Genomic DNA, 56,492 nt, shown 5'->3' on the forward strand with positions numbered 1-56,492 from the left:
TCGGGACGGCCGGTGGGCTGGCGCAGGTCGCGGCATCGTTTTACACCCCGGCCGCCGGGCGCTATCCAGTGTCCCGAGCGAGGGATTCCATAAGGTCGAACCATGAGCCACGGGGGCAATCTCCTCCTGATCATCGCGCTGCTGCCCTTTCTCGGGGCGCTTGTGCCGGGGCTGATGATCCGGGCGGGCCGCACGGCATGTGCGGCCTTCACCGCCGCGCCGACGGCGCTGGCGCTCGTCATGCTGCTGATCCTCGCGCCGCAGGTGATGCGCGGCGAGATCGTTCAGGCCGAGATCGCGTGGCTGCCGCAGCTGGGACTTTCGGCCTCGTTCTTCCTCGACGGGCTCGGCCTCCTGTTCGCGGGCATGATCCTGGGCGTCGGGCTTCTGATCACGCTCTATGCGCGCTTCTACCTCTCGGGCGAGGACCCGATGGGGCAGTTCTACACCTATCTCCTGCTGTTCCAGGGCGCGATGCTGGGGATCGTGCTTTCGGACAACATCTTGCTTCTGCTGATTTTCTGGGAGCTCACGTCGCTGTCGTCGTTCCTGCTGATCGGCTACTGGAAGCACCTGCCCGAGGGCCGGCAAGGCGCGCGCATGGCGCTGGCCGTCACCGGGGCGGGGGGCCTTGCAATGATCGGGGGGATGCTGATCCTCGGCCAGATCGCGGGCAGCTACGACCTGACCGACATCCTCCGGCAGGGCGACGCGATCCGGGCGTCCGAGTGGTATCTGCCCGCCCTGATCCTCATCCTCGCGGGCGCCTTCACCAAATCGGCGCAGTTCCCGTTCCACTTCTGGCTGCCGCACGCGATGGCCGCGCCGACGCCGGTCTCGGCCTACCTGCATTCGGCCACGATGGTGAAGGCGGGCATCTTCCTGATGGCGCGCATGTGGCCGGTGCTGTCGGGCACCGACGCCTGGTTCTACATCGTGACGACCACGGGCCTCGTGACCATGGTCCTGGGCGCGCTGATCGCGCTGTTCAAGGACGACCTCAAGGCGCTGCTGGCATTCTCCACGGTCAGCCACCTCGGCCTTCTGACGATGCTTCTGGGCTTCGGGACGCAGGCGGCGGCGATCGCGGCGGTGTTCCACATCATCAACCACCTGACGTTCAAGGCGGCGCTCTTCATGACGGCGGGCATCGTCGACCACGAGGCGCATACCCGCGACATCAAGCGGCTGGGCGGCCTGAGGCACCTGATGCCCGTTACCTTCGCGATCGGCACGGTGGCCGCCCTGTCGATGGCCGGCATCCCCCTGTTCAACGGGTTCCTGTCCAAGGAGATGATGCTGGAGGAGGCGTCGCACACCGACTGGTTCGGAAGCGCGCTGGCTTTGCCTGTCCTCGCCACGATCGGGGCGCTCCTGTCGGTCGCCTATTCCTTCCGCTTCGTGGTCCATGTCTTCTTCGGGCCGGTGCGCGACGACTATCCGCACAAGCCCCACGACCCGCCCTTCGGCATGTGGGCCGCGCCCGCGCTGCTGGCGGTGCTGGTCGTGCTGATCGGGGTGATGCCCTACCTCGCGGAGGGCGTCGTCACCGCCGCGGCCAACGCCGTCACCGGGGCCGATCTGCACCCGCACCTCAAGATCTGGCACGGGGTGACGCCGGCGCTCTGGATGTCGGTCGTGGCGGTCGCGGGCGGCGCGGTCGTCCTTTCGATGCACAAGGGCCTCGACCGCGCATGGCGCGCCACGCCGCGCCCCGAGGCCAAGGCGATCTTCGACGGCCTCGTGAACGCGATCGCGGGCCTGTGCACGCGGGTTTCCGAACGGACCCACGACGGCGCCATCAGCCGGTATCTCGCCATCTTCGTGGTCAGCGCCGTGGCGCTTGGGGCCGTGGCCTTCGCGGGCGGCGGTCTTGCGCCCCCGACGCGCGGCCTTCTGGCCGTGCCGCCCGTGGTCGCGGTGGGCTGGCTGATGCTGATTGTGGCCACGGTCGCGGTCGTCACGATGCATCACAAGCGCTTCCAGGCGCTCGTTCTGATCGGGATCATCGGACTGTCGATCTCGGCGGGCTTCGTCTACCTCTCCGCGCCCGATCTCGCGCTCACGCAGATCTCCGTCGAGACGGTGACGATCATGCTTCTGCTTCTGGCGCTGCATTTCCTGCCGAAATCCACCCCGAGGGAAAGCAGCTCGGGGCGCAAGCTGCGCGACGGCGCGCTGGCGCTCGCGGCGGGCGGGGGCGTGGGCGGGCTGTCCTACGCGTTCCTCCTGCGCGACATCGAGACGATCTCGGACTACCACATCGCCAACAGCTACGAGGGCGGGGGCGGCACCAACGTCGTGAACGTCATCCTCGTGGACTTCCGGGGCTACGACACCTACGGCGAGATCATCGTGCTGGGGATCGCGGGCTTCATCATCTACGCGCTGATGCACGCGCTGATCGACGGGCCCGCGGCGCGCCGGCTGAGAAATCCCGACTACCTCGCCAACCGCTCGCGCGATCGCCACCCGATGATGATGGTGGTCGTCACGCGCGTCCTGATGCCCATCGCGGTCCTGGTGGGGATCTACATCTTCCTGCGCGGCCACAACCAGCCGGGCGGAGGCTTCGTCGCAGGCCTCGTGATCGCGATCGCGCTTCTGATGCAGTACATGGCCTCGGGCTTCGCGTGGACGCAGGCGCGCAAGCGCATCGAGTATCACACCATGATCGGCCTCGGCGTCATCATCGCGGGCCTTACGGGGGCGGGGGCGTGGCTGGCGGGCCAGCCGTTCCTCACCTCGGCCTTCACATACGTCCACCTGCCGCCGATCGAGGAGTTCGAGCTTGCCACCGCCATGCTGTTCGACCTCGGCGTGTTCCTTACCGTTCTCGGAGCGGTCATGCTGATGCTCTATAGTCTCAGCCGCATCGCGCGCTTCGCGGGCGAGACGACGAACCTCGGCCCGATGGACTACGATCCCGGCGAACATGCCGCAGAACGCGAGGCGGACCGCTGAGATGGAAGTGATCGTCGCAAGTTCGGTCGGGGTGCTGACCGCCGGAGGGGTCTACCTGCTGCTGCGGCTCAGGACGTTCCCCGTGATCCTCGGCATCGCGCTTCTGTCCTATGCCGTGAACGTGTTCCTCTTCGCCAGCGGACGGCTGGCCATCGACCGCTCGCCGATCCTGTCGCCCTACGGTGATGCCGCCTATACCGACCCGCTGCCGCAGGCGCTGGTGCTGACGGCGATCGTGATCTCCTTCGGGATGACGGCGGTCCTGGTGATGATCGGTCTCGGCGCCTTTCTCGAGGCCGACGACGACCGCATCGACATCGACCGCACCGAGGCGGCCGCGGACGAGGACGACGGAAACGGGGCGGGCCGATGATGCACTGGATCATCCTTCCCGTCGTCCTTCCGGCGATGCTCGCGCCGATCATCGGCTTCGTCATGCGCCACGACATGACGCTGGCGCGCACCGCGTCGCTGGCGGGAACCGCCGTGCTGCTGGCCGTCGCCATCGGGTTGACGGCGATGGCCGCCGACGGAGACGTGCACATCTACCGGCTCGGCGACTGGCCCGCGCCCTTCGGCATCGTGCTGGTCCTCGACCGGCTGTCGGCGCTGATGGTGCTTCTGACGGCGACGCTGGCGCTGATCGTGCTGGTTCACGCCGTGGCGACCGGCTGGGACGCGCGCGGGCGCCATTTCCACGCGCTGTTCCAGTTCCAGCTGATGGGGATATGCGGGGCGTTCCTGACGGGGGACATCTTCAACCTCTTCGTGTTCTTCGAGGTTCTGCTGATCGCCTCCTACGGGCTCATGATCCACGCGGGCGGGCGCGACCGGATGCGCGCGGGGCTGCAATACGTGGTGATGAACCTCGCGGGCTCGACGCTGTTCCTCTTCGCGCTCGGCACGCTCTATGCGAGCACGGGCACGCTCAACATCGCGGATCTGGCCGGCCGCGTCGCGGCGATCCCGCCCGAGGAGGCGGGGCTGGTGCGCGTGGCCGCGATGCTCCTGATGATCGTCTTCGCGGTGAAGGCCGCGCTCTTTCCGGTGCAGTTCTGGCTGCCCGCGACCTACGCCAACGCGCCCGCGCCGGTCGCGGCGCTGTTCGCGATCATGACCAAGGTGGGCGCCTACGCCATCGTGCGGGTGCACACGACGGCCTTCGGTCCGGGCATCCCGGCGACCGAGGGCCTCGCGGCGGCATGGCTGTTCCCGGCAGCCATCGTGACCATCGCGATCGGCGCGCTCGGCGTGCTTGGCGCGAGGCGGCTGATGCCCCTGATCGCGTTTTCCGTCGTGGGGTCCATGGGCACGCTTCTTGTGGCGGTCGCGGCCTTTTCTCCCGAGGCGACGGCGGCGGCGCTCTACTACATGGTGCATTCCACCTTCGCGGCGGCCTGCCTGTTCCTGATCGCTGACCTCGTGGTGTCGCGCAGGGCGGGGGACCGCCTGAGCGCTGCGCCCGCGACCGTGCAGAATGGCCTGTTCGCGTCGCTGTTCTTCGCGGGGGCCATCGCGATGGCGGGAATGCCGCCCCTGAGCGGGTTCCTCGGCAAGCTGCTCGTGCTCGACGCGCTGCGGGCGCCGGGGCAGATCGGCTGGGCCTGGACGGCGATCCTCGTGGGGTCGCTCCTGACGATCCTGGGCTTCGCGCGGGCCGGCAGCACGCTGTTCTGGAAATCGACCTCCGTTCCGCTGCCCGTGCCCGAGATGCACGAGCATGTCCCGCCCGCGCCCCTGCCGGCCCCCGCCCGGCCCGCCGAGGTCGCGCCGGCGATGATGGCGGTTGCGGCGCTTGCGCTCCTTGCCGTGCTCGCGGGTCCCGTCTCGGCCTACTTGCAGGCGACGTCGGACCAGATCTACGACCGCGCGGACTACGTCTCGGCCGTGCTCGGCCGCGTCGGGGAGGATTGAGCGATGCTGCGCCGCCTCGTTCCCCATCCGCTGCTCAGCGTGACGCTGGTGATCGTCTGGCTGGGCCTCGTGAATACCTTCACGCTCGGCAACCTGATCCTCGGGGCCGTGTTCGGCCTCGTCATTCCGATGCTCACCAAGGCCTACTGGCCCAACCGCCCGAAGATCGGACGGCCGTTCAAGGTGGCGGAATACTTCCTCATCGTGCTGTGGGACATCGTCGTGGCGAACGTGCAGGTCGCCCTGATCATCCTGTTCCGGCGCGAGCCCGACATCCGCTCGCACTGGATCCCTGTGCCGCTCGAGGTGACGTCGCCCGAGGCGATCACCATCCTCGCGGGCACGATCACCATGACGCCCGGCACGGTGTCGGCCACGCTCTCGGCCGACGGCAGCGCGATTCTCGTGCACTGCCTGCACACCGACGACCCCGACGCCGTCCGCGACGAGATCAAGTCGCGCTACGAACGCCGCCTGAAGGAGATATTCAAATGATCGAGGCCGCCCTCGTCTTCGCCGCCGCGTGCTACGGCGTGGCCCTCCTGCTGGATCTGTGGCGCATCGTGCTCGGCCCCGACGCGGCCGACCGGATCCTCGCGCTCGACACGATGGTGATCAACGTGATCGCGCTTCTGGTGCTCTACGGGGTCTGGCGCGGCACGGGGATCTATTTCGAATCCGCCATGCTCGTCGCGATGGTGGGCTTCGTCTCGACGGTCGCCTATTGCCGCTTCCTGCTGCGCGGCGACATCATCGAGTGAGGGCACGGTCATGAGCTTCATCGCGGAACTCCTCATCGCGGCTTCGCTGGTCATCAGCGGCATCTTCGGCTTCGTGGGCTCCTACGGGCTGGTAAAGCTGAAAAGCACGCTGCAGCGGCTGCACGCGCCGACCAAGGCCACCACGCTCGGGGTGGGCGGGATCCTCGTGGCGTCGATGATCTACTTCTACGCCGATACCGGCCACCTGTCGGTCCACGAACTGCTGATCTCGCTGTTCCTGTTCCTGACCGCGCCGATCACGGCGAACTTCATCGCGAAGGCCTACCTCGCCCGGAACCTGCGCCGCGACGAGCTGCCCGAAGCGCCAGGCGACTACGGCTGGTCGGTCTACGACGATCCCCCCGAGGACAAGCGGTCCGAGGACGGCCCGGCGATCTGAGCGCGGGCCCGCGCAACGCGCCCCGTGCTTCGCGGTCTGGAGCGCAAGCCGCCCCCGGGCGCCGCCCGGCCTCAGGGCCGCGCCGGAAGGGCCGCGGCCGCGCCCACCAGCGCCGCGCCGCCGATCGCGACGGCCCAGTCCACAAGATGGAGCGGCGACAGGTGGAACAGCGCCGCCAGGGGCGCGATCTGGACCGCGGCGGCGACCGAGGCCGCGGGCAGCAGCGCGGCGAGGATGGCGGGCCGCGTCCGGAGCCGCGTCAACGCGGCCGTCACGGCGCACCCCGACAGGATCAGCACCGCCATCGCCATGGAGCGCGCATGGTCCGCGTCGAGGTCGGGCCCGAGGTTCAGGACGTAGCCCCCGGTGACCACCGCGGTCGCGACGCCCCCCGCGAGGCCGATCCGCGTCCAGTCCATCGCCGTGAAGAAGCGCGGACGCCCGCGCGCGGCCCCGCGCGACAGGATGTCCTTGGCAGGAAGGTTCTGGAACACCAGCATCGCCGTCGGATGCAGGATCAGCTCCAGCCAGACGACATGGATCGGCAGGTAGAGCAGGGGATAGCCCAGAAGTGGCACCAGCGCCGCCGTCGCCACGAGCGGGGCGTGCATCATCAGAAGGTAGGCGAAGCTGAGCCTGAGGTTCGTGAACAGCTGCCGCCCCTCGGCGATGGCGTGCACGATGGTGGCGAAATCGTCGTCGAGAAGCACGATCGAGGCCGCCTCGCGCGCCGAGCGGGTGCCGCGTTGGCCCATGGCGATGCCCACGTCGGCCCCGCGCAGCGCGGGCGCGTCGTTCACGCCGTCCCCGGTCACCGCCACAAGCTCGCCCTGAGCGCGCAGCGCCACCACGAGGGCGAGTTTCTGCGATGGTGCGCAGCGCGCGACCACGTCGATGTCGAGCCTGCCGCCCGCGGCCAGGTGGGCCTCCAGCTCGGCCCCGTCGAGGACGCGCGGTTCGCCCCCGCCGATGCCGATGTCCCGCGCGATGGCGGCGCCGGTCCGAACGTGGTCCCCGGTGATCATGACGACGCGGATGCCCGCGCCCTGCGCCTCGCGGACCGCCTCGGCCACGCCTGGGCGGACGGGATCGGAAAAGCCCAGAAGCCCCGCGAAGCGAAACCCCTCGGCCGGTTCCGATCCGTCCCACGCATCGAGGGTCATGGAGGCCACGGCGATCACCTTGTGGCCGCGTCCGGCCAACTCCCGCGTCCGCTCCAGCCAGCCCGACCGCGCGCCGGCGGACATCGCGCACATGCCGAGAACCGCCTCGGGCGCGCCCTTCATCGCGGCGCGCGCCCCGCCGCCCGAGGTCTCCAGCACCGCCACCTCGCGCAGCCGGTCCTCGGTGAAGGGAAAGACCGCCGCGACGCGGCCGTCCAGCGGTGCGGCCGCCGACAGCAGGATCTCGTCGAGGGGGTCCGAGGTCTCGGCCCGCGAGGCCGTGGCTGCAAGCCCGAGGGCCTCGCCTTCCGTGACCCCTTCGGCCGTCAGCACATGGTCGAGCGTCAGCCGCCCCTCGGTCAGCGTGCCGGTCTTGTCGGTGCAGATGCACGACACGCGCCCGATGTTCTCCACCACCACGGCGCGCCGAACCAGCGCCTGCCGCCGCGCAAGGCGGTAGACGCCGAGCCCGAGGAAGAAGGAAAAGACGACCGGAAACTCCTCGGGCAGCGCCGCGATGGCCAGCGTCACCGCGCTCAGGATCGCGTCGGCAAGGCCGTAGCCCTGCACGTAGCGGATGACGGCGAGCGCCGCGCAGAGCAGGAGCGCCAGCGCAAGAAGCACCTTCACCAGCCGCGAGATCGCCTCCTGCAGCGGGGTCCGCTCGGACCGCGTCGCGCTCGAGAGCCGGGCGATCTCGCCATAGAGCGTCTCAACGCCCGTCAGCGCGACGCGCATCCGCGCCTCGCCGGTCAGAAGGCGCGTCCCGGCCATGCCCCAGTGTTGCGTGTCGATCAGCCCGCGCGCGGCCCGCCCGGCCGGCGGCACCGGCGTCTTGCGCACCGGCATCGCCTCGCCCGTGAGAGAGGATTCGTCGGCCTGAAGCGCCTCTCCGGCAAGGATCAGCCCGTCGGCGGGGAACCACTCGCCCGCGGGCACGACGACGAGATCGCCCGGAACGAGGTCGGTCGCGGGAATGTCGCGGGCGCGTCCGCCGCGGATCGCGCGGGCGGTCGAGGCCAGCCGCGCCCTCAACCCCTCGGTCGACGCCTCGGTCCTGCGGTGCAGGTAGGCGTCCATTCCGACGATGGGCAGGAGGGCTGCGGCCAGCACCGCCGCCTCGGCGACGTCGCCGAGCCACACGAACAGAAGGGCGGTTCCCACGAGGAACCAGATCATCGGATCGCGCAGCGTGTCGCGCGCGAGGCCGAGCCATCCGGCCCGCCGCTCGGCCACGATTGCGTTCGGACCATGGACCGCGGCCAGTGCCTCGGCCTCCGCGTCCTGCAGTCCCTGCGCGTCGGCCCAGCCCTCGCCGAGCCGCTCGAGATGGGCGTCGCGCTTCACCGGTTCCCCGCCCCTTGCCCTTGCCGTATCGGGGCCGACGATAGCAGCCGGGCCGCGGACATGGCAGGCGTAACCGGGGCCTCGCGCGGCGCCTTTCGCAAATTTCTTTGCGAGCGATACGCAGTCGCTCAAGCCACGGTTGAGCCACGCGCCGCACCCCTGTAAGGCCGCCGCATCGCGAACGGGGAGCGCCATGTCATCCGCCCTGAAGATTGCCTTCGGAAGCCTCTTCGTGGGGTTGGTCGTGCTGGGGCTGAAGGTCGCGGCATGGTGGCTGACCGGTTCCGTCGCGCTTCTGTCAGATGCACTGGAAAGCACGGTCAACCTCGCCACGGCCTTCGCCGCCCTGGTCGCGATCCGCGTGGCGGCGCGGCCGGCCGACGACAACCATCCCTTCGGCCATCACAAGGCGGAGTTCTTCAGCGCCGTGCTGGAAGGCGTGATGATCATCGTCGCTGCGATCTTCATCCTGCGCGAGGCCTATGACGGGTTCCTGAACCCCCGCGCGCTCGACGCGCCGATCGAGGGGCTTCTGGTCAATGGGCTCGCAACCGCGATCAACGCGGCCTGGGCCATCGTGCTGGTGCGGCGGGGGCGCGCGCTGAAATCGCCCGCGCTGGTGGCCGACGGGCGGCACCTCTGGACCGACGTCATGACCTCGGCGGGGGTGGCGGCGGGCGTCCTTCTGGCCTTCGGCACGGGCTTCTGGCTGCTCGACCCGATCATGGCGGCGCTCGTGGCGGTCAACATCCTGTGGTCCGGCGGTCGCGTGGTGAAGGAATCGCTGAGCGGCCTGATGGACGAGGCGGTGCCCGACGACACGCTCGCGCGCATCCGGGACGTGATCTCGGCCGAGGCCGCGGGCGCGGTCGAGGCGCACGATCTGCGCACGCGCCACGCGGGCAGCGCGACCTTCGTGGAGTTCCACCTCGTCGTGCCGGGAGAGATGTCGGTGTTCGAAGCCCACGAGATCTGCGACCGGGTCGAGGCCGCCATCGGCCGGGCCGTCCCCGACGTGCGCGTGACGATCCACGTCGAACCCGAGCACAAGTCCAAGCACACCGGCATCGTGGTCCTCGATTGAACCGTCCCGAAGGCCCGCTCCCGGCCGGTTCCCCGAGGGGTGCGGTGGGGGACGATCGACTGAGGCCGGCCCCGGACGCGATGCGGCAGGGAGGCGTGGCGCAACCGGCGGATGACTGGACGTGGTAGGCCCGGAGGGACTCGAACCCCCAACCAAAGCGTTATGAGCGCTCTGCTCTAACCAATTGAGCTACAGGCCCGCCCGCGTCACGCTTATGGCCGTGCCGGCCATGCGTCAAGTTCGGTCGCTTGCGGCGCGCGAGGCGCTGATCTAGGAGGGGGAAACGCGCGCGCCCCGGAGATCGCCATGCCGCCCCTGTCCAGTCTCGCACTGCGCTACGTCGCCTGGTTCGTCGGGCTGACGTTCGTCTACGGGCTGCTGGTCAGTTTCGCCGGGCTGCCCGCCACGCTGGCGACCGGGGTGATCATCGCCGCGGCCCCGGCGGCGGATGTCGGCCTGCATGCCGTGCGCCGCGCCACGCGGCCGCTGGCGTTCCGGGACTGGGTGACGCTCTGGGGCCTCTGCATGGGGATCTACCTGCTCCTCAGCATCGTGGGACCCGCGGTTCTGGCCCTGGCGTTCTCGCAGGTGCGCGAGGGCATCGGCGGCGCGGCGATGATGCGATCGGCCGCGATCGTCGCGTCGGCCACGGCGCTGATGATGGCGCTGTTCCTGTGGATCGGCGGCCGTTCGGCCGGGGGGCGGAACGAGGGCTGAGCGCGCGGCCCCTCGCGGGCAGCATTGCATGGATATCGGCGCGGCACGGGCGGGGGCCGCGGGCAACTGGATCGAGAGAGGGCGAAGGCATGGGCGAGGGCAAGAGCGACGGTGGCGCGCGTGGGCTGACCTACGCGGCGGCGGGGGTGGACATCGACGCCGGAAACGCGCTCGTCGATCGCATCAAGCCCGCCGCGGCGGCGACCGACAGGCCCGGCACGATGTCGGGGCTCGGCGGGTTCGGGGCGCTCTTCGATCTGAAGGCCGCGGGCTATTCCGACCCCATCCTCGTGGCCGCGACGGACGGCGTGGGCACCAAGCTCAGGATCGCGATCGAGACCGGCGCGCTCGACACGATCGGCATCGACCTTGTGGCGATGTGCGTCAACGACCTCGTATGCCAAGGGGCGGAGCCTTTGTTCTTCCTCGACTATTTCGCGACCGGAAAGCTCGAGGTGGAGGCCGCGGCGCGGATCGTGGAAGGCATCGCCGAGGGGTGCCGCCGCTCGGGCTGCGCGTTGATCGGGGGCGAGACGGCGGAGATGCCGGGCATGTATGCGAAGGGCGACTTCGACCTCGCGGGCTTCGCCGTGGGCGCGATGGAACGCGGTGCGCACCTCCCGCAAGGCGTGGCCGAGGGCGACGTGCTTCTGGGCCTCGCCTCGGACGGCGTTCATTCCAACGGCTACTCCTTGGTGCGCAAGGTGGTGGAGCGGGCGGGCCTGTCCTGGGACGATGCAGCGCCCTTCGCCGACGGGCCGCTTGGCGCGGCGATGCTGGCGCCGACGCGCCTCTACGTCCGCCCCGCGCTGTCGGCGATCCGCGCCGGCGGGGTCCACGCGCTCGCCCACATCACCGGCGGCGGCCTGACCGAGAACCTGCCGCGCGTGCTGCCCGAGGGTCTTGGCGCTGTCATCGACCTGTCCGCGTGGTCGCTGCCGCCGGTCTTTCGCTGGCTGGCCGACGAGGGCGGACTGGCGCAGGACGAGTTGCTCAAGACGTTCAACGCGGGCATCGGCATGGTCCTTGCCGTGGCGCCCGAACGGGCGGGCGCGCTGGATGCCGCGCTGTCGGAAATGGGCGAGGGCGTCGTCCGCCTCGGCGAGGTCGCGGCGGGGCAGGGCGTACGCTACCGCGGCACACTGACGTGACGAAACGCGTCGGCATCCTGATTTCGGGCGGCGGGTCGAACATGGTCGAGCTTGTCCGCTCGATGCAGGGCGATCACCCGGCGCGTCCCGTGTTCGTGCTGGCCAACGACCCCGGCGCGGGCGGGCTGGAGAAGGCGCGCGCCATGGACCTTCCGGCGCTCGCCGTCGATCACAGGCCGTTCAAGGGCGACCGGGCCGCCTTCGAGGCCGCGCTGAGCGCGGCGATCGCGCCCCATGCGCCCGACATCCTGTGCCTTGCGGGCTTCATGCGCGTCCTCACGGCGGATTTCGTGGAGGCCTGGCGCGGCCGGATGCTGAACATCCACCCCTCGCTCCTGCCGAAATACCGCGGGCTCGACACCCATGCGCGCGCCATCGCCGCCGGCGACGCCGAGGCGGGATGCACCGTCCACGAGGTCACGCCGGCGCTGGACGACGGGCCCGTGCTGGGGCAGGCGCGGGTGCCGATCCTGCCGGGCGACACGGCCCGAAGCCTCGCCGAGCGCGTCCTTTTGGCCGAGCATGTCCTGTATCCCGCCGTGCTGCGCCGCTTCGCGGCCGGCGACACGCGTCCGGTCATGCTGCCCGAGCCCGGCTGACTTGGCCTTTCCTTTCCCGCGGCGCTCGCCTAAACCCGGACGGACGAGCCGAAACGAGCCGAGACCGAGCTGACGTGACAACGACCATCACAACCACCGATGCGCTCGCCGCCTTCTGCGAGAAGGCCGCCTCCGCCCCCTACGTCACCGTGGATACCGAGTTCCTGCGCGAACGCACCTACTTCGCGCAGCTCTGCCTCGTGCAGATGGCGCTTCCGGGCGAGGACGACACGGGTGCGGTGCTGGTCGATCCGCTGGCCGAGGGCCTCTCGCTCGCGCCGCTTTACGATCTGTTTCGCAACCCCGCCGTCGTGAAGGTCTTCCATGCCGCGCGGCAGGACCTCGAGATATTCTGGGTCGAAGGCGGCGTCGTGCCCGAGCCTCTGTTCGACACGCAGATCGCGGCGATGGTCTGCGGTTTCGGCGACCAGGTGGGCTACGAGACGCTGGTGCGCCGCATCGCGAAAGCGCCGCTCGACAAGTCCTCGCGCTTTACCGACTGGTCGCGCCGCCCGCTGTCGGAGGCGCAGAAGGACTATGCGCTGGCCGACGTCACGCACCTGCGGCAGATCTACGAGCATCTCAGGCGGCAGCTGGAAAAGACCGGCCGCACGCACTGGATGGAGGAGGAGCTGGGCGCGCTTACCGATGCTTCCAGCTACGTCGTCGTGCCCGAGGAGGCGTGGACCCGGCTGAAGCTGCGCAACGCCTCGCCCAAGTTGCTGGCCATCGCGCGCGAACTGGCGGCCTTCCGCGAGCGCATGGCCCAGGAGCGCAACGTCCCCCGAAGCCGCATCCTGAAGGACGACGCCCTGATGGAGCTGGTGTCGACCAAGCCGAAATCGCTCGACGACCTTTCAAAATCGCGCCTCCTGCTGCGCGAGGCGCGCAAGGGCGCGATCGCCGAGGGGCTGGTCGAGGCCGTGAAGCGCGGCGTCGAGGCGCCTCAGGCCGACTGGCCGCGCCTGCCCAAGGGGCGGGACCGCTCGGCGCTGAACCCGGCTCTGGCCGACCTTCTGCGCGTGCTGCTCAAGGCCAAGGCCGAGGAATCCGGCGTCGCGGCCAAGCTCATAGCCTCGTCGAGCGACCTCGACGACATCGCCAGCGGCGACCGCGACGGCATGTGGGCGCATGGCTGGCGCCGCGAGGTCTTCGGCGAGGATGCGCTGAGCCTGCTCGACGGCAGGATCGGCCTCGTGGCTGACGGCGAGCGGGTGCGGACGGTTCAGGTCTAGCGGCGGTTCACGCTGCGCCGGTTTTCGCGCGCGATCACGGTAACGCTGCGCAGGCCTTCGAGGTCATCGCGCCCAAGCGTCGTCGCCACCACGATCTGCCGGGTGGGCGCGGCGCCGGCGGTGCCGCCGGCGGGCGGCGGGGCGGCGCGGAACTCGTAGACGATCGCGCCTTCCGCGCGTTCCACCTCGATCAGGGCGGGTTGCCAGTAGCCCGTGCGCTCCGTCATCGCCGTCGCGGTCAGGATCGCACCCGAGGTCGTGGCCTCGATTGCGAGCGACGTCACTTCCGCCACCAGCGGTCGGGGATCGGCCGGACGCCCGGTCTCGTTCACGGTGATGCGTTCCTCGCGTTCGCCACCGAACCAGTTGAAGGGGTTCAGCCGGCTCTGGCCGCAGGCGGCAAGGCTCGTGCACAGGGCGAGGACGGTAAGGGCGCGCAGCATGGAGGCTCCGGGGGTCGGTCTTCGTTTCGGTTCCCGTGCGTAACCGAAAGCCCCTTGCAAGAAAAGCCGTGATGGCACGCCGCACTGGACGACGGCCGGCCGGGCGCATACCTCATGACCCAGTTTCGTGACGGAGAGGACGATGGCCAGGAAAGACTTCGAAGAGATCGCCGAGACGTTCGAGTTCCTCGACGACTGGGAAGAGCGCTATCGCCACGTGATCGAACTGGGCAAGGCGATGGACCCGCTCGACGACGCTTTCAAGGTGCCCGCGACCAAGGTCGACGGCTGCGCGAGCCAGGTCTGGATCCTGCCGCGGATCGAGGGCGAGGGGCCGTCGGCCACCTTCGACTTCCACGGCGACAGCGACGCGATCATCGTGCGCGGCCTGATCGCCGTGCTTCATGCGCTCTACGGTGGCCTGTCCGTCCGCGAGGTCGGCGAGGTCGATGCGAGCGCGGAACTGGGTCGTCTTGGGCTGCAGGACCATCTGTCCTCGCAACGCTCGAACGGGCTGCGCGCGATGGTCGGCCGCATCCGCGATCTCGCCGCCGAGAAGGCAGCTGCCTGAATTAACGTCGCGCCGGAAGTATCGGAAAGAAAATAAAAAGCCGCCCCGTGGGGCGGCTTTCGCGTTCCGGTATTGGCCGGCTCAGCGGTTCTCGATCTCGACGTAATCGCGCAGCGTCTCGCCGGTGTAGAGCTGCCGGGGACGGCCGATCTTGAGCGCTGGATCGGCGATCATTTCCTTCCACTGGCTGACCCAGCCGACGGTGCGCGCGACCGCGAAGATCGGCGTGAACATCGAGGTGGGAAAGCCCATCGCGTCCAGGATGATGCCCGAGTAGAAATCCACGTTGGGATACAGCTTCTTGTCGGCAAAGTAGCTGTCTTCCAGCGCGATGCGCTCGAGTTCCTTGGCGACCTGAAGCGTCGGATTGTTCTCGATCCCGAGAAGGTCAAGCACTTCGTCGGCGGATTGTTTCATCACCTTCGCGCGCGGATCGAAGTTCTTGTAGACCCGGTGGCCGAAGCCCATCAGGCGGAACGGGTCGTTCTTGTCCTTGGCGCGGGCGATGTATTCCGGGATGCGGTCGGGCGTGCCGATCTCGCGCAACATCTCGAGGCAGGCCTGGTTCGCGCCGCCATGCGCCGGGCCCCAGAGGCAGGCGATGCCTGCGGCGATGCAGGCGAAGGGGTTCGCGCCCGAGGACGAGGCGAGGCGCACGGTCGAGGTCGAGGCGTTCTGCTCGTGGTCGGCATGGAGCGTGAAGATCCGGTCCATGGCGCGGGCGAGAACGGGGTCGACCTTGTACTCCTCGGCCGGCACCGCGAAGCACATGCGCAGGAAGTTCGCCGCGTAGTCGATGTCGTTGCGCGGATACACGAAAGGCTGGCCGATCGTGTACTTGTAGGCCCATGCCGCGATCGTCGGCATCTTGGCGATCAGGCGGTGCGAGGCGATCTCACGCTGGCGCGGATCGTTGATGTCGGTCGAGTCGTGGTAGAACGCCGACATCGCGCCCACGACGCCCACCATGACGGCCATCGGATGGGCGTCGCGGCGGAACCCGCGGAAGAAGTTGCCCATCTGCTCGTGGATCATCGTGTGGTGCGTGATCGTGGTCTCGAATTCCTCGAGCGTCGAGGCCTTGGGCAGCTCGCCATAGAGAAGGAGATAGCACACCTCGAGGAAATGCGATTTCTCGGCCAGCTGGTCGATCGGGTAGCCGCGGTGCAGAAGCTCGCCCTTGTCGCCGTCGATGAAGGTGATCGAGCTGTCGCAGGACGAGGTCGAGGTGAAGCCCGGGTCATGCGTGAACACGCCCGCCTGCCCGTAAAGCTTTGTGATGTCGACCACGTCCGGTCCGGCGGTCGGCGAGCGCATTGGCAGCTCGTAGGATTTCCCGTCGATGGTCAAGGTCGCGGTTCGGTCGGCCATGTTCGTCCCTTCTCCAACTGGCGCGCCGGGCGGGTCGCGCCGGCGATCAGGATCGGGGCGAGGGCCCTTTCGTCCCTTGCCCCGTCGCATCAGCAACCCCCGCGCGTCAGTCGCGGGGAACGGCGGCGTCCGAAAGGCGGGCGAGGCTTTCCTCACGGCCCAGGACGAGCATCATGTCGTACACGCTCGGGGTGACGCTCCGGCCTGCGAGGGCCGCGCGCAACGGCGCTGCCAGCTTGCCGAACTTCAGCCCGTGAGCTTCCGCAGTGGCGTTGAGTGTCGCCTCCAGGGTGTCACGCGTCCAGCTATCATTCTGCAGCTGCGTAGTCAATTCTGCCAGTATACCACGGGATACCGGATCGAGGGCGGCCGCGGCCTTCTCATCCGGCGCGATGGGCCTTTCGGCCAGCACGAACTGGCCTTTCTCAAGGAGCTCGGGCAGCGTCTTCGCGCGATCCTTGAGGCAATACATCGCAGCCGCCATCCCGTCTTGCTGCGCTTGCGAAAGGGCCGCCTGGCCGGTGATGGCGAGAAAACGGCCGATCTGCGCCACGAGGTCGGCGTCGTCCATCCGCGCGATGTGCCAGCCCGAGACGTTCTCGAGCTTCTTCATGTCGAGCCGCGCAGGCGAGCGTCCGATGCCGGGAAGGTCGAACCACTCCCGCGCCTCGGCGTCGGTGAACAGTTCGTCGTCGCCGTGGCTCCATCCCAGCCTCGCGAGGTAGTTGCGCATCGCGGCGGGGGGATAGCCCATGGCGGCGTATTCCATCACGCCGGTGGCTCCATGCCGCTTCGACAGCTTCTTGCCGTCCGGCCCGTGGATCAGCGGAATATGCGCCCAGACCGGTTCAGCCCAGCCCATGGCGCGGTAGATCTGCGCCTGCCGCGCGGCGTTGTTGAGGTGGTCGTCGCCCCGGATCGCGTGGGTCACGCCCATGTCGTGGTCGTCGACGACGACGGCGAGCATGTAGGTCGGCGTCCCGTCCGAACGCAGCATCACGAGGTCGTCGAGCTGGTCGTTGCGGAAGGTGACGCTGCCTTGCACGGCGTCGTCGATCACCGTCTCGCCCTCCCGCGGGGCCTTCAGGCGGATCGCGAAGGGCGCGTCGGGATGTTCGGCCTCGGGCACGTCGCGCCATGGGCTCAGAAACAGCGTCGAGCGGCCCTCGGCGCGGGCGGCCTCGCGGAAGGTCTCGATCTCGTCTTGCGTGGCGAAGCACTTGTAGGCCGTGCCCTCGACCAGCATCCTGCGCGCGACTTCGGCGTGACGCTCCACGCGGGCGGCCTGGCTCACCGCCTCGCCGTCCCAGTCGAGCCCGAGCCAGCGCATCCCGTCGAGGATCGCCTGCGTCGCCTCGGGGGTCGAGCGCGCGCGGTCCGTGTCCTCGATCCTGAGCAGGAACCGGCCGCCCCGCCCACGCGCATAGAGCCAGTTGAACAGCGCCGTGCGCGCCGTGCCGATGTGCATCGTGCCGGTCGGTGACGGCGCGATGCGCGTGACGATCGGGGTGTTGTCGCTCATGGGACCCTTTCCGGACGCCGCCCGCATGGGCCCGCGTTAACCAATTGGAAACCTTGTCGAGGCAAGTCTGGAGCGGACTTACCCGAGCCGAAGGGAAGGGTGCAAGGGTGCGGCCTTCCGCCATTCCCACTGCCATGAACGCGGCTCAACAGGGCCAGCGCGGCGCGCTGATGCCCTGGTCGGCGGTGTTCCTCGGGCTTGGCGTCGCACTCTATTTCTCGCTCGGGGCCGAGCCCGGTCCGGCCGGCTACGCGGCGGCGGCGCTCGGGGTGGCGGCGGGCGCGGCACTTCTGGCGTGGCGGCGCGAGGGCCTCGGCCCGCTCGGTCTCGCCCTGGCGCTCGTGGGGGCGGGCGTGCTGCTGGCCGGCTTTCGCGCGCACCAGGCGTCGGGCCCCGTTCTCGATTTCCGCTACTACGGCCCCGTCGAGGGTCGCATCGTCGGCATCGACCGCTCCGCCTCGGACGCGCTTCGCCTGACGCTGGACGAGGTGCGGCTCGACGACGTGCCCCCGGGCGAGACGCCGCGCCGCGTGCGGGTGTCCCTTCACGGCGCGCAGGACTGGCTCGACCCCGAACCCGGCTCGCGCGTCATGATGACCGCGCATCTCTCCCCGCCCTCGGGCCCCGCCGAGCCCGGCGGCTTCGACTTCCAGCGGCATTCGTGGTTCCTGTCGCTCGGCGCAGTCGGCTACACGCGCACGCCCGCGTTGCTGGCCGAGGCGCGCACGGGCCGCGCCGCGCCGCTTTTCCATCTGCGGATGCGCATGTCCCAAGCCATCCGCGACCAGATCCCCGGCCAGCCCGGCGCCTTTGCCGCCGCCGTCCTGACGGGCGACCGCTCGGGCCTCGAGTCCGGCCCGGTCGAGGACATGCGCGCGGCCAACATCGCGCATCTCCTCGCGATCTCGGGCCTGCACATGGGCCTTCTGACCGGCTTCGTCTACGGCGCGCTCAGGCTCGCGCTCGCGCTGATCCCGTGGCTCGCGCTGCGGTACCCGGTCCGGAAATGGGCCGCGGCAGGCGCGCTTGCGGCGGGCGCGTTCTACCTCGCGCTTTCGGGCGGCAACGTGGCCACCGAACGCGCCTTCATCCAGGTGGCGGTGATGCTGATCGCCGTCATGCTCGACCGCCGCGCCGTGACCTTGCGATCGGTCGCGATGGCCGCCCTCATCGTGCTGGCGCACCGGCCCGAGACACTTTTCTCGCCCGGCTTCCAGATGTCCTTCGCCGCGACGGCGGCGCTGGTTTCCGTCTTCAACGGGCTGCGCGGCGCCACATGGCTGACCGTGCGTCCTGCCTGGCAGAAATGGGTCTTCGCCCTCGTCATGTCCTCCCTCGTGGCGGGGCTGGCCACGGCGCCCTTCGCCGCCGCCCACTTCAACCGGATCGCCGTCTACGGTCTCGCCGCGAACCTTCTGACGGTGCCCGTGATGGGCAGCCTCGTGATCCCGGCCGCCGTCGTGGCGGCGCTCCTGTGGCCGTTCGGCCTGTCGGGCTGGGCCTTCGCCGCGATGGAGCCCGGACTGGTCTGGATCCTCGAGGTCGCCCGCCGGGTGGCGGCGATGCCGGGCGCGAACGACTACGTCGCAAGCCCGCCCGCCGGCACGCTCGGCCTGATCGCGGCGGGGGGGCTCGTGCTGATCATCTGGCCGGGGCGCGCGCGATGGACCGGGCTCGCGCCGCTGGCGCTTTCGGCCCTGCTCTGGAGCGGGACCGGGCGGCCGTTGGTTCTGGTCTCCGATACCGGGGGCCTCGTGGGCGTCCTGACGGCGGAGGGCAGGGCGCTGTCGCGTCCGCGCGGCGACGGTTTTGTCGCGGGCGTCTGGCTGGAAAACGACGGCGACGCCGCCACGCAGGAGGAGGCCGCATCGCGCGAGGGCTGGCGCAAGGACGGGGCCGGCATGGCGATGGAGGCGGACGGCCTTCGAATCTGGCACGGTCCGGGCCGGCGCGCGCTGGCCGATGCCTCCCGCGCCTGCGCGGTTCATGATCTTGTGATCCTGTCGGCCCCGGTGCGGGACGCCGATCCGCCTCTTGCGGCATGGCTGCCCGCGACCGATGCGATGCAGCGGCCCGAGGGCGCCGCTCGGGCGGAGGCCGTTGAGGCCTGCGCCCTGATCGACCCCACGCTACTGGAGCGGACGGGCGCCCTGTCGATCAGCGTGCAGGACGGGCGCCTCGCCATCCGAACGTCCCGCGCGGTGCAGGGCGCACGGCCCTGGACGCGGGTGCCCTGAGATACCGCGTTGTCTGCCCGAGGCAGGCCCGAGACAGGCCGGAGGCGCTCAGTAGGTGCGGATCAGTCCCACGAGCTTGCCCTGCACCGTCACCTGGTCCTCGCGCAACATGCGAGTCTCGTAGGCCGCGTTCGCAGCCTCGAGCGCGATCATGCCGCCGCGCCTGCGATAGCGCTTCAGCGTCGCTTCGTGCCCCTCCACCAGGGCCACGACGATGTCGCCGTTGTCCGCGGTCGAGCCTTCCTCGATCACCACGATGTCGCCGTCGTTGATCCCCGCCTCGATCATCGAGTCTCCGCGGACCTCCAGCGCGTAATGGCTCCGCCCGCTGCCCAGCATCTGCTGCGGCACCGCGACATGGCTCGCGATCTCGCTGATGGCCTCGATCGGTGTCCCGGCGGCGATCCGGCCCATCACGGGAAGTTCGGTAGCGGTCGCCACGCCGACCGGCATCGCGCCCGCCGGCGGCTGCCTGCGGTCGCCCTCGATGACGCGGGGGGCGAAACCGCCGCTCTCCATCCCCTCTGGCATCTTCACGATCTCGATGGCGCGCGCCCGATGCGCGAGACGGCGGATGAAACCGCGTTCTTCCAGCGCCGTGATCAGCCGGTGGATGCCCGACTTCGAGCGCAGGTCCAGCGCCTCCTTCATCTCGTCGAAGGACGGCGGCACGCCATCGCGCTGCACGCGCTTGTGGATGAATTCCAGAAGATCACGCTGTTTGCGGGTCAGCATCTCGCCCTCCTTGCGCGGTGCCGCGTCGGCCATCCGCGTCAAAACTGTATCGTTCGCGTTACGTTCTACACCTGTTCCGCAACACCTGTCAACGAATCAGCGGCTTCACTCCGCGATCGGTCCGAGGGGGAGGTATTCGACGATGTCGCCGGCGTGCCGCGCCGGGTCGCCGACGGGGCGCACCAGAAGCCCGTTCGCCCGGCTCAGGATCGACAGAAGCGAACTGTCCTGCCGGTCGAACGGCACGATCTCGGGCATCTCGCCGGTCGGGAAGACCTCCGCGCGCATGTAGTGCTCCCGCGGGCCGTTCGGTCCGAGATCCGCGCCAAGCCGTGCGCGCCGCCGGCGACGTTCGCCTGCCTTGAGCCCCAGGAACGCGCGCAGCATCGGCACGAGGAACAGATGCCCGCAGACCAGCGCCGAAACCGGGTTCCCCGGCAGTCCGAGCAGGGCCTGCCGGCCCAGGCGGCCCGCCATCAGCGGCTTTCCCGGCCGCATCGCGATGCGGTAGAACGCACGCTCCATCCCGAGGTCCCGGGCCACCGCGCCGACAAGGTCGTGATCGCCGACCGAGGCGCCGCCCACGGTTACGATCAGATCGGCGCCCGCGGCCAGCCGCAGCACGCTCTCCAGGCTCTGGCGGTCGTCGCGCGCGATCGGCAAGAGCCGCGCAGCGCCGCCCTCTGCCTCGATCAGCGCCTTGAGCCCGTAGGTGTTCGACGCGACGATCTGGTCGGACCCCGGCGCCTCGCCGGGCGAGACCAGTTCGTCGCCCGTCGCGATCAGCGCGACCACCGGCTTTCGCGTGACGGCGAGCCGCCCCGCGTTCATCGCCGCCGCCAGCGCGATATCGGCCGGCGTCAACCGCCGCGGCGCCTCGATCCGCGCGCCCTTGCGGAAATCGGCGCCGGCGGGCCGGACGTTGAACCCCTCGTCCAGCCTTTCGCCCAAGACGATCTCTGCGCCGTCGCGCGTCACGTCCTCCTGGATGACCACCCGTTCCGCGCCGCGCGGCATCGGCGCGCCGGTGAAGATGCGCAGCGCCTGTCCCGGCCCGATCTCACCGTCCCAGGACCGTCCCGCCGGCGCCTCTCCGGCGACCGTCAGCCGCGCGCCCGGCACGGCGTCGGCGTGCCGCACGGCGTATCCGTCCATCGCCGAGGCCGCGAAGGGTGGCTGGTCGCGTTGCGCGAAGACCGGCTCGGCAAGCACCCGGCCCGCCGCATCGGCGAGCGCGACGCGCTCTGCCGGCAGCACGCGTGTCAGCGCGAGGCACGCCGCCAACGCCTCCTCCACCGTGATCACCGGCCCGCTCCTTCATCTTTCCGAAAATACGCAATGCATGCGATCGCCATCCCGCGCCGCGGCCCGCTCATCGCTCCGCCTCGTAGCGGCCGGACTTGCCGCCCTCCTTGAGGACCAGCCGCACGCCGCCGATCTCCATCCCCTTCTCGGCCGCCTTGAGCATGTCGTAGACGGTCAGCGCCGCGACCGACACCGCCGTCAGCGCCTCCATCTCCACGCCGGTCTGGCCCGTGGTCTTCACCGTCGCCGTGATCCGCACGCCCGGAAGCGCCGGGTCGGGCTCGAGATCGAGGGACACCTTCGTCACCGGCAGCGGATGGCAGAGCGGCACGAGATCGGCGGTCTTCTTGGCGCCCATGATCCCCGCGAGGCGCGCGACGGCCAGCACGTCGCCCTTCGTCGCGAGCCCCTCCTCCACCAGCGCCAGCGTGGCGGGGGCCATGCGCACATGGCCTTCCGCCACCGCGAGGCGCGCCGTCGCCTCCTTTTCGGAGACGTCGACCATGTGGGCCTGCCCGGCGGCGTCGAAATGGGTAAGCCTGCCGCTCATTGCGCGGTCACCGGATCGGCGAGAAGCGCCCGGGTGGCGGCCGCCACGTCCGCCTGTCGCATCAGGCTTTCGCCGATGAGGAAGGCGCGCGCGCCATGCGCCGCCATGTCGGCGAGGTCGCCGGGCGTGAAAAGACCCGACTCGGAGATCACCATCCGGTCGTCCGGCACGCGGCCAGCCAGCTGGCGCGTCGTCTCAAGTGTCGTCTCGAACGTGTTGAGATTGCGGTTGTTTATTCCCAGAAGCGGACTTTTCAGACGCAACCCACGGTCAAGCTCGGCCGCGTCATGCACCTCGATCAGCGCGTCCATTCCCCAGTGCCGCGCCGCGTCCTCCAGCTCGGCGGCGAGCCCGTCCTCGACGCTCGCCATGATGATCAGGATGCAGTCCGCCCCCCAGGCCCGCGCCTCGGCGACCTGGTAGGTGTCATAGAGGAAATCCTTGCGCAGCGCGGGCAGGTCTACCGCCGCCCGCGCACGGCGCAGGTAGTCCGGCGCGCCCTGGAAGGAGGGGGTGTCGGTCAGCACGCTGAGGCAGGTCGCGCCGCCCTCGGCATAGGCGCGGGCAAGGGCGGCCGGGTCGAAATCCGCCCGGATCAGGCCCTTGGAGGGGCTCGCCTTCTTGATCTCGGCGATCAGGCCGTAGCCCGTCGCCGCGGCTTGCGCCAGCGCCGCACCGAACGGCCGCACGCGGGGAGCCTCGCGCGCCGCCGCCACCAGCTGCGAGAGGGGCACCGCGGCCTTTGCCGCCGCGATTTCCTGGAGCTTGTAGTCCTTGATGCGGTCGAGGATCGTCGCCATGCGCTGTCTCCTCACGCGGGTTTGGCGGTGAGGCGCGCGAGCGTCTCGACCGCGCGCTTCGCCGCGCCCGCGTCGATGCTCTCTGCCGCCACCTCGACGCCGTCGCGCAGTTCGGCCACGCGCCCGGCCACGACCAGCGCGCCCGCAGCGTTCAGCAGGACGGCATCGCGGTAGGCGCCTGTCGCCCCGTCGAGCAGCGCGCGCAGCGCCGCGGCGTTCTCGGCGGGCGTGCCCCCGAGAATGTCGCGGATCGGATGCACCGGCAGGCCCGCGTCCTCGGGATGGACGACGCGCCCGCGCACCCTTCCGTCCTTCAGCTCGGCCACCTGCGTCGGGCCCGAGATCGAGATCTCGTCGGTCCCGTCCTCGCCATGCACCAGCCACGCCGCCTCCGATCCCAGCTCCTGCAGGGTCTCGGCCATGGGAAAGATCAGGTCGATGGCAAAAGCGCCGGTCAGCTGCCGCTTGACGCCCGCGGGGTTGGTGAGGGGACCGAGGATGTTGAAGATGGTCTTCGATCCCAGCTCCTGGCGCACAGGCATGACATGCTTCATCGCAGGATGATGCATCGGCGCCATCATGAAGCCGATGCCCGCCTCGGCGATCGCGCGCTCCACCACGTCGGGCCCGACCATCACGTCGATGCCAAGCTCGCTCAGCGCGTCCGCCGCGCCCGACTTGGAGGACAGGTTGCGGTTGCCGTGCTTGGCCACCGGCACGCCTGCGCCTGCCACCACGAAGGCCGTTGCCGTCGATATGTTGAGCGTCCCCATGCCGTCGCCGCCGGTGCCGACGATGTCCATCGCGCCCTCGGGGGCGCGGACCTTCACGCATTTCTCGCGCATGACCTTGGCGGCGGCGGCGTATTCGGCCACGGATTCGCCGCGCGCCCGCATCGCCATCAGAAGCCCGCCCATCTGCGCGGGCGTCGCGGTGCCCTCGAACAGCTCCTCGAATGCGGCCTCGGCCTGCGACCGGCTCAGCGGCCCCTCGGAGGCGGCGTAGATCAGGGGCTTCATCGTGTCGCTCATGCCGCAACGGCCTCCTTGGCCAGCGTCAGGAAGGTCTTCAGAAGGGCGTGTCCATGCTCGGAGCGGATGCTCTCGGGGTGGAACTGCACGCCCTCGATGGGCAGCTCGCGGTGGCGCAGGCCCATGATCGTGCCGTCTTCCAGCTCGGCCGTGACCGCAAGCTCGGCGGGCAGGCTGGCGCGCTCGACCACGAGGCTGTGATAGCGCGTGGCGGCGAGGGGCGAGGGCAGGCCGGCAAAGACGCCCTCCTGCCGGTGGCGGATGAGGCCGAGCTTGCCATGCACGATCTCGCTGTGGCGGATCACGCGGCCGCCGAAGGCCTCCCCGATCGCCTGGTGGCCGAGGCAGACGCCGAAAAGCGGCAGGCGGGCGCTGGCGGCGGCGCGGATCAGCGGCACGCATATCCCCGCCTGCGCCGGGTCGCAGGGGCCCGGCGAGACCACGATCGCCTCGGGGCGCATCGCAAGCGCGTCCTGCACGGTGATCGCGTCGTTGCGAACCACGCGCATCTCAGCGCCAAGCTCGCCCAGGTAATGCACCAGATTGTAGGTGAAGCTGTCGTAGTTGTCGATCAGCAGCAGCATCGCGCGGGCCTCGCGAAAGGGGGTGAAGGCGCGCCGCGCCCGGGCTATACATGTTTCAAAGCCGCGCCCCGGGGTCAAGCCGCACCCCGCCGGGCACGAACGGCGAATTTGGGGCAAGCAGGGCGGCCGCCGGCGGGCCGCCCGGAACTGGTTGGACCGTGGCCCAGAGGGCCCGGTCGTTGGAAAGGTGGGCAGGCATGGGTGGTGGTGTCATCATCGGCGTTTTCTGGGGCGTGCTTCTGTCGCTCCTCGTTGCGGGGGTCGTGTCGCTGAACACGCCCCTCCCGGCGCGGGAGGGCGACATTGCGGAGCTGCCGCAGGCGGCCGTGGACGCGGACAGCGCGGACACTCCAGGCGAAGAGTTGGGCAGCGGCGAAGCGGGCACGGGCGAAGCGGGCACGGGCGAAGCAGGCACGGGCGATGCGGGCACGGGCGGGGACACCGCCGCCCCCGCCGAGACCGCCCCCGCCGACACGATCCCGCTCCCGGCCGGGTCGGAATTTAACCGACCCCCGCCCGAGGAGGACGCGCTGCTTCCGCAGCCCGACACCGCACCAGGGGGGCAATCGCCGGGCGCGCCGCCGCTGCCGCTTCCCACGACGTCGCAGGGGATCGACACCGCCCCGGCGCCGCAGCCCGAAATCTCGGCGCCACCCGTCGCCCCGCAACCGGCCGAGCCCGATACGGGCGCGCTGGACCTTCCTGGCATTGGCGGGCAGGCGCCCTCGCAGCCCGCGGCGCTGAGGCCCGCGACGGTTCCGGCCCCGGAACCCGACACCGCCGCCGCGCCCGACGCCGCCCCGGCGCCGCGACCGCCTCGCGGCAGCGGCGCAGGCGCGCAGGCTGACGCAGGCGATGCCGCGGCGGAGGAGGCGGCCCCGAGCGCCGCCGTTGCGGAGGCCGCGCCCGAGGTTGCGACAACGGTCGCAACATCTCGCGCGGCGGATACCACGGAGGCCGCGGCCCCGGCACCGTCCGCCGCCACGGTCGTCCAGCTGATTCCCCCCCGGGACGGCGCGACACCGAGCCTGATGCAGTCCGACGGCCTGCCGACCGTCGCGACCGACATACAGCCCGCGCGACCGCGGGTCATGCGGCCTGCCTCGGGCGCGGCCGCAGAGGGCGCGCGCGCGCTGCCGCAGATCGTGGTGCCGGGCCGGACCGCGACGGCGCAACCCTCCGACGCCACGCCCGAGGCCGCGCCGAACGATACGGCGTCGTCCGGCGCCGATGACCCGTCCCCCGATGCCCGCGCGACCCGCGTGCCGGCTCTTGCCGCCTATGCCGCACCGTTCGACGCGACCGAGACCCGGGCGCTGATCGCCGTGGTCCTGATCGACGAGCCCGGAGCCCGCCTCGACCTCGAGACGCTGACGGGCTTTTCCTTTCCCGTCGCCTTCGCCATCGACCCGCTGCACCCGCAAGCCGCCGAGCGCGCGGCCGCCTATCGCGCTGCGGGCTTCGAGGTCGTCCTTCTCGGCAGCGTGATCCCCGGCGGCGCGACGGCCGCCGACACGGAGGTCGCGCTGCAGGCCGCGCGCCTCCGCGTGCCCGAGGCCGTGGCCCTGATGGACACGCCCGACAACCGCATCCAGTCCGACCGCGCCGTTCTCGAGGCCACGGTGGGGGCGGCGGCGGGCGAGGGGCAGGGGCTTCTGGCGTTCCCGCGTGGTCTGAACACCGCCGAGCAGATGGCCGCGCGGCAGGACGTGCCCGCGGCGACGGTCTTCCGCCTGCTCGACGACGCCGAGCAGAGCGCGCCGGTGATCACGAGATATCTCGGCCGGGCCGAGTTCGCGGCGGTGCAGGAAGGCGTGGCCGTCGTCGCCGGGCGCACGCGGCCCGACACGGTCACGGCGCTCTATTCATGGGCGCTCGGCAACCGCAACGAGGGCGTGGCGATCGCGCCGGTTTCCGCCGTGTTGCGCCGGATCGCGGAGCAGCCCTAGGCGGGGCGCGCCTCAGGCGTTGCCGCGTCCCGAGAACAGGCCGGCATCCTCGGCGGCCCGGCGGATCGCGCGCGACTTGTTCACGGTTTCCATGAACTCCGCTTCGGGGTCGCTGTCGTAGACGACGCCGCCGCCCGCCTGGATAAAGAGCTTGCCGTCCTTGACCACGGCGGTCCTGAGCGCGATGCACATGTCCATGTCGCCGCCTGCGCTGAAATAGCCGACGCCGCCGCCGTAGACGCCGCGCTTCTCGGGCTCTAGCTCGTCGATGATCTCCATCGCGCGGACCTTGGGCGCGCCCGAGACGGTGCCCGCGGGAAGTCCCGCCAGCAGCGCGGACAGGGCGTCGTGCTCGTCGGACAGCTCGCCCACCACGTTCGAGACGATGTGCATGACGTGGGAATAGCGCTCGACGATGAATTCCTCGGTCGGGCGCACGGTGCCGATCCGCGCGACCCGGCCCACGTCGTTCCGTCCCAGGTCGAGCAGCATGAGGTGTTCGGCCAGCTCCTTCTCGTCGGAAAGAAGGTCCGCCTCGAGGGCGCGATCCTCCTCGGGGGTCGCGCCGCGGGGGCGGGTTCCGGCGATCGGCCTGATCGTGACCTCCCCGCCGAAGACCCGCACGAGGATCTCGGGCGAGGCGCCGACCACCTGGAAGGGGCCGAAGTTGAAGAAGAACATGAAGGGCGAGGGATTGGTGCGCCGCAGCGCGCGGTAGAGCGCGAAGGGCGGTTCGGGAAAGTCCAGCGTCCAGCGCTGGGAGGGCACGACCTGAAAGATGTCGCCGGCGCGGATGTAGTCCTTGGCGCGCTCCACGGCATCGAGGTAGGCAGCGTGCGAGAAGTTCGACACGGGCTCGCCCAGCGGCTGGGCCGCGCCCATCTCGCGCGTGGCCGCGCGTGGCGCCCGCTCGAGGTCGCGCAGCGCGTCCGACACCCGTTCGGCCGCCTGCGCATAGGCCGCGCGCGCCGACAGGCCCGAGGATACCCATGCGGGCGAGACCACGGTGACCTCGCCCTTGACCCCGTCGAGGACGGCGATCACCGAGGGGCGCATCAGCACCGCGTCCGGCAGGCCGAGGGGGTCGGGGTTCACGTCAGGCAGATGCTCGACGAGCCGGATCATGTCGTAGCCGAGATAGCCGAAGAGACCGGCCGCCGCGGCGGGCAGGTCGGCGGGCATGTCGATCGCGCTTTCGGCCAGAAGGCTGCGAAGCGCCTGCAGAGGCGGCTCGGAGCAGGGCTCGAACGCGTCGCGGTCGTAGCGCGCGGTTCGGTTCAGCCGCGAGGTCTCGCCCCGGCATTCCCAGATCAGGTCCGGCTTTAGCCCGATGATCGAATAGCGCCCCCGCACTTCGCCGCCGGTGACGGATTCAAGGATGAACGCATCGCGCCCGGCATCGGCGAGCTTGAGCATCACCGAGACCGGCGTGTCGAGGTCGGCTGCGAGGCGCGCATGGACGAGCTGGTTGCGGCCGGCCTCCCAGCCCGCCTCGAACTCGGCGAAATCGGGTGTCAGCGCCATCAGGGGAACTGCGAATGGACGGAGTTGATCACCGTCTGGTCGAGGGTGATCCCCGCGTCCGACTGCAGGGCCTGGCCGTAGCTCTCGAAGATGTCCTGGGCCATGGACTGCCCAACGGACTGCGTGACCAGCTGCAGGAGTAGCGCGCTGTCGGGCGCATTGCGCGAGGCGGGCTGGATGGCGTCGAGGCGCACGATGTACGCGGCATCCGCGCCGGGGATCGCCACGACGTCGCCCGGAGCGTCCAGCCGGAAGCTCTGCGCCACGAGGGTCGGGGGCAGGTCGGGGACGAAATCCTGCCGGCGCAGACCCTCTTCCTGCGTGACCTCGCCCAGGCCCTCGAGCCGTGCGCCGGTGGCGAGCTGTCCCACCAGCTCGTCCGCGCGGGCCGCCAGCGCCTCGCGCTGCGCCGACATGCGCCACGCGGCGGCCACCTCGTCCTCGATCTCGGCGAGCGGCGGGACCGCAGGCGGAACCACCTCATCGAGGCGAAGCGCGAAAAGCCCGCCGTCCGAAAGATCCAGCACTTCGGGAAAATCACCCTCGCGCGCGGCCTCGGCCGCCTCGCGGAACGCGTCGTAGCCCGCGATGCCCTCCTCGGAGGAGGCGGTGTAGTCGATCCGGCCGATCTCCATCGGCGTCGTCTCGGCCAGTTCCTCGATCGTCGCGCCCGATGCCAGCAGGTCGTCGATCTCCTCGCGCATCGCACCGATCTCGCGGCGGGCCGCGTCGTCGGCAAGCTCCTCGCGCAGTTCGTCGCGCGCGTCCTCGAAGCTTGTCTCGGTCGCGGCGAGCACCGCGTTGATGCGGTAGAGCGCGGGGCCGAGCGCGCTCGGCAGGGGGCCCACGACCTCGGCGGCGTCGTCCGCGAAGACGGCCTCGGCGGCTTCGGGCGACAGGTCGCCGCGTTCCACTTCGCCCAGGTCGACGTCGTCGAGCGTCAGGTCGCGCGCTTCGATCAGCGCGTCGAAATCGGTCTCGCCCGCCTCGATCGCGGCGATCGCCTCCTGCGCGGCCTCGACGGTGCCGAAGACAAGCCGCTCGAGAAGCGCGCGCTCGGGCTGTCGGTAGATGTCGCCGCGCGCCTCGTAGAGGTTGCGCAGGCTTTCCTCGTCGATCTCGACGGCGTCCATCATTGCCGTGGGCGTGACCCAGGCGTAGGTGATGCGCCGCGCCTCGGGGCGCTCGAACCGCTGCGGGTTCTCGTCGTGGTAGGCCTGAAGCTCGGCGTCCGTCGGCTGGGGCAGAGGCTCGGCGAGATCGTCCTCGGTCAAGGTCAGGATCGACAGGTCGCGCGTCTCGCCCTGGAAGGCCGCGATGCGCTCGGCGTAGATCCCGGGCGGCCGGATCGCGCCCACGATGGCCGATTGCAGGATCGACCTCGCGGTGTCCTCGCGCACGTTCTGTTCGAACTCGCGCGGCGAAAGGCCCTCCTGGTTGAGGAGGAATTCATAGGACTGGCGGTCGAAGGTCCCGCCGGGACCCTGGAAGGCCTCGATCCCCTGGATCTGGCGCGCGACCTCTTCGTCGCCGACCGAAAGGCCCATCGACTGCGCCTCGTTGGCCAGCGCCGCGCGGGCCACCAGCGCGCGCAGCACCGCCTCGTCTAGGCCGCGCGCGCGCAGTCCGGCGAGGTTCATGGGCTGGCCCGTTTCGGCGATCTGGGCGCGAAGCTCGTTCTGGAGGGCGCGCGCGTAGTCCTGCGCGGTGATGTCCACGTCCCCCACCTGTCCCACGCGGCTCGACGCGCCGCCGAAGGATCCGATCCCGAAGCCCGCAAGCGCGATGAACAGAAGGCCCAGAATGATCCAGACGAAGACGTTGGAGAGCTTCCGTGCGGCCGATTTCGCCATGTTCAGGGGGTCCTCTTGTCGGGGGACGGGGCGACGTTTGATGTCGCCGTGACTTACGCGTTCGGGCGGGGCCCGGCAAGGGCCAGGGCCGGCGTTCAGGACGTCATCGCGGCCAGCCGGTCGCACACGTCCGAAAGGCCTGCCGCGTCGGCGTTCGCGAAGGCGATGCGCAACGTCGCCTCGGCCTGTCCGTCGCCGCCCTGGGCCCGCGTCGGTCCGAACATCGTGCCAGGCAGGGTGAGGACATGCGCCTCGTCTACCAGCCGTTTCGCCACGACGTCGGACGCGGCGTCGAAGGGGTGGCGGACGTAGGCGAAATAGGCCCCGCATCCCAGCACCTGCCAGCCGGGCAGCCGCTGGAACCCCGCCGTCAGCGCGTCGCGACGCGCGAGGATCTCAAGCCGCTGGTCGGCAAGCCAGTCGCCGAGGTGCCGCATCCCCCAGAGCGCGCCGATCTGGCCCACCTGAGGCGGGCAGATCGCCACGGTGTCGAGGAACTTCTCGACCTCGGCGAGGCGCGCGGGCGAGGTCATCGCCGCGCCGACGCGGTGGCCCGTCAGCCGGTAGGCCTTGGAGAAGGAATAGAGGTGGATCAGCGTCTCGTCCCAGCCGGGCTCCGCGAAGAGGTCGTGCGGCGCGCCCTCGGCGCCGCGGAAATCGCGGTAGGTCTCGTCGAGGATGAGCGCGATGCCGCGCGCTCGGGCAAGCTCGTAGAAGGCGCGCACGAGCGAGACGGGATACTCGACCCCCGCGGGATTGTTCGGGGTGACCAGCGCGATCGCCTTCGTGCTCGGCGTGATCAGCGCGGCCGCGCGCTCGGGGTCGGGCAGAAGGTCGTCGCCGGTCGGCAGCGCCTGCGTCGCGATGCCCGACATGTCGAGCCACATCTTGTGGTTGAAGTAGTAGGGCAGGGGCAGGATCACGGCGTCGCCGGGCCCTGCGAGCGTCGACATGACGGCGCAGAAGGCCTGGTTGCAGCCCGCCGTCACGGCGACCTGCGCGGGCGCGACCGTGCCGTCATAGGCGTCCGCCCACTGCGCGGCCAGTTCCTCGCGGAGCGCGGGCAGGCCGAGGACGGGCCCGTAGAGGTGCGACGAGGGCAGGTTGATCAGCGCCTCGGCCATGGCCCGCGCGAGGCTATCCGGGGGCGGATCGACGGGTGCGGCCTGGCTGAGATTGACGAGCGGGCGGGCGGAGGGGAAATCCCGGCCCTCGATCCAGCGGCGCGCCTCCATCACCGGGGGCGCAAAGGTCGAGACCATGTTGGGATTGATCGGCTGCATCGCACGCTCCGGAGCGAAGGGGGCGCGGCGCGCGCGCCCGGTGTCACTGTGGGGCGCCCCGTTCCCGCGGGGGCACTGGCGGGGCGGGGAAGGGGGCGTCCGGGCTCAGAACGGGATCTCGTCGTCCATGTCGTTGCCGCCCATCGGCCCGCCCGAGGACCCGCCGCGGCCGCCGCGATCATCGGGGAAGCCGCCGCCGCCGCGGTCGTCGCCATATCCTCCGCCGCCGCCACGATCATCGCCGTAGCCGCCGCCACCGCCGCCCGAACCGCCGTCGCGACCGTCGAGGAAGGTCATCTCGCCGGCATAGGGGCGCAGGACGACCTCGGTGGAATAGCGGTCCTGGCCCGACTGGTCCTGCCACTTGCGCGTCTCGAGCTTGCCCTCGATGTAGACCTTGGAGCCCTTGCGGAGATACTGCTCGGCCAGTTTCACGAGGTTCTCGTTGAAGATGGCCACGGTGTGCCATTCGGTCCGCTCGCGCCGCTCGCCGGTGTTGCGGTCGCGCCAGTTCTCGGACGTGGCGATCCTGAGGTTGCAGACCTTGCCGCCGTTCTGGAAGCTGCGCACCTCGGGGTCGCGGCCCAGATTGCCGATCAGGATCACCTTGTTGACTGAGCCGGCCATGTCGTTCTCCCCCCAGGCGGTCATCGTGGTTTGCTGCGTCGCGCATGCGGGGATCGGTCGAATCCGCACGCGTCGGCCGGCACTTTAGAACACCGCATTTTGGTGAATGAAAGCCTAATCCGGCCACCGGCGCGCACCTTGCCGGCCGCGGGAATGCGTATTTGGAGAAAGATGAAGCGCGGGGCAGCAGGGTGGTCAGGGCGTGTCGGCGCCGAGCGCGACGAGGCGCGCCTTGAGGACGGACGCGCGCGGATCGCCCGCCTCGAGCGCGAAGACATGGGCATGGGTGAGGTAGAAGGCGGCGGCGCGGGGCGTCGCGGCGTCGGCGGCGTCGCCATAGAGGCCGATCAGCGCGGCGCGGTCGCCGCGTGCATGGGCCGCGAGGAGGGCCGCGTCGAGGCTTGCGGCGCCGGTGTCGCGCGGCGCGAGGACGGCATCGGCGGGCGCTTCGTGACCACCCGCATCCGCGGCAGCGCGGGCGGTCACGGCGCCGCCCTGGCCAGCGCCTGCATCCGCCCCGCGACCCACGCGTGGAAGCAATGCGTCGGGCCGTCCATCGCCGGGCTGAAGCGCCCGCCGTCGAAGCCCGCGGCGAAGCGCCCGCGCTGCATCCCCTCGACCACGAAGACGTCCTCGACGAAGACGCCCTTCCACTGGGCGGCGTTCAGCGCCCGCAGCGTTGGGTCGGTGTCGGGACTGGCATAGTAGAGATGGACATGCTCGCGCGTGCGGTCATGGGAGACGGGCTCGAGCACGATGGCGAAGGCGTGGTCGCGATGCACGCCCAGAAGCACGTTGGGGTAGAGGGCGACGTATTCCGCGCCCTCGTCCCACTTGCCCGAGAGGCCCTCGAAATCGGGGAAGGTCGCCTCCCCGGGGCCGCGCGTCTGCCGATAGACCAGCGTGCCCTGGCCGGAATACCCGCCCGGCGCCTCGATCGGATAGTGGTCCTCGAGGCGCGAGTAGCTGTTCAGGCCGGGATGGACCCAAGGCAGGTGGTAGCTTTCGCAGTAGTTCTCCACGGCGAGCTTCCAGTTCGTCCCGACGTCGAGGGTGAAGCGGCTTTCCGGGCCGCCGTGGTGGAGCGGCCGGTCGAACTCGGCCCAGCGGGCGATCAGGCCGGCGTGCACCTCCTCGAAGGGGGCGGCGTCGCCCGAGAGGTTCACGAAGACGACGTCGCGCCAGACATGGGAGCGCACCTCCACGAGGCCGAGCGTCCTGCGGTCGATGCCGGGATGGGCGTTCTGGCCCGGCCCGCCGACATGGGGCGTGGCGACCAGGCGGCCGTCCCTGGCGTAGCACCACGAATGATAGGGGCAGCGGATCGCGCCCTCGATCCGGCGCGGCGCGTCCACGAGGATCATGCCGCGGTGTCGGCAGATGTTGTAGAAGACGCGGACGGCGCCCGCGTCGTCGCGCAGCATCAGGAGAGGCTGGCCGAGAAAGTCGAGCGGCATCGCGTCGCCGGGGGCGGCCACGTCCGCGCCGACGCCGATGGCCGTCCAGGTCGTCTGCAGGCAGGCGCGGTTTTCGGCCGCGATCGTGTCGGGATGAGTGTAGTGGGCGTTGGGAAGTCCGCGCGCGCGTTCGATCGGGGCGGTCACCTCCGACAGGGTGGCGAAGCTTTCGGTGCTGGACATGGCGCGACCTCCCGGGCGTTAGACTTCGGGGGGAGGGTGCGGGCCATGGCGGTGCCCGTCTTGCGCGGGTGCGACATCTCCGGCGTCGCGAACGGCCCGTGCGGGGGTCTGCGGCAGCGGTCCGCGCGGCGCCGGAGAGGGCGCGAGGCCTGGTTCAGGTGCCGCGTGCGAAGGCTGCCGGGGCGCGCCGGAGGGGGCGGGCCCGAAGGCACTTGTGGCGGTGCGGCTTCCCCCCTCCTGGGCGAGGGGGGCCGGTTCAGAGGCCGCGTGCGATGGCGGCGACGCCCGTTCGCGCCAGCCGCACCTCGCCCAGCGGGCGCATCAGCTCGGTGAAGGCGTCCACCTTCTCGGGCGTTCCGGTGATCTCGAAGACGAAGCTTTCGAGCGTGGAATCCACAACGTTCGCGCGGAAGATCTCGGCGATGCGCAGCGCCTCGACCCGGTGCTCGCCGCGCGCGATGACCTTGATGAGCGCGAGTTCGCGGCTGACGAAGGCGCCCTCGACCGTGAGGTCCGAGACCTCGTGGACGGGGACCATGCGCTCGAGCTGCATCTTGATCTGCTGGATGACCTGCGGCGTCCCGCTGGTGACGATGGTGATCCGCGAGCGGTGGCCCGCGTGGTCGACCTCGGCCACGGTGAGGCTGTCGATGTTGTAGCCGCGTCCCGAGAACAGACCGATCACGCGGGCGAGGACGCCCGCCTCGTTCGACACGAGGACGGCCAGCGTGTGGGTCTCGATCGCGTCGGACATGTGCGAACGCAGGTCGTAGGCGGAGTGGCTCGACGAGCCCTTTTCGATGTTGAGCGGCGACATGGTCTGTCCTTTCTGCGGCCGGTCCGGGGCGCACGGGGTCCGGGCCGGTGTCCGGCGGTCACGGGCGCGAGGTCCTCGTCCCGAGGTGCCTGATAAGGGGTGAGACGGCAACAAGGAAGGCCGCAAGCAGCACCGGGGCGGCGAAAAGGCGCATCGGCAGATCGCCGCCTTCGACCAGCAGGCGCGCCATGAGGTAGGGCGTCGTGCCGGCGGCCATGAGGGCCGCAAGGATGACGCCCGGAAGCGTCACCCGCACGAGCCCCGCGCGCATCAGGAACATGAGCGCGGGCGCGAGAAGCGCGGTCTCGGCATACCACAGGTAGGGCGAGGCGAGAGGTATGGCGCAGACGAGCACGGCGGCGCGCGCGTCGAAACCGAGGCCGCGCATGGACCACGCCCGCCAGACGGCGGCGGCGGCCGCCGCGCTCAGCGTCCACTGGAGGGCGAAGGCCGCAGGCTCGGGCAGGCCGATGGCGGTGAGGGCGGAATAGGGGCTGACCATCAACTCGGCGTCGGCGACGTCCGAGCGCAGCCTTTCGGCGTGCTGGCCCGCGAGGTCGAGGAAGGCCGGCCAGTACGCGGCGCCGAAGACCAGCGTCGCCGCGCCGTGAAACGCCACCGCCGTCGCCGCGGCGACCGCCACCACGCGCCAGCGGCCCGAGGCGACGAGCGCCAGCGCCACGAGGGGGCCGAGCTGTGGCTTGAAGGTCAGCAGTCCCAGCAAGATGCCCGCCGCCACCACGCGCCCGTCCCGCAGGCAGGCGAGCGCGGCCACGAGCCCCGCGGCCCAGAGCACCGACACCTGCCCCAGAACGAGCGCGGGCAGGATCGCGGGCGACAGGGCGAAGGCAAGCCACACCGGCCGAAGGCTGCCCGCTAGAAGCCGCACCGCGCCGAGGATGGCCGCGAGCGACACCCCGATGAAGGCGAGCCAGGCCGTGAGATAATCGACGAGCCCCAGCGGATAGATCGCAAGCAGAAGCCCCGGCGGATAGACCCACGGAAGCCACGGGTTGCGCGTGTCGTCGTGGATCTCGGCCAGCCGCACGGGATCGAGGGCGGCGAGGGCATCGCCCATGACGGCCAGGCGCGCGGCCCCCCAGAACACCCGGAAGTCGACGTTCAGGACGAGGGCGTCCGAGGTGGCGAGGATGGTCCAGACGACCGAGGCCCAGAACCACAGCAGGAAGAGGGTCAGAAGCGCGACGAAGGCGCCGGTCCGCGCGGCGGCGCGGCTGTCGAGGAAGCCCGGGGACGGCATCGCGCCGGGGGGCTCGGTGGCGCTCATCGGGGTGCGCTCATCGGGGCGTGCGCCCGAGGCCGAGGCCGCGCGGGGCGCGGGACGGGCTTGCGGTGTCGTGCCGGGTCATGGGCTGGTCTCGGGTCATCGTGGCATCCGGTCCCCGAATACAGGCGCCCCCGCCGGGATCAAGCATGTTCCCGGCGGGGGCGTGGGTCGTCGTCGGTCTGGCCCTGTGTCAGACGGGCTCGGCCTTCAGGCCTCGCCAGATCGCGTAGCACAGAAGCAGGAGCACGATCGTGAAGGGCAGCCCGGTGGAGATCACCATCGCCTGCAGCGCGGCCAGCCCGCCCCCGATCAGCAGCGCGATCGCCACAAGTCCCTCGAAGGTGCACCAGAAGATCCGCTGCGGGACGGGCGCGTCGATCTTGCCGCCCGCCGTGATCGTGTCGATCACGAGCGAGCCCGAATCCGACGAGGTCACGAAGAACACGATCACGAGGATGATCCCGAGCGTCGAGGTGATGGCCGACAGCGGCAGGCTTTCGAGCATCGCGAACAGCGACAGTTCCGGGCTGTAGGCGTCGATCACGTTGGCCTTCACCGCCGAGGCGTCGGGGTTGGCGATCATGTCGTTGATCGCGGCACCGCCGAAGACCGCCATCCACAGGACGCAGACGAGCGAGGGGATGATCAGCACGCAGGTGATGAACTCGCGCACCGTGCGGCCGCGGCTGACGCGGGCGATGAACATGCCGACGAAGGGCGACCACGAGATCCACCACGCCCAGTAGAACGCGGTCCATCCCTCGCGGTAGCCGTCATCCTCGCGGCCGAACGGGTTGGACAGCGGCACGACCTCCTGGAAGTAGGCCACCACGCCCTTGCCGAACTCGGTCAGGATCGTCGCCGCGCCGGCCGCGAAGAGCACGAACACCAAGAGCAGGAAGGCCAGCCCCATGTTGATCTCCGACAGCCGCTTGACGCCGCCGTCGAGGCCGCGGATGACCGAGATCAGCGCGATGGCGGTGATCGCGATGATCAGGATGACCTGCACGGTGACGTTGTTGGGCACGCCGTAGACGTAATTGAGGCCGGCATTGGCCTGCTGCGCGCCGAAACCCAGCGACGTCGCGAGGCCGAAGAGCGTCGCGAAGACCGCCAGCGTGTCGATGATGTGGCCCCACCAGCCCCAGACGCGTTCTCCGAGGAGCGGGTAGAAGGCCGAGCGGATCGTGAGCGGAAGGCCCTTGTTGTAGGTGAACAGCGCCAGCGCGAGCGCCACGACGGCGTAGATCGCCCAGGGATGCAGCGCCCAGTGGTAGGACGTGGCCGCCAGCGCCATGCGCCGGGCTTCCTCGATGTTGCCCTCGATCAGGGTGCCGTCCTCGGCGAAGGGCCTGACCGCGCCCAGCGGCGCGTCGCCCCAGGGCGTGCCGAAGTAGTAGGCGGGTTCGAGCACGCCGAAGAACATCAGGCCGATGCCCATGCCCGCCGCGAAGAGCATCGCGAACCAGCCGGCGTAGGAATAGTCGGGCGTCGCATCGGCGCCGCCCAGCCTGACCTTGCCCACCGGAAGGACGATCAGCAGCAGGCAGAACAGAACGAAGACGTTGGCTGCCAGCATGAAGAACCAGTCGAAGCTGGAGGTGAGCGCGGGCCGCAGCCAGCCGAAGAATTCGGCCGATTGCGCAGGCGCAAGCAGCGCGTAGACCACGAAGGCCACGATCGAAAGGCCCGAGATCAGGAACACCGGGTTGTGGATGTCGAAGCCGAACGGCCCGACGCTTCCCTCGATGTTGTCCTGTCCGATGTCGTAGTCGGTGTCGATCAGGTCCACGTCGCCTTCGGGCAACGGGATCCCCTGCATGTTGGTGTCGTCTGTCATCTCGTGTCCCCTGTGTTCTTGTCGGTTTCGCGGCCCGCGTGCGAGGGCCGCGCCGGTTGCGGGTTCAGGCCTCGTCGCGGACCAGCATCACCGAATGATGGCTGAGCGAGGCGAGGTGCGCGCCGTGGCTTCTGAGGTCGAAGGCGCGCGGGATGTGGCTTCCCATCACGATGAGATCGCAGCCGAGTTCCTCGCAGGCGTCCACCAGCGCCCGGTCCAGATCGACGGACGGATCGTGCGAGACGATCGGGTGACTGCCGGCATCGTCGACGCCGGAGGTCTCGGTCTGCGCGGCGGCGAACCGGGCGAGCTTCTCGCCGAATTCCTTCGGATTGTGCGCGACCGAGCTTGGCTGCGGCATCGTTACGCCGACATAGGTCACGCGGCTGCCGTAGTGCGTGGCGAGGTCCGACGCGACCTTCAGCGCCCGGTCGAGCCGGTCGGCATGGCCGAGGTCCACCGGGACCATGATATGCTTGAACACTTGCCCCTCCTTTTTCACGTTCGTGCGACGCATTGGGTAGGGAATGTTCCCGCCGAACACGCTGCGGGACGACGGGCCATGGCCCAAAAGCGACGATTTTGTTGTCGCGAACAGGCTAACACGGCGTTCGTTGGTTGCAACCCGGTTCCGGGATTCGCTTTTCCGGGCGCATGGCCCCCTGCGCCGAGGCACACGCGGATTCAGGGTCATGGCCTTGCTTCGGGGTGGAAAACGGGGGGCGATGCTTGCATCTGCGGGCGGGCGGCTTCGGCTTGCGCGCGCGCCGCCGACGCGCCCCCGGCTGCGGGGGGCAAGCGGTCCACGCCCGCCATCAGTCCATTCGGGAAGGTCGGTCCGGTCCTGCCGCGCGGGATTGCCCGCCGGCAGGACCGCAAGCGTTACACGAGGACGCCGCCCGTCGCGTCGATCACGCCCTGCGTCTCGGCATCGCCCAGAAGCATCTCGTTGTGGGCCTTGCCCGACGGGATCATGGGGAAGCAGTTCTCGTGCTTCTCCACCAGGCAGTCGAAGATCACCGGACCATCGTAGTTCAGCATTTCCATGATCGCGTCGTCGAGGTCCGCGGGATCCTTGCACAGGATGCCCTTGCAGCCGAAGGCCTCGGCCAGCTTCACGAAGTCGGGCAGGGCCTCGGACCACGAATGCGAGTAGCGCTCGCCGTGCAGAAGCTCCTGCCACTGGCGGACCATGCCGAGGCGCTCGTTGTTGAGGATGAACTGCTTGACGGGCAGGCGATACTGCACCGCCGTTCCCATCTCCTGCATGTTCATGAGCCATGACGCCTCGCCCGCCACGTTGATGACGAGGGCCTCGGGATGCGCGACCTGCACGCCGATCGAGGCCGGCGTGCCGTAGCCCATGGTTCCAAGGCCGCCCGACGTCATCCAGCGGTTTGGATCCTCGAAGCCGAGATACTGCGCGGCCCACATCTGGTGCTGGCCGACCTCGGTGCAGATGTAGCGGTCGTGACCCTTGGTCAGCGCCTCAAGCCGTTCGAGCGCGTGTTGCGGCTTGATGGTCGCCTCGGACGGTTTGTAGGACAGGCAGCGCACCTTGCGCCATTCCTCGATCCGGGCCCACCACTGGGCGAGGGCGGGGCTGTTGGTGTTGCGCCCGCGCGCGGTCCAGATGCGCAGCATGTCCTCCAGCACCGAGGTCACGTCGCCGATGATCGGGAAGTCCGCGTGGATCACCTTGTTGATCGACGAGGGGTCGATGTCGATGTGCGCCTTGCGGCTTTCGGGCGAGAAATCGGCGATCCTGCCGGTGATCCGGTCGTCGAAGCGCGCGCCGACGTTGATCATAAGGTCGCAGCCGTGCATCGCGAGGTTGGCCTCGTAGAGACCGTGCATCCCCAGCATCCCGAGCCACTTCTCGCCCGAGGCGGGGTAGGACCCCAGGCCCATCAGCGTGGAGGTGATCGGGAAGCCCGTGGCCTCGACCAGCTCACGCAGCAGCGCCGAGGCCTGCGGCCCCGAGTTGATGACGCCGCCGCCTGTGTAGAAGACCGGGCGCTCGGCGCGCTCCATCGCCTCGACCAGCGCCTCGATCATCTCGGGGTCGCCCTTGGTCTTCGGCTGGTAGTGCGACACCCGCGCCTGCGGCTTGGGGGTGTAGGTGCCGGTCGCGAACTGCACGTCCTTGGGAATGTCGACGAGGACCGGGCCGGGGCGCCCCTTCGTGGCGATGTGGAAGGCCTGGTGGATCGTGTCGGACAGATCGTCGGTGTCCTTCACCAGCCAGTTCATCTTGGTGCAGGGCCGGGTGATCCCGACGGTGTCGGCCTCCTGGAAGGCGTCCGAGCCGATCATGAAGGTGGGCACCTGTCCGGTCAGCACGACGATCGGGATCGAATCCATCAGCGCGTCCGTCAGGCCGGTGACGGCGTTCGTGGCGCCGGGGCCCGACGTCACGAGGACGACGCCGGGCTTGCCGGTCGAGCGGGCATAGCCCTCGGCCGCGTGCACGGCGCCCTGTTCGTGGCGCACGAGGATGTGGCGGATGGCGTTTTGCTGGAAGATCTCGTCGTAGATCGGCAGCACGGCCCCGCCCGGGTATCCGAACACGACGTCCACGCCCTGTTCCTTCAGGGCCTCGACCACCATCTTCGCGCCCGTCATCTGGTCGGTGGCCTGGCCCGTCATCCGGCCTGCCGTCTGGCGTGTCATCTCGGGGTTCCTTCCGTTCTATCCAAACCCGTGTCGTTCGTCGTCTTCTTCTGGCGCCGCCGGCGCGGTTCGTGTCGCGCCCGCGCCCCCATGCGGCACAAAAAAGCCCCCGGGGTTTCCGAGGGCGCATGGGGCGAGGTGATGGCTGCCGTCACCGACCCATGCGCGCCAATTCCACGATTACGACAAGAGGGTCCATCGACTGCGTCCTGCTTACGGTTCTTTGCGTGAAGCGAGCCTGACATTAGGAACGCGCCCGGAGGGCGTCAACCGCGAAACGCCCCATCCGGTGAATAATGTGTCGCAGGGCATGGGGTTTCGCGCAACATTCGAAATTCGCACGGCCCGAACGGCATTGATTTCGCCGCTCCGACGTGCATCTGGGTCGGCCATGCTGGAATTCGCCGCGGCCGTCTTCTTCCTCATCGTCACGCCCGGTCCGGGCGTCCTGTCGACCGCGGGCGTGGGGTCGGCCTACGGCTGGCGTCCGGGACTGCGCTACGTCGCGGGGCTCTGGGCGGGCACGAACCTCGTCGCGCTTCTGGTGGTGTCGGGCCTTGCCGCCGCCGCGCTCGCGATCCCGTGGCTGCGCGCGGCACTCCTCTGGGGGTCTGCGGCCTACCTGCTCTATCTCGCGGCGCGCATCGCATTCGCGGGAACGCGGATCGCCTTCATCCACCCCGAGCGGCCGCCCGGCCTACGGGCCGGCGTCGCGCTTCAGGCGATCAACCCCAAGGCCTACGCGGTGAACACGGCCCTGTTCTCTGGCTTCGCGTTCATGGCCGAGGCGATGGCGGCGGAGACGGCGCTCAAGTTCCTGATCATGAACCTCATCTGGATCCCGCTGCATCTTCTGTGGCTCTGGGCCGGGGTCGGCCTCAGGCGGCTGGACCTCGCGCCGCGCATGCAGCGGGGCATCAACGGCGCCATGGCGGCGTCGATGCTGGTCGTGGTCGCGCTGGCAGTCGGCGCGCAGCTCTGACGCGGGGCGGCGCGAGTCGTGATCCCGTCGTCCGCGCGCCGTGGTAGCGCTAACGACCGGCAACCGGCGGTTGCGCGCGAAAGAAGATGGCGATTTTGGTAAGGAAATTTTACAAAAAAGTGCGGTTCGACTGCGAAAATCTGTTTCACGTCGCCAATCGCTTCGCTAACGTGCCGCTACTGCCAAGACCAAACCTACGGCCGATGTACGGTCGAGGGACATCCAATTGGGAGGATACCTATGGATCGCCGTTCTTTTCTGCGCACGTCGGCTGTCGGCGGCGCGGCTGCAGCAACCACGACACTCGCTGCCCCGCTCTACGCACAGGGCAACCGCACCCTGACGATGGTGACGTCGGTTCCCGACGGCTTCGCAATCTTCGATGACGCGGCCACGATGGCGGCCAACGCCATCACCGAGATGACCGAAGGCCAGCTGACCATCAACAAGATGCCCGCAGGCTCGCTCGTGGGCGCGTTCGAGGTGTTCGACGCCGTGTCGTCGGGCCAGGCCGACCTCTACCACTCGGCGGACTACTACTTCCTCAACCAGCATCCGGCCTTCGCGTTCTTCACCGCGGTGCCCTTCGGCATGACCGGCCCCGAGATGATGGCGTGGTACTACCACAAGGGCGGCTTCGAGCTTCACCAGGAGCTTGGCAGCCTGTTCAACCTCAAGTCCTTCCTCTGCGGCAACACCGCGATGCAGCCCGGCGGCTGGTTCAACACCGAGATCACCTCGGCCGAGGACCTGCAGGGCCTTCGCTTCCGGATGCCCGGCCAGGGCGGCCAGGTGCTGGGGCGTCTCGGCGCGTCGGTGCAGAACATCCCCGGCGGCGAGATCTACCAGGCGCTCGCGTCCGGCCAGATCGACGGTGCGGAGTGGATCGGACCCTTCGCGGACGAACGTCTCGGCTTCCAGGAGGTCACGAACCTCTACTACACCGCCGGCTTCCACGAGCCGGGCTCGGCGCTGACGCTTGCGATGAACCTCGACGTGTTCGAATCGCTGACCCCCGGCCAGCAGAAGATCGTCGAGATCGCCTGCGAGGCGACCCATGCCAACAACCTCGGCATGTCGCTGGCCGAGAACGGCGCCGCGCTGGCGCGTCTGGTGTCCGAAGGCGTTCAGGTGCGCGAATTCCCCGACGACGTCTGGGACGCCTTCGGCCGCGCTTCGGCGGAAGTCCGGGAAGAGAACATGGGCGACCCGATCTACGCGCAGGTGGCCGAGAGCTACTTCTCGACCCTGAACGAGACGGCGGCCTGGTGGCAGATCGGCGACGGCGAATACATCCGCCAGCGCAACCGCGTGACCGGCGGCTGATCGCAGCCCGACCTTCGCCCCGCCCGTCGGCTGCACGCCGCGCGGGCGGGGCAAACCTTTTTGCCGGGAGCGGACATGCCCTTTGACCGGGCCTGCCTTCGGGGGATCACCGCATGATCGAATTCGTACTCTGGGTGCTGCAGAACATCGCTCTGGCGCCTTACCATCTGTTCGTCGCGATCACCAATCCGAGCGCCTGGCTGGACTGGAGCAATCCGGAAGCCGTGATGCGCTTCATCTACTACGGCGCATCGGTCGAGTTCTTCTTCGTCGTCTTCACCACCTTCCTCGTGATCACCGCGCTCGGCATGGCCTGGAAGCGCGACATCCTGTGGAGCGGCGTGGTCTTCCTCGAAGCGCTCGGCAACACCGTGGGCCGCACCGCGGCCTGGGCCGGCCTGCTCATGGTCCTGATCCAGGTGATGATCGTTTTCCTGCAGCGCATCTTCCGCGTGGCCGCGATCGAGCTGGGCCCGATGGGCACGGCGCTGGCGATGGACCTCAGCTGGTGGGCCGAGGGCCTCAAGCTCTGGAACGCGCTCGTCGTGACGCTCTGCGTGTCCTACACTTTCGTGCAGGGCGGGCATGTGCGGGTCGACCTCGTCTATTCGGCGGTGAAATTCCGCACGAAGAAGGTGATCGACATGTTCGGCGCGCTGTTCTTCATGATCCCCGCCATCGTGATCACCTACCTCTATGCGTGGTTCTTCATGTGGCGCCACCTGATGACGCCCTCGGTGACCTCCACGAGCGAGCTCGACCGGATGCTGATGCAGGCGCGCATCTTCCGCTGGAACGTCGAGACCATCGGCTTCAGCCCGAACGGCTTCAACGCCTACTTCCTGTTCAAGGTGCTGATCGTGCTGTTCTGCGTGATGGTCTTCCTGCAGGCGATCGCCGTGTTCTGGCGGTCCTACCTCGAATGGGTCGAGGGCGAGGACAGCGAAAACAAGTATCTCGACCGCGACTCGATGGGAGACGAGGCCGAGGATCTGGAACACGCCATCCATTCCGGGTCGACCTGAGCGCCGGCCGAGGGCGGAATGAATTGGGACTGACGGTGCGGTTGGGCGCACCGTAACGAGGGGAAAGACGAACCATGCTGTTCGGATTGGATGGGGTCGAAATCGGCCTGATCATCGTGTTCCTGACGCTCTTCGCGGGGATCATGACAGGCTTTCCGGTGGCCTTCGCCATCGCCGGGGCCGGGGTCATCTCGTTCGCGATCATCGCCGCGCTCGACTCGGCGGGATTGCTGATCCACCAGGCGATCGACACGTCGTCGGCCGAGTATTCGGCGCTTCTGGCCGAGGGGGTCGTACGGGACGCCATATCGGTCTTCCGATACCCCGACCTGCCAAGGGTGGAAGAGCATCTCTTCCCCGGTGGCTGGGAACAGGCGATGGAGCGCAACATCTCCTTCATCGTCAACCGGATGAACGAGCGCGTCATCGCCGGACAGTCCATCGAGACCCTGCTTGCGGTGCTGATGTTCGTCCTGATGGGCATCACGCTCGAGCGTTCCAAGATTGCCGAAGAACTGCTGACCACCATGGCGCGCGTCTTCGGACCGCTGCCGGGCGGCCTCGCCGTGTCGATCGTGATCGTGGGCGCGTTCCTCGCGGCCTCCACCGGCATCGTCGGCGCGACCGTGGTCACGATGGGCCTGCTGGCGCTGCCGACGATGCTGCGCAACGGCTACTCGCCCGAGCTTGCCACGGGCGTCATCGCCGCCTCGGGGACGCTTGGCCAGATCATCCCGCCCTCGATCGTGATCGTTCTTCTGGGAACGCTGGTCGGCGATCTCTATGCCACGGGGCAGGAGACGCGGGCGCAGCTTGCGGGCTGCACCGATGCGCTGACCTACCTCGGAGAGCCTGCGGTCCTTTCGGTCGGCACGCTTTTCCAGGCGGCTCTGCTTCCGGGCATCTTCCTTGCGTTCCTCTACGGCGCCTACGCGTTCGGCTTCGCGCTTCTGAACCCGGCGAAGGCGCCCGCTGTGCAATTCGGCGGTGAGAGCACCTCCGAGCCCGTCACGCGCAACGAGGCGGCCACGTGGTTCCTGGGCGTCCCGGCGGCCATCCTGATCGCCGTCGGCCTTGCGGGCAGCGCGGGGATCGTCGGAAGCCAGACCGCGTTCCTGACCAACTTCAGCGCGCCGCCTCCGGGGGCGAGCCTTCGCACCAACGTGTCCGAACAATGCCAGACGGCGATGATCGAGCTTCACGGCCAGGAGGCGTGGGACGCCGCCGTGGCCGAACGCGAAGCGATCCAGGATGCCGCTGCCAATGGCGGCGAAGAGGTCGAGATGACCGAGGAGGAGGTCCAGGCCGCCTTCGAGGCCGCACGCGAGGCCGTCGCCCCGATCGGCACGGGCGTCGCCACGATCTTCGTCCTGCTGGCGCTGACACTGGCGGTCGGCCGTGGCGTCTCGCCCAGTTCCAGCCCGACGCCCCTGATCGTGGGCGGGGTCGGCGTCGCGCTGGCCTTCCTGTTCGACGCCGCGTTCATCCTGCCGGTCACGGGACCGGGCGCGACCTTCCTGATCCTCGCCGTGCCCATGCTTCTCGCGCTCTATGGGACGCGGGCGGCAATGACACGGATGGCGCATAACGAGCTGTTGCGCGTGGTCTTCCCGCCCCTGATCCTGATCGTGGCGGTTCTGGGCTCCATCCTCGGCGGGATCACCAACCCGACGCCGGCCGCGGCCCTCGGTGCCGCGGGTGCGATCATGCTGGCGGCCTACCGCAAGCTGAAGGAGGAGAACGGGAATTCCAAGATCGTGATCTGGGCGAGCTTCGCGATCGTGATCATGATCCTTCTTGGCGTGAACTTCGACCTGCGCATCACGCGCGAGGTGGTGCCGGTCGAGGACTGGATCGCCTACGTTCTCGCGCAGATCGCCTACCACTTCGCGTTCTTCGGGCTGCTGTTCTCGTGCTGGGTCCTCTACCGGAACTCCATCCTGTCGCCGGTGGTGCGCGAGACGGCCAAGGTCACGTCGATGGTGTTCACCATCCTGATCGGCTCGCAGCTTCTGAACCTGGTGCTGATCTCCTTCGGGGGCGAGCACCACATCCAGCAGTTCCTGCGCAGTTTCGACAACGAGATGATCGTCTTCCTTGTGGTGATGCTTATCCTGTTCATCCTGGGCTTCGTGCTGGACTTCCTCGAGATCATCTACATCGTCATCCCCATCGTGGGGCCGGTGATCTATGGCGGTACGCTGGACCCGGCATGGGTGACGATCATGATCGCGGTGAACCTGCAGACCTCGTTCCTGACGCCGCCCTTCGGCTTCGCGCTGTTCTACCTGCGCGGCGTCGCGCCGCCCGGCGTGACCACGGGACACATCTACCGGGGTGTGTTGCCGTTCGTCGGGATCCAGGTGCTTGGGCTCGCGCTTCTGTGGCTGTTCCCCGGCATCGTGACGATCGTGCCCGATCTGCTCAGGTGACGCTGCGAGCTCCATGAGAAACCAATGGGGAAGGGGGGCATTGCCCCCCTTTCTTCATGCCGCGTCGGGCAGGAAGGGCAGGAGGCGCGGCGCCGCGCGGGGTCAGTCCGCCGCCTGAAGAAGATCCCAGCGGTTGCCCCAGGGATCGCGCCATTGGGCGACCCGGCCATAGGCTTCGTCGCGCGGCGTCTCGAGGAACCGGCCGCCGGCCAAGACGATGCGCTCGGCGTCGCCGTCGAAATCGCGGCTCGACAGGAAGAAGGCGACGCGGTCGCCGGCCTGCGCGCCCATCGCGGCCTCCTGCGCCGGGCTCGAAGGTCTCGCCAGCACGAGCGACGCGCCGCCCGCGCCTTCGGGAGGCGCAACCACGACCCACCGCTTGCGCCCCTCGTCGCGGTCCTCGAGGCAGCGCCAGCCGAGGCCGTCCACGAAGAAGCGCAGCCCTTCGTCGTAATCGGGAACGAGAAACGTGACGAGGCCGGGCAAGCGTCAGTCGCCGCGAAGGTCCGGAAGCGTGATCTGTGCCACCTGCTGGGCGATCGGATCGACCGAAAGCGGGTGCGTCCGGTTCGAATAGCCCGCCGGATCGCCAAGCGGCTGCCACGCGCCGCCGACATAGACCTCGAGCGCGGGGAACTGGGCCTTGTAGCCCATCTTGTCCGAGCCCGGCACCCAGTAGCCGAGATAGACGTATGGCAGCCCGGCCTCGCGCGCGAGCGCGACGTGATCGAGGATCACATGGGTGCCCAGCGAACGCTTCGTCTTCGCGGGGTCGAAGAAGGAATAGACGAGGCTGAGCCCGTCATCGAGGATGTCGGTCAGGCATACCGCCGTCAGCGCCTCGTCCCGCGTGGTGTCGCGGTATTCGACGACGCGGGTCTTGATCGGCGTCTCCTCGATCATCGCGGCGAATTCGAAGACGTCCATGTCCGCCATGCCGCCCTCTGCGTGGCGCGCGTCGAGATAGCGCCGGAAGAGGGCGTATTGCTCTTCGGTCGCCCAGGCCGAACGCGCCGAGCGCACGAGGTCGGCGTTGCGCTTCAGGATGCGCTTCTGGCTCCGGCGGGGCTCGAAATCGGCGACGCGGATGCGCGCCGAGAGGCAGGCCGCGCATTCGGTGCAGGACGGGCGGTAGAGCACGTTCTGCGACCGGCGGAAGCCCTGCTTGGACAGGGCGTTGTTCAGTTTTTCCGCCTGCTCGCCCTGCAGCGCCGTGAACAGTTTGCGCTCGCGCCGGCCGTCCAGATATGGACAGCTTTGCGGAGCCGTCACATAGAATTGTGGCGCTATTGGCAGCGTGTGGCGCATGAAGTGGTCGGGTCGTCCGTTGGCCGTGTTCGCGGTTCAGCTTGCCTCAGGCGGGCGGGGGGCCGCAACACGTTTTTCGGACCGTGGTTAGCGCGCCCGCCTCAGCGCGGCCGATTGATGGCGGCGGTCCCGAGGATGTGATCGTGAAGGCCCTGGTGCCGGCGGGAGCCCGCGATCAGCCCGATCGAGACGAGCTGCAGGATCAGCGAGGCCGACAGGAGAAGATAGAGGCCCGTGTGGACCATGGCCTCGCCGCCCGAAAGCCGGCGTCCAAGCCCGTTGCGCAACTCCAGGTTCATCAGCCGCATCCCCAGCGTGGAGGAGGCGGACGCGATCGTGGCCGAGCGGTAGATGAACGAGACCGTGAGGTAGAGTATCGGCCAGACCCACAGCAGCACCGTCAGCGTCAGAAGCCCCAGCGCGAGCGAGATCGCGGCGATGACGGCGACGTCGACAAGCCAGGCGAAGAAGCGCTTGGCCGGCACGCCATCGTAGAAGGCGTGGTCGTAATCGGGGTCGGGCAGGCCGTCGTTCAGGGTCATGGCGGTCGTCATGGCGGCATATGGTCCGGTTTGGAAGTGAAAACTGGTCGCGCCACGCCGGGTTCCGAAGGGGGAACGGCTTGGCGTGGCGCGACCTGCCGCGGCGTCAGGGGGACGGACGCCGCGGAGACGTGAGGCGCCTGGCTCAGGCCTCGGCCGCGTCGCTTCCGCGCTTGCGGCTCCGCTCGTCCATGAACTGGTCGAATTCCGACTTGTCCTTGGCGTCGCGAAGGCGCTGGAGGAAGCTCTCGAAGGCCTCCTGCTCCTCCTCGAGGCGGCGCAGCGTGTCGGCCTTGTAGGCGTCGAAGGCGCTGTTGCCGGAGGAATGGAACGTGTGGCGGGTCATGTCGCGGCGCTGGCCGCAGCTTCCTTTGAACATGCGTTTGCTCCAGATCATGTAGGCGAGAAGGGCAAGGCCGATGGGCCAGAACAGGATGAAGCCCAGCACCATGGCGGCGATCCACGCGGCCTTGCCGCGCGCGTCCAGCCAGGCCTCGGCGCGGGCGAACCAGCCCTGGGCCTCGTGGATCATGGGGGTCGAGGTCGTGGTCATGAGGTCTCCTTTCCGCAACGCAGTCGTGTCGTGCATGTTAATGTTAATCACATTTACGGATATGGGAGGGCAGGTAGCCGGCGCAAGAGGTGAAGTGAATCTTTTTCACATCTTCCGCGGACTGCGCCTGATCCATGCCGGGGGCCTGGCGTCAGGCCACGCCAATGATCCGTCGAAAGCGGGCGTGTGATGCGGGACGTCCGGTGGCCCGCATTCTTCGGGACCGTGGCCCAGTGCAGCGGCACGAGGTGCACCTGGTCGTCCATTCGCCGCGCACTGGGCCTTATGCGGACGTATCTTGGAGCGTCCGCAGAAAGGGTGCCACAGCGCGCGCACCGGTCAAGAAAAAACCGCGACTCCTGCGCGGGGCAGCTCGCGTCAGGCGCCGCGCCCGCGCGCCTCGAACCTCGGCAGCATCGCCGAAAAATCGCGGCCCTTGCCATCCTCCTGCTCGACGAAGGTCTCGTATAGCGCGGCGGCGAGGCGCCCCATCGGCGTGTCCGCGTCCGCCGCCTCGGCCGCCGCCTGGCTCAGGCGCAGGTCCTTCAGCATGAGATCGGCGGCGAAGCCGGGCTTGTAGCCGTTGTCGGACGGGCTCTTCGGCCCGATCCCCGGCGCAGGGCAATAGCTCGTCAGCGACCAGCTCTGCCCGGACGAGGTCGAGGCCACGTCGTACATCGCCTGCCGGTCGAGCCCCAGCTTGTCGGCCAGCGCGAAGGCCTCGCAGGTCGCGATCATCGTCACGCCGAGGATCATGTTGTTGCAGATCTTCGCGGCCTGCCCGTTGCCCGCCGGGCCGCAATGGACGGCCTTCGCGCCCATGACGTCGAACAGCGGCCTCGCCGTCCCGAAGGCCGTCTCGCTGCCGCCGACCATGAAGGTCAGCGTGCCTGCCACGGCGCCGCCGACGCCGCCCGAGACGGGCGCGTCGAGAAACCCGATGCCGGCCGCCTCCGCCGCGCCCGCCACCTCGCGGGCTGACGCCACGTCGACGGTCGAGCAGTCCAGAAGCACCGCGCCCCGCTTCATCGCCGGCAGCACCTCGGCCGCGACCGCACGCAGGATCGCGCCGTTGGGCAGCATCGTGATCACCACGTCGGCGTCCGCAGCCGCCTCGGGCGCGCTCGCCGCCGCCCGAACCCCGTCGGCGGTCGTGCCCGCCACGTCGAACCCCGCCACGTCGTGGCCCGCTCCCGCCAGGTTGGCGGCCATCGGCCCGCCCATGTTGCCCAGCCCGATGAATCCGATCTTCATGCGAAGTCCTCCCTGCCGTCGTCCGTCAAAGCCTCAGTCCCTCCATCCCGAGGGGCATCAGCATCCCAGCAACCTCCGCCGGGCCGGCGCCGTCGATCGCGTCGTGCCGCCAGCCAGGCGTGCGATCCTTGTCGATGATCGCCGCCCGCACCCCCTCGAGGAAGTCGCCCCGTTCCATCGCGCGCGACGTGAAGCGGTATTCCAGTTCCAGCGCGCCCTCGATCGTGTCGCGCCCGCGCGCGCGATGAATCAGCTCCACCGTGCAGGCCATCGACAGCGGGCTGTTGCGCCCCATCGCCTCCAGCGCGCGGGCCGCAAGCTCCGCCTCCGAGCCGCGCAGCGCGTTGACGATGTCGCGCAGCGTGTCGCCCGCGAACAGCCGGTCGATCACGGCCTGTTCGTCCGCAAGCGCGCTTTCGGGCGCGGGCAGGGCGGCGCGGTCCACCGCCTCCCAGTCGCCCGTCGCGCAAAGCTTGGCCTTCACCCCCTCCCAGGCGGCGGCCGGCACGAAGTAATCGGCGAAGCCCGCATGGATCGCGTCGCCCGCCGCCATCCGCGCCGCCGTCACACCGAGGTATTCCCCGATCCGCCCCGGCGCGCGCGCCAGAAGCAGCGTACCGCCCACGTCCGGGATCAGTCCGATGCCGCTCTCGGGCATCGCGATCCTCGAGCTTTCGCAGACCACGCGGTGCGACCCGTGGCAGCCGATGCCGACGCCGCCGCCCATCGTGAAGCCATGAAGAAAGCTCGCCACGGGCTTGGGAAAGTTGAACATCTTCGCGTTCATGCGGTATTCGTCGGCCCAGAAGCGCCGCGCGAAGTCAAGGTCCCCCGCCTTGCCCGTGGCATACATCGCCGCGATGTCCCCCCCGGCGCAGAACGCCTTTTCTCCTTCGCCCTCGATCAGCAGAAGCGCCACCTCGGGGTCCTCGGCCCAGGCGTCGAGCGCCGCCTCGATCTCCAGGCACATCTCCCAGCTCAGCGCGTTCAGCGACTTCGGCCGCGTGAGCGTGATGCGCCCCGCGCGCCCGTCCCGGGCGATGCGAATGTCCTCAGCCATGTGTCCCGCCCGTTCCCTTCATCTTTCTCCAAATACGCAATCCGCCGCCGCCCCTCAGCGCTCGGCCAGCATGTGGCGCGCAACGATCAGCCGCATGATCTCGTTCGTCCCCTCGAGGATCTGATGCACGCGCAGGTCGCGCACGGTCTTCTCGATCCCGTAATCCGCAAGGTAGCCGTAGCCGCCGTGCAGCTGCAGGCACTGGTCGGCCACGCGGCTGCCGGCCTCGGTCACGAATTTCTTGGCCATCGCGCAGGCCTTGGTCGCGTCGGGCGCGCCCGTGTCGAGCTTCCAGGCCGCCTGGCGAAGGAGGACGCGCGCCGCCTCCAGCTCGATCTCCATGTCGGCAAGGCGGAACTGCAGCGCCTGGAACTGGTCGATGCTCCGTCCGAAGGCCTTGCGCTCGCCCATGTAGGCAAGTGTCGCCTCCAGGGCCGCCTGCGCCGCGCCCAGCGAACAGGCCGCGATGTTCAGCCGCCCGCCGTCGAGGCCGGCCATCGCGTAGCGGAAGCCGTGGCCCTCCTCCCCCAGGAGGTTCCCAGCCGGAACGGCGCAGGCGTCGAACTGCACTTGCCGCGTGGGCTGCGAGCGCCAGCCCATCTTGTCCTCCAGCCCGCCGAAGGAGAGGCCCGGCGCCCCATCCTCCACGACGAGGGCCGAGATGCCCTTCGGCCCGTCCCCGCCGGTGCGCGCCATGACGATGTAGGCGTCCGAATAGCCGCCCCCCGAGATGAAGGCCTTGGTCCCGTCGAGCGTCCATCCCTCGTTCGTGCGCGCGGCCCGCGTCCTGAGCGCGGCCGCGTCCGAGCCCGATCCGGGCTCCGTCAGGCAGTAGGAGAGGAAGATCTCCATGCTCAGTGCCCGCGGCAGGAACCGCTCGCGCAGCGCGTCGGAGGCGTAGCTGTCGAGCATCTTGGCGCACATGTTGTGGATCGACAGGAATGCCGCGACCGAGGCGCAGGAGCGGCTGAGCGCCTCGAAGACCAGTGTCGCATCGAGCCGCGAAAGCCCCGAGCCGCCATTCTCCTCGCTGACGTAGAGGCCGCCGAACCCCAGTTCGGCAAGCTTCGGCCAGAGCTCCTTAGGGATCGTGCCCTCCGCCTCCCAGGTGCGCGCGTAGGGCGCGATCTCGGCTTCGCCGAAGGCCCGCGCCATGTCCAGGATGGCCTCCTGCTCCTCGCTCGGGGCGAAATCCATGGGCCAGCCCTCCCTTGCCTGCCGCTGTGGAATTGAACGCTCGTTTAATTACCGATTGTTGCAGGAGTTTTGCAAGCGCCGCCACGGCGGGTCTAGAGGTCGGCGTGAAATTCCTCGACGAGATGGCGGACCACGGCGCGCATGGCCTCCTGCCCGGTCGCGCCGGCGCCAAGGGCGGCGGCCTGCACCTCGCGCTGGCGATCCGACGAGGTGCCGCGTTCCGGGATCTCGGCCAGCCGCTCCAGTTCCGGCAGGCACCCCAGCGCCTCGGCGTCCTCCGACAGGATGCCGACTAGTTCGGCGCCGAGGTCGGCCATCGGCACGATGCGCCGCGCGCCGAAATCGATCAGCCCCTCGTTCACGCCGTAGCGTTGCGCGCGCCAGCGGTTCTCGTTGATCAGGAAACGGTCGTAGATGCGCCAGCGCAGGTTGGAATGCCTCAGCCGCGCGAGGTGGCGGATCAGGCATTGCACCGTGGCCGCGATCGTCAGGGCGTCCTCCATGCGCGGGCAGACGTCGCAGATCCGCGTCTCGAGGGTGGGAAAGCGGTGCGAGGGGCGCAGGTCCCACCAGATCTTCGTCGTGTCCTCGATCATGCCGAGGTCGATCAGGGTGCCGGTCGTGCGCTCGTATTCGGCGTAGGAGGCGAAGCGCGGCGGAAGCCCGGTGCGCGGCAGGTTGTCGAAGACCGTCAGCCGGTAGGAGGCGAGGCCGGTGTCCTGTCCCTGCCAGAAGGGCGAGGAGGTCGACAGCGCGAGGAGATGCGGCAGGAAGTAGCTGAGCTGGCTCATCAGGTCCACGCGCTGCTCGTCGTCGGGAAGGCCGACATGGATGTGCATCCCGCAGATCAGCATCCGGCGCACGACGCCGCCGAGGTCTCGGGCGAGCTGGTTGTAGCGGTCCTTGTCGGTGTGGTGCTGGTCCTTCCAGTCGGCGAAGGGGTGGCAGGACACGGCGATGGGCGTCAGTCCGAACTCCGCCGCGCAGTCCGAGACGGTCGAGCGCAGGCGCTTGAGGTCCTCGCGCGCCGCGCCAATGTCGGCGCAGACCTGCGTCCCGATCTCGATCTGGCATTGCAGGAATTCCGGGCTGACCTGCCCCTCGAGTTTCGCCGCGCAGGCCTCCATCAGGGCTTGCGGCGCCTCGGCGAGCGCGCCCGTCTCGCGGTCGACGAGCAGGTATTCCTCCTCGATCCCGATGGTGTAGGGCCCCGGCGTGCGGGATCCGCCTTGGTTGGGGTCGTCGGTCACTGGCATTCCCCCGGTCCACGTCACGCGAGGATGGCGCGGAGGCAGCCCCGTTGCCAAGGAAAAACCGGCCCGACGCGCGGCGCACACGGCGGTTCAAGACTGCGTGACGCGGCCTGTCGGCGGGCGGGTGGCGCGACGACCTGTGTAATGATGACCTTTCAAGCATCTGGAGAACCCCATGAACCGCCGGACTTTCCTTGCCGCATCCACGAGCCTCGGGGCCGTCGCGCTCGGGGCGTCGCGGGCCCTTGCCGCCACTGTGGCGGAAGGCCCGTTCGAGATCACCCGCACGCAAGCCGAGTGGCGCGCGATGCTGAGCGAGACGCAATACGCCGTGATGCGCGAGGGCGCGACCGAGCCTCCCTATTCCAGCCCCCTCAACGACGAGGACCGCCGCGGCACGTTCCATTGCCGGGGGTGCGACCTGCCGCTCTACGCCTCTGACACGAAATACGACAGCGGGACCGGCTGGCCGAGCTTCTACGAAGCGCTTCCCGACGCCATCGGCACGATGGAGGACCGGACGCTTTTGTTCCTCGTCCGCACGGAATGCCACTGCCGGCGCTGCGGCAGCCACCTGGGGCACATCTTCGACGACGGCCCCCAGCCCACCGGCAAGCGACACTGCCTGAACGGCGTATCGCTGGTGTTCCGCCCGGCGGCCTGACCGGGCGCGGCGGGCTTCGGTCCCTCGGGCGTCCCGCGCGTCCGGGGCACGCTGCCGCAGGGCGCAGGCCAAACGTCGATTCGGTGTGCGAGGCCGCCCGGAGACGTCGAAATTGTTTACCTTGCCGACCGAGGATGTCGAAGATGACGGGCATTCCGGCGCATTGTTCGCAGGGCGGATACAAAGCCCTGCGCCAACCACTTTAAGGCGACAACGTGGCGAGATTGTGTTAACGATCTAGCCGGGACCGGCAATGTTTGCCGAATTCGGCAAGAGTTGGGTGTCATCCCACACCCATGGGGAGCAATTTATGAAAACCCTTTTGAAAACGTTGGCCGTCGCGTCAACGACGCTTGTGCTGGCCGGCGGGGCGGCTTCGGCGTCGATCGTTCTCGCGTTCGGAAGCAACTCGAACACCACGAACGCGCAGCTGACCGGCGCCTCGGGCACCGCGACGCTGGATTTCTCCGATGACGCGGACGGCGTTCTGGTGAAGGTGACGGTGGAGAACACGACCGGCGACACCATCTTCGGGGCGGGCGCCACCGCCTCCGAACTCACCTACTTCGGCTTCGACCTCGTGGACGGGGCGTCATACTTCGGCGGTTTCGTCGGGGGCACCTACCTCGACACGCTGAACGTCGACACCAGCGCATCGCCGTTCGGAACGATCGACATCGGGGCCGGTGACGATGCGAACTTCCAGGGGGCCGGCGGACAGGGCGGTGCCGACGGCATCCCGTCGACGGACCCGAACACGACGGACATGTTCAGCTTCATCCTGTCCTACACAGGCGGCGGCGCGACGGACCTCGAGAACGCCTTCTATTCGGCGTTCACCGACGATCCGGTGCTCCTGTCCGTGATGCGCTTCCAGTCCGTGAATGCGGGCGAGGGAAGCGACAAGCTCAGCGGCCCCGACGTCTCGCAGCCCGGCGCCCCCGTTCCGCTTCCGGCCGCAGGCTGGATGCTCATCGCGGGTATCGGCGGGCTCGTGGCGATGAAGCGGCGCAAGGCGGCCAACGCCTGAGCGACAGCACGTTATGTATCGGGAGGGAGGCGGCCGTCAGGGCCGCCTCTTTTCGTTTGCCGGCCGGGCAACGCCGCGTCCCTCGCGCCGGCCGGAGGCGTTGGGGCCCACAAGGGCCGATCGGCCTTCCTCCCCCGTCAAGAACGTCCATATCCGCGAGCCGTTTGCCGCAAGGGGCCCGCATGGCGGAAAGATGGCCGGAATGTGTCAGGAATGGGGAACCTCCGCGCCGGATCCGGGTTGATCCGTATTACCGCCATGGCATGGGGCCGTGGCACCATGCGAGGGAGGCATTCATGAAACGGATGTTGAGTTTCGGCGCAGCCGCGGCACTCGGATTGGGATTGGCGGGGCCGGCGTCCGCCGCGCTCATCACGTTCGATACCGTGCTCGGCGGCAACCCACACGGAACCTATGTCGAGGACGGGTTCGCATTTACGCCCAACAGCGGGACGAATTCGGTCAAATGCTATTCAGGCCAGTGCCTGCAGGAACTGCAGCAAGGCGAGATCACGACGATGACCCGGGTGGACGGGCTGGACTTCACGCTCGAGTCGTTCTTCTTCGACCTCTCGGGCAACACCCAGAACGCCGACAACTCGGTCAAGATCGAGGGGTTTCTGGACGGGTCCAGCACCTCGGTTTTCGAGTTCATGGTCGGCGGCCAGTATGGCGCGGGCCTGACCTACGGAAGCCAGGTCACGATCCGGGACGAGGCCGGGAACGTGGTAACCGATCCGCTCGCCTTCAGCACGGGTGACGGCGACGGCTATTTCGCGTTCTTCGATCCAGCCATCGGTCCGTTCACGCGGCTCGTCTTCTCGTCCGACGCGGAAGGCCAGACGCGCATCGACAACATCAACGCCTCGCCCGTGCCGCTTCCGGCTGCGGGCTGGATGCTGTTCGGCGCGCTTGGCGGCCTCGCTGCCCTGAGGCGGCGCCGCAAGGCTTCGGCCTGACCGGCAGGAGCCCCTGAAACGGGAAAGGGGCGGCCCGTGACGGCCGCCCCTTTCTTGGTTCTCAGTCCATCTGCTTGAAGTGGAACTCGCCGCCTTCCTTGATCCCCGAGGGCCAACGCGCCGTGACCGTCTTGGTGCGCGTGTAGAAGCGGAAGGCGTCCGGCCCGTGCTGGTTCAGGTCGCCGAAGCCCGACTTCTTCCAGCCTCCGAACGTGTGGTAGGCCAGCGGAACCGGGATCGGCACGTTGATGCCGACCATGCCGATGTTGATCCGGCTGGCGAAGTCGCGCGCGGCGTCGCCGTCACGGGTGAAGATCGCGGTGCCGTTGCCGTATTCGTGGTCCATGGCAAGCCCCAGCGCCTCTTCGTAGGAGCCCGCGCGCACCGTCGAGAGGACGGGGCCGAAAATCTCCTGGCGATAGATGTCCATGTCGGGCGTCACGCGGTCGAAGAGATGCGGGCCCACGAAAAAGCCGTTCTCGTAGCCCTGAAGCTTGAAGCCGCGTCCGTCGACGACAAGCTCGGCCCCCTGGTCCACGCCCGACTGCACGAGGCGCAGGATGTTCTCCTTGGCCTGCGGCGTCACGACGGGGCCGTAGTCCACGTCGTTGCCGGCGGTGTAGGGGCCGACCTTGAGCGCCTCGATCTTCGGGACCAGCTTCTCGATCAGGCGGTCGGCGGTCTCGTCGCCGACGGGCACCGCGACCGAGATCGCCATGCAGCGCTCGCCCGCCGCCCCGTAGCCCGCGCCAACCAGCGCGTCCGCGGCCTGGTCCATGTCCGCGTCGGGCATGATGATCATGTGGTTCTTCGCGCCGCCGAAGCACTGCACGCGCTTGCCGTTGGCGCAGCCGCGCTCGTAGATGTACTGCGCGATCGGGGTGGAGCCGACGAAGCCCACGCCCGCGATCGTGTGGTTGTCGAGGATG

General features: G+C 69.2%; 51 protein-coding genes and 1 tRNA gene (1 of these 52 only partly in view). 21 read left to right on the forward strand and 31 right to left on the reverse strand.

Annotated features, from left to right (window positions below):
* Positions 1-102: 102 nt before the first annotated feature.
* Genes P6F26_RS03705 through P6F26_RS03730 form a run of 6 tightly spaced genes read left to right on the forward strand, consistent with a single transcriptional unit; the run spans position 103 to position 6,039 of the window.
* Positions 103-2,964 carry a monovalent cation/H+ antiporter subunit A gene (locus P6F26_RS03705; RefSeq protein WP_278027298.1) on the forward strand — a complete coding sequence of 954 codons (2,862 nt, stop codon included), beginning with the start codon at positions 103-105 and terminating at the stop codon, positions 2,962-2,964.
* Between the two features lies 1 nt (position 2,965).
* Positions 2,966-3,337: a Na+/H+ antiporter subunit C gene (locus tag P6F26_RS03710; protein ID WP_278027299.1), complete on the forward strand. Its 372-nt coding sequence runs from the start codon at positions 2,966-2,968 to the stop codon at positions 3,335-3,337.
* The gene (locus P6F26_RS03715) at positions 3,334-4,878 is read left to right on the forward strand and encodes a monovalent cation/H+ antiporter subunit D (protein WP_278027300.1); all 1,545 of its coding nucleotides are present in this window, start codon (positions 3,334-3,336) and stop codon (positions 4,876-4,878) included. The genes P6F26_RS03710 and P6F26_RS03715 overlap by 4 nt, the downstream gene beginning before the upstream one ends.
* Before the next feature lie 3 nt (positions 4,879-4,881).
* On the forward strand, positions 4,882-5,373 hold the full coding sequence (locus P6F26_RS03720; protein WP_278027301.1) for a Na+/H+ antiporter subunit E: 492 nt from the start codon (positions 4,882-4,884) through the stop codon (positions 5,371-5,373).
* Positions 5,370-5,639 carry a K+/H+ antiporter subunit F gene (locus P6F26_RS03725; RefSeq protein ID WP_278027302.1) on the forward strand — a complete coding sequence of 90 codons (270 nt, stop codon included), beginning with the start codon at positions 5,370-5,372 and terminating at the stop codon, positions 5,637-5,639. Before P6F26_RS03720 ends, P6F26_RS03725 begins: the two co-directional genes overlap by 4 nt.
* A 10-nt stretch (positions 5,640-5,649) precedes the next feature.
* Positions 5,650-6,039 (forward strand): Na+/H+ antiporter subunit G, encoded by a 390-nt coding sequence (locus tag P6F26_RS03730; protein WP_278027303.1) that lies wholly within the window; start codon positions 5,650-5,652, stop codon positions 6,037-6,039.
* Between the two features lie 71 nt (positions 6,040-6,110).
* On the opposite strand, the gene P6F26_RS03735 is transcribed toward P6F26_RS03730, so the two are convergent.
* Positions 6,111-8,549 (reverse strand): cation-translocating P-type ATPase, encoded by a 2,439-nt coding sequence (locus P6F26_RS03735; RefSeq protein ID WP_278027304.1) that lies wholly within the window; start codon positions 8,547-8,549, stop codon positions 6,111-6,113.
* Between the two features lie 193 nt (positions 8,550-8,742).
* Between P6F26_RS03735 and P6F26_RS03740 the strand changes: the two genes are divergently transcribed.
* A complete protein-coding gene (locus P6F26_RS03740; protein ID WP_278027305.1) occupies positions 8,743-9,633 on the forward strand; it encodes a cation diffusion facilitator family transporter in 891 nt (296 codons plus the stop codon).
* 122 nt (positions 9,634-9,755) lie between these two features.
* Here the strand turns inward: P6F26_RS03740 and P6F26_RS03745 are convergent.
* A tRNA-Ile gene (locus P6F26_RS03745) sits at positions 9,756-9,832 on the reverse strand.
* A 107-nt stretch (positions 9,833-9,939) separates the two neighbouring features.
* On the opposite strand from P6F26_RS03745, the gene P6F26_RS03750 reads away from it, so the two are divergent.
* The 4 genes from P6F26_RS03750 (at position 9,940) to rnd (ending at position 13,335) form a co-directional block, all read left to right on the forward strand.
* Complete coding sequence (locus P6F26_RS03750) at positions 9,940-10,350, forward strand: hypothetical protein (RefSeq protein WP_278027306.1); 411 nt, start codon at positions 9,940-9,942, stop codon at positions 10,348-10,350.
* A gap of 89 nt (positions 10,351-10,439) precedes the next feature.
* Complete coding sequence (purM, locus tag P6F26_RS03755) at positions 10,440-11,501, forward strand: phosphoribosylformylglycinamidine cyclo-ligase (RefSeq protein ID WP_278027307.1); 1,062 nt, start codon at positions 10,440-10,442, stop codon at positions 11,499-11,501.
* The gene (gene purN / locus P6F26_RS03760; protein ID WP_278027308.1) at positions 11,498-12,100 is read left to right on the forward strand and encodes a phosphoribosylglycinamide formyltransferase; all 603 of its coding nucleotides are present in this window, start codon (positions 11,498-11,500) and stop codon (positions 12,098-12,100) included. Before purM ends, purN begins: the two co-directional genes overlap by 4 nt.
* A gap of 74 nt (positions 12,101-12,174) precedes the next feature.
* A complete protein-coding gene (rnd, locus tag P6F26_RS03765) occupies positions 12,175-13,335 on the forward strand; it encodes a ribonuclease D (RefSeq protein ID WP_278027309.1) in 1,161 nt (386 codons plus the stop codon).
* Here rnd and P6F26_RS03770 read toward each other — a convergent pair.
* Complete coding sequence (locus P6F26_RS03770) at positions 13,332-13,778, reverse strand: hypothetical protein (protein ID WP_278027310.1); 447 nt, start codon at positions 13,776-13,778, stop codon at positions 13,332-13,334. The two genes, rnd and P6F26_RS03770, sit on opposite strands and share 4 nt — an antisense overlap.
* Positions 13,779-13,920: 142 nt before the next feature.
* Here P6F26_RS03770 and P6F26_RS03775 point away from each other — a divergent pair, with 142 nt between their 5' ends.
* Positions 13,921-14,349, forward strand: a complete 429-nt coding sequence (locus tag P6F26_RS03775) for a SufE family protein (RefSeq protein WP_278027311.1) — start codon at positions 13,921-13,923, stop codon at positions 14,347-14,349.
* 81 nt (positions 14,350-14,430) lie between these two features.
* Here the strand turns inward: P6F26_RS03775 and gltA are convergent, their stop codons facing one another.
* Entirely contained in the window at positions 14,431-15,720 is a 1,290-nt protein-coding gene (gene gltA / locus P6F26_RS03780; protein WP_278027312.1) for a citrate synthase, read from the reverse strand.
* A gap of 106 nt (positions 15,721-15,826) precedes the next feature.
* Positions 15,827-17,242, reverse strand: coding sequence for a glutamate--tRNA ligase (gene gltX, locus P6F26_RS03785; RefSeq protein ID WP_278027313.1), 1,416 nt, complete (start codon positions 17,240-17,242; stop codon positions 15,827-15,829).
* A 134-nt stretch (positions 17,243-17,376) separates the two neighbouring features.
* Between gltX and P6F26_RS03790 the strand changes: the two genes are divergently transcribed.
* Positions 17,377-19,479, forward strand: a complete 2,103-nt coding sequence (locus P6F26_RS03790) for a ComEC/Rec2 family competence protein (protein ID WP_278027314.1) — start codon at positions 17,377-17,379, stop codon at positions 19,477-19,479.
* 48 nt (positions 19,480-19,527) lie between these two features.
* Here P6F26_RS03790 and lexA read toward each other — a convergent pair whose 3' ends face one another.
* From lexA to P6F26_RS03820, 6 genes are all read right to left on the reverse strand, one after another.
* Positions 19,528-20,214 carry a transcriptional repressor LexA gene (lexA, locus tag P6F26_RS03795; RefSeq protein WP_278027315.1) on the reverse strand — a complete coding sequence of 229 codons (687 nt, stop codon included), beginning with the start codon at positions 20,212-20,214 and terminating at the stop codon, positions 19,528-19,530.
* 105 nt (positions 20,215-20,319) lie between these two features.
* Positions 20,320-21,519 (reverse strand): molybdopterin molybdotransferase MoeA, encoded by a 1,200-nt coding sequence (locus tag P6F26_RS03800; protein WP_278027316.1) that lies wholly within the window; start codon positions 21,517-21,519, stop codon positions 20,320-20,322.
* A gap of 67 nt (positions 21,520-21,586) precedes the next feature.
* On the reverse strand, positions 21,587-22,069 hold the full coding sequence (gene moaC / locus P6F26_RS03805; RefSeq protein ID WP_278027317.1) for a cyclic pyranopterin monophosphate synthase MoaC: 483 nt from the start codon (positions 22,067-22,069) through the stop codon (positions 21,587-21,589).
* On the reverse strand, positions 22,066-22,869 hold the full coding sequence (gene trpC, locus P6F26_RS03810; protein ID WP_278027318.1) for an indole-3-glycerol phosphate synthase TrpC: 804 nt from the start codon (positions 22,867-22,869) through the stop codon (positions 22,066-22,068). Before trpC ends, moaC begins: the two co-directional genes overlap by 4 nt.
* An 11-nt stretch (positions 22,870-22,880) precedes the next feature.
* Positions 22,881-23,900, reverse strand: coding sequence for an anthranilate phosphoribosyltransferase (trpD, locus tag P6F26_RS03815; protein WP_278027319.1), 1,020 nt, complete (start codon positions 23,898-23,900; stop codon positions 22,881-22,883).
* Positions 23,897-24,484: an anthranilate synthase component II gene (locus P6F26_RS03820; protein WP_278027320.1), complete on the reverse strand. Its 588-nt coding sequence runs from the start codon at positions 24,482-24,484 to the stop codon at positions 23,897-23,899. The genes trpD and P6F26_RS03820 overlap by 4 nt, the downstream gene beginning before the upstream one ends.
* Before the next feature lie 197 nt (positions 24,485-24,681).
* On the opposite strand from P6F26_RS03820, the gene P6F26_RS03825 reads away from it, so the two are divergent.
* The gene (locus tag P6F26_RS03825; protein WP_278027321.1) at positions 24,682-26,433 is read left to right on the forward strand and encodes a divergent polysaccharide deacetylase family protein; all 1,752 of its coding nucleotides are present in this window, start codon (positions 24,682-24,684) and stop codon (positions 26,431-26,433) included.
* 12 nt (positions 26,434-26,445) lie between these two features.
* Here P6F26_RS03825 and trpE read toward each other — a convergent pair whose 3' ends face one another.
* The 11 genes from trpE to P6F26_RS03880 form a co-directional block, all read right to left on the reverse strand.
* Positions 26,446-27,957 (reverse strand): anthranilate synthase component I, encoded by a 1,512-nt coding sequence (gene trpE / locus P6F26_RS03830; RefSeq protein WP_278027322.1) that lies wholly within the window; start codon positions 27,955-27,957, stop codon positions 26,446-26,448.
* A complete protein-coding gene (locus tag P6F26_RS03835; RefSeq protein ID WP_278027323.1) occupies positions 27,957-29,810 on the reverse strand; it encodes a peptidylprolyl isomerase in 1,854 nt (617 codons plus the stop codon). Before P6F26_RS03835 ends, trpE begins: the two co-directional genes overlap by 1 nt.
* Before the next feature lie 95 nt (positions 29,811-29,905).
* A complete protein-coding gene (locus tag P6F26_RS03840; protein ID WP_278027324.1) occupies positions 29,906-31,093 on the reverse strand; it encodes an aminotransferase in 1,188 nt (395 codons plus the stop codon).
* A 105-nt stretch (positions 31,094-31,198) separates the two neighbouring features.
* Complete coding sequence (gene ssb, locus P6F26_RS03845) at positions 31,199-31,720, reverse strand: single-stranded DNA-binding protein (RefSeq protein ID WP_278027325.1); 522 nt, start codon at positions 31,718-31,720, stop codon at positions 31,199-31,201.
* A gap of 195 nt (positions 31,721-31,915) precedes the next feature.
* A complete protein-coding gene (locus P6F26_RS03850) occupies positions 31,916-32,206 on the reverse strand; it encodes a hypothetical protein (RefSeq protein ID WP_278027415.1) in 291 nt (96 codons plus the stop codon).
* Entirely contained in the window at positions 32,203-33,360 is a 1,158-nt protein-coding gene (locus tag P6F26_RS03855) for an aromatic ring-hydroxylating oxygenase subunit alpha (RefSeq protein WP_278027326.1), read from the reverse strand. The genes P6F26_RS03850 and P6F26_RS03855 overlap by 4 nt, the downstream gene beginning before the upstream one ends.
* 256 nt (positions 33,361-33,616) lie before the next feature.
* On the reverse strand, positions 33,617-34,177 hold the full coding sequence (gene ilvN, locus P6F26_RS03860) for an acetolactate synthase small subunit (RefSeq protein WP_278027327.1): 561 nt from the start codon (positions 34,175-34,177) through the stop codon (positions 33,617-33,619).
* Positions 34,178-34,235: 58 nt separating this feature from the next.
* Complete coding sequence (locus P6F26_RS03865) at positions 34,236-35,465, reverse strand: glycosyltransferase family 87 protein (protein WP_278027328.1); 1,230 nt, start codon at positions 35,463-35,465, stop codon at positions 34,236-34,238.
* Positions 35,466-35,655: 190 nt separating this feature from the next.
* A complete protein-coding gene (locus P6F26_RS03870) occupies positions 35,656-37,305 on the reverse strand; it encodes a BCCT family transporter (protein ID WP_278027329.1) in 1,650 nt (549 codons plus the stop codon).
* Between the two features lie 64 nt (positions 37,306-37,369).
* Positions 37,370-37,789 carry a universal stress protein gene (locus tag P6F26_RS03875; protein ID WP_278027330.1) on the reverse strand — a complete coding sequence of 140 codons (420 nt, stop codon included), beginning with the start codon at positions 37,787-37,789 and terminating at the stop codon, positions 37,370-37,372.
* 398 nt (positions 37,790-38,187) lie between these two features.
* On the reverse strand, positions 38,188-39,954 hold the full coding sequence (locus P6F26_RS03880) for an acetolactate synthase 3 large subunit (protein ID WP_278027411.1): 1,767 nt from the start codon (positions 39,952-39,954) through the stop codon (positions 38,188-38,190).
* 415 nt (positions 39,955-40,369) lie between these two features.
* On the opposite strand from P6F26_RS03880, the gene P6F26_RS03885 reads away from it, so the two are divergent.
* The 4 genes from P6F26_RS03885 to P6F26_RS03900 all read left to right on the forward strand — a co-directional run bounded on the left by P6F26_RS03885 (position 40,370) and on the right by P6F26_RS03900 (position 45,743).
* Positions 40,370-40,960: a LysE family translocator gene (locus P6F26_RS03885; protein ID WP_278027331.1), complete on the forward strand. Its 591-nt coding sequence runs from the start codon at positions 40,370-40,372 to the stop codon at positions 40,958-40,960.
* A gap of 240 nt (positions 40,961-41,200) precedes the next feature.
* Entirely contained in the window at positions 41,201-42,286 is a 1,086-nt protein-coding gene (locus P6F26_RS03890; protein ID WP_278027332.1) for a TRAP transporter substrate-binding protein, read from the forward strand.
* Positions 42,287-42,399: 113 nt separating this feature from the next.
* Entirely contained in the window at positions 42,400-43,311 is a 912-nt protein-coding gene (locus P6F26_RS03895; RefSeq protein WP_278027333.1) for a TRAP transporter small permease subunit, read from the forward strand.
* A gap of 74 nt (positions 43,312-43,385) precedes the next feature.
* Entirely contained in the window at positions 43,386-45,743 is a 2,358-nt protein-coding gene (locus tag P6F26_RS03900) for a TRAP transporter large permease (RefSeq protein WP_278027334.1), read from the forward strand.
* A gap of 102 nt (positions 45,744-45,845) precedes the next feature.
* Here P6F26_RS03900 and P6F26_RS03905 read toward each other — a convergent pair whose 3' ends face one another.
* The 8 genes from P6F26_RS03905 to P6F26_RS03940 form a co-directional block, all read right to left on the reverse strand.
* The gene (locus tag P6F26_RS03905; protein WP_278027335.1) at positions 45,846-46,229 is read right to left on the reverse strand and encodes a VOC family protein; all 384 of its coding nucleotides are present in this window, start codon (positions 46,227-46,229) and stop codon (positions 45,846-45,848) included.
* Between the two features lie 3 nt (positions 46,230-46,232).
* A complete protein-coding gene (locus tag P6F26_RS03910; RefSeq protein ID WP_278027336.1) occupies positions 46,233-47,051 on the reverse strand; it encodes an arginyltransferase in 819 nt (272 codons plus the stop codon).
* Between the two features lie 101 nt (positions 47,052-47,152).
* A complete protein-coding gene (locus P6F26_RS03915) occupies positions 47,153-47,593 on the reverse strand; it encodes an RDD family protein (protein ID WP_278027337.1) in 441 nt (146 codons plus the stop codon).
* Between the two features lie 145 nt (positions 47,594-47,738).
* Complete coding sequence (locus tag P6F26_RS03920; protein ID WP_278027338.1) at positions 47,739-48,146, reverse strand: DUF2852 domain-containing protein; 408 nt, start codon at positions 48,144-48,146, stop codon at positions 47,739-47,741.
* Between the two features lie 378 nt (positions 48,147-48,524).
* On the reverse strand, positions 48,525-49,400 hold the full coding sequence (mmsB, locus tag P6F26_RS03925; protein ID WP_278027339.1) for a 3-hydroxyisobutyrate dehydrogenase: 876 nt from the start codon (positions 49,398-49,400) through the stop codon (positions 48,525-48,527).
* A gap of 25 nt (positions 49,401-49,425) precedes the next feature.
* Complete coding sequence (locus P6F26_RS03930; protein WP_278027340.1) at positions 49,426-50,460, reverse strand: enoyl-CoA hydratase/isomerase family protein; 1,035 nt, start codon at positions 50,458-50,460, stop codon at positions 49,426-49,428.
* A 54-nt stretch (positions 50,461-50,514) separates the two neighbouring features.
* On the reverse strand, positions 50,515-51,657 hold the full coding sequence (locus P6F26_RS03935; RefSeq protein ID WP_278027341.1) for an acyl-CoA dehydrogenase family protein: 1,143 nt from the start codon (positions 51,655-51,657) through the stop codon (positions 50,515-50,517).
* A gap of 92 nt (positions 51,658-51,749) precedes the next feature.
* Entirely contained in the window at positions 51,750-52,913 is a 1,164-nt protein-coding gene (locus tag P6F26_RS03940) for a carboxylate-amine ligase (protein WP_278027342.1), read from the reverse strand.
* A 172-nt stretch (positions 52,914-53,085) separates the two neighbouring features.
* Between P6F26_RS03940 and msrB the strand changes: the two genes are divergently transcribed.
* The 3 genes from msrB (at position 53,086) to P6F26_RS03955 (ending at position 55,563) form a co-directional block, all read left to right on the forward strand.
* Positions 53,086-53,574, forward strand: a complete 489-nt coding sequence (gene msrB, locus P6F26_RS03945) for a peptide-methionine (R)-S-oxide reductase MsrB (RefSeq protein WP_278027343.1) — start codon at positions 53,086-53,088, stop codon at positions 53,572-53,574.
* Positions 53,575-53,896: 322 nt separating this feature from the next.
* Positions 53,897-54,604: a VPLPA-CTERM sorting domain-containing protein gene (locus P6F26_RS03950; protein WP_278027344.1), complete on the forward strand. Its 708-nt coding sequence runs from the start codon at positions 53,897-53,899 to the stop codon at positions 54,602-54,604.
* 296 nt (positions 54,605-54,900) lie between these two features.
* Positions 54,901-55,563, forward strand: coding sequence for a VPLPA-CTERM sorting domain-containing protein (locus P6F26_RS03955; protein WP_278027345.1), 663 nt, complete (start codon positions 54,901-54,903; stop codon positions 55,561-55,563).
* 61 nt (positions 55,564-55,624) lie between these two features.
* On the opposite strand, the gene P6F26_RS03960 is transcribed toward P6F26_RS03955, so the two are convergent.
* Positions 55,625-56,492, reverse strand: the 3' portion of a protein-coding gene (locus tag P6F26_RS03960; RefSeq protein ID WP_278027346.1) for a CoA-acylating methylmalonate-semialdehyde dehydrogenase. Its footprint extends 632 nt past the window's final position; only the last 868 of its 1,500 coding nucleotides appear in the window; its start codon lies beyond the right edge, outside the window; the stop codon is at positions 55,625-55,627.

It is taken from the genome of Roseicyclus salinarum (genome assembly GCF_029624655.1).
In the GTDB taxonomy this organism is placed as follows: Bacteria; Pseudomonadota; Alphaproteobacteria; order Rhodobacterales; family Rhodobacteraceae; genus Roseibacterium; species Roseibacterium salinarum.

Coding starts and splice junctions, on each gene's coding strand:
- P6F26_RS03720 (WP_278027301.1), top strand. CDS start 4,882: ATGCTGCGCCGCCTCGTTCCCCATCCGCTGCTCAGCGTGACGCTGGTG.
- P6F26_RS03820 (WP_278027320.1), bottom strand. CDS start 24,484: ATGCTGCTGCTGATCGACAACTACGACAGCTTCACCTACAATCTGGTG.
- ilvN (WP_278027327.1), bottom strand. CDS start 34,177: ATGTCGCCGCTCAACATCGAAAAGGGCTCGTCGAGCCACTCCGCCTAC.
- P6F26_RS03920 (WP_278027338.1), bottom strand. CDS start 48,146: ATGACCACGACCTCGACCCCCATGATCCACGAGGCCCAGGGCTGGTTC.
- P6F26_RS03915 (WP_278027337.1), bottom strand. CDS start 47,593: ATGACCCTGAACGACGGCCTGCCCGACCCCGATTACGACCACGCCTTC.
- P6F26_RS03935 (WP_278027341.1), bottom strand. CDS start 51,657: ATGGATTTCGCCCCGAGCGAGGAGCAGGAGGCCATCCTGGACATGGCG.
- P6F26_RS03885 (WP_278027331.1), top strand. CDS start 40,370: ATGCTGGAATTCGCCGCGGCCGTCTTCTTCCTCATCGTCACGCCCGGT.
- P6F26_RS03730 (WP_278027303.1), top strand. CDS start 5,650: ATGAGCTTCATCGCGGAACTCCTCATCGCGGCTTCGCTGGTCATCAGC.
- P6F26_RS03705 (WP_278027298.1), top strand. CDS start 103: ATGAGCCACGGGGGCAATCTCCTCCTGATCATCGCGCTGCTGCCCTTT.
- ssb (WP_278027325.1), bottom strand. CDS start 31,720: ATGGCCGGCTCAGTCAACAAGGTGATCCTGATCGGCAATCTGGGCCGC.
- P6F26_RS03930 (WP_278027340.1), bottom strand. CDS start 50,460: ATGGCTGAGGACATTCGCATCGCCCGGGACGGGCGCGCGGGGCGCATC.
- P6F26_RS03790 (WP_278027314.1), top strand. CDS start 17,377: ATGAACGCGGCTCAACAGGGCCAGCGCGGCGCGCTGATGCCCTGGTCG.
- P6F26_RS03880 (WP_278027411.1), bottom strand. CDS start 39,954: ATGACGGGCCAGGCCACCGACCAGATGACGGGCGCGAAGATGGTGGTC.
- P6F26_RS03895 (WP_278027333.1), top strand. CDS start 42,400: ATGATCGAATTCGTACTCTGGGTGCTGCAGAACATCGCTCTGGCGCCT.
- P6F26_RS03770 (WP_278027310.1), bottom strand. CDS start 13,778: ATGCTGCGCGCCCTTACCGTCCTCGCCCTGTGCACGAGCCTTGCCGCC.
- P6F26_RS03825 (WP_278027321.1), top strand. CDS start 24,682: ATGGGTGGTGGTGTCATCATCGGCGTTTTCTGGGGCGTGCTTCTGTCG.
- P6F26_RS03775 (WP_278027311.1), top strand. CDS start 13,921: ATGGCCAGGAAAGACTTCGAAGAGATCGCCGAGACGTTCGAGTTCCTC.
- lexA (WP_278027315.1), bottom strand. CDS start 20,214: ATGCTGACCCGCAAACAGCGTGATCTTCTGGAATTCATCCACAAGCGC.
- mmsB (WP_278027339.1), bottom strand. CDS start 49,400: ATGAAGATCGGATTCATCGGGCTGGGCAACATGGGCGGGCCGATGGCC.
- P6F26_RS03835 (WP_278027323.1), bottom strand. CDS start 29,810: ATGGCGAAATCGGCCGCACGGAAGCTCTCCAACGTCTTCGTCTGGATC.
- moaC (WP_278027317.1), bottom strand. CDS start 22,069: ATGAGCGGCAGGCTTACCCATTTCGACGCCGCCGGGCAGGCCCACATG.
- P6F26_RS03865 (WP_278027328.1), bottom strand. CDS start 35,465: ATGAGCGCCACCGAGCCCCCCGGCGCGATGCCGTCCCCGGGCTTCCTC.
- P6F26_RS03955 (WP_278027345.1), top strand. CDS start 54,901: ATGAAACGGATGTTGAGTTTCGGCGCAGCCGCGGCACTCGGATTGGGA.
- trpE (WP_278027322.1), bottom strand. CDS start 27,957: ATGGCGCTGACACCCGATTTCGCCGAGTTCGAGGCGGGCTGGGAGGCC.
- P6F26_RS03890 (WP_278027332.1), top strand. CDS start 41,201: ATGGATCGCCGTTCTTTTCTGCGCACGTCGGCTGTCGGCGGCGCGGCT.
- P6F26_RS03725 (WP_278027302.1), top strand. CDS start 5,370: ATGATCGAGGCCGCCCTCGTCTTCGCCGCCGCGTGCTACGGCGTGGCC.
- P6F26_RS03715 (WP_278027300.1), top strand. CDS start 3,334: ATGATGCACTGGATCATCCTTCCCGTCGTCCTTCCGGCGATGCTCGCG.
- trpD (WP_278027319.1), bottom strand. CDS start 23,900: ATGAGCGACACGATGAAGCCCCTGATCTACGCCGCCTCCGAGGGGCCG.
- msrB (WP_278027343.1), top strand. CDS start 53,086: ATGAACCGCCGGACTTTCCTTGCCGCATCCACGAGCCTCGGGGCCGTC.
- gltX (WP_278027313.1), bottom strand. CDS start 17,242: ATGAGCGACAACACCCCGATCGTCACGCGCATCGCGCCGTCACCGACC.
- P6F26_RS03710 (WP_278027299.1), top strand. CDS start 2,966: ATGGAAGTGATCGTCGCAAGTTCGGTCGGGGTGCTGACCGCCGGAGGG.
- gltA (WP_278027312.1), bottom strand. CDS start 15,720: ATGGCCGACCGAACCGCGACCTTGACCATCGACGGGAAATCCTACGAG.
- P6F26_RS03900 (WP_278027334.1), top strand. CDS start 43,386: ATGCTGTTCGGATTGGATGGGGTCGAAATCGGCCTGATCATCGTGTTC.
- P6F26_RS03855 (WP_278027326.1), bottom strand. CDS start 33,360: ATGTCCAGCACCGAAAGCTTCGCCACCCTGTCGGAGGTGACCGCCCCG.
- trpC (WP_278027318.1), bottom strand. CDS start 22,869: ATGGCGACGATCCTCGACCGCATCAAGGACTACAAGCTCCAGGAAATC.
- P6F26_RS03870 (WP_278027329.1), bottom strand. CDS start 37,305: ATGACAGACGACACCAACATGCAGGGGATCCCGTTGCCCGAAGGCGAC.
- P6F26_RS03740 (WP_278027305.1), top strand. CDS start 8,743: ATGTCATCCGCCCTGAAGATTGCCTTCGGAAGCCTCTTCGTGGGGTTG.
- P6F26_RS03840 (WP_278027324.1), bottom strand. CDS start 31,093: ATGCAGCCGATCAATCCCAACATGGTCTCGACCTTTGCGCCCCCGGTG.
- purM (WP_278027307.1), top strand. CDS start 10,440: ATGGGCGAGGGCAAGAGCGACGGTGGCGCGCGTGGGCTGACCTACGCG.
- P6F26_RS03940 (WP_278027342.1), bottom strand. CDS start 52,913: ATGCCAGTGACCGACGACCCCAACCAAGGCGGATCCCGCACGCCGGGG.
- P6F26_RS03910 (WP_278027336.1), bottom strand. CDS start 47,051: ATGCGCCACACGCTGCCAATAGCGCCACAATTCTATGTGACGGCTCCG.
- P6F26_RS03750 (WP_278027306.1), top strand. CDS start 9,940: ATGCCGCCCCTGTCCAGTCTCGCACTGCGCTACGTCGCCTGGTTCGTC.